This window comes from Delftia deserti, from assembly GCF_042653485.1.
GTDB lineage: Bacteria > Pseudomonadota > Gammaproteobacteria > Burkholderiales > Burkholderiaceae_C > Comamonas > Comamonas acidovorans.
The window spans coordinates 6,695,716-6,750,800 of sequence record NZ_JBHSIH010000001.1 but is presented as its reverse complement, the minus strand read 5'-3'; the positions used below and the strand labels follow the sequence as shown (position 1 = coordinate 6,750,800).

Annotated in this window: 52 protein-coding genes (2 of these 52 only partly in view); 22 read left to right on the top strand and 30 right to left on the bottom strand. The window is 69.5% G+C overall.

Features of this window, described 5'->3' with window-relative positions:
• On the top strand, window positions 1–607 hold the final stretch of the coding sequence (locus ACFPFG_RS31780) for a DUF1800 domain-containing protein (RefSeq protein ID WP_380109891.1). Its footprint begins 764 nt before the window's first position; 607 of the gene's 1,371 nt are visible here — the last part of the coding sequence; the start codon falls outside the window, past its left edge; the stop codon is at window positions 605–607.
• A gap of 68 nt (window positions 608–675) precedes the next feature.
• Window positions 676–1,854: a DUF1501 domain-containing protein gene (locus ACFPFG_RS31775; protein ID WP_380110372.1), complete on the top strand. Its 1,179-nt coding sequence runs from the start codon at window positions 676–678 to the stop codon at window positions 1,852–1,854.
• A 121-nt stretch (window positions 1,855–1,975) separates the two neighbouring features.
• Here ACFPFG_RS31775 and ACFPFG_RS31770 read toward each other — a convergent pair whose 3' ends face one another.
• On the bottom strand, window positions 1,976–2,305 hold the full coding sequence (locus tag ACFPFG_RS31770; RefSeq protein ID WP_183018183.1) for a hypothetical protein: 330 nt from the start codon (window positions 2,303–2,305) through the stop codon (window positions 1,976–1,978).
• Window positions 2,306–2,486: 181 nt separating this feature from the next.
• Between ACFPFG_RS31770 and ACFPFG_RS31765 the strand changes: the two genes are divergently transcribed.
• Both ACFPFG_RS31765 and ACFPFG_RS31760 read left to right on the top strand, forming a co-directional pair.
• Window positions 2,487–2,960, top strand: coding sequence for a hypothetical protein (locus ACFPFG_RS31765; RefSeq protein ID WP_380109889.1), 474 nt, complete (start codon window positions 2,487–2,489; stop codon window positions 2,958–2,960).
• Between the two features lie 23 nt (window positions 2,961–2,983).
• The gene (locus tag ACFPFG_RS31760) at window positions 2,984–3,742 is read left to right on the top strand and encodes a hypothetical protein (RefSeq protein WP_380109887.1); all 759 of its coding nucleotides are present in this window, start codon (window positions 2,984–2,986) and stop codon (window positions 3,740–3,742) included.
• A 188-nt stretch (window positions 3,743–3,930) separates the two neighbouring features.
• On the opposite strand, the gene ACFPFG_RS31755 is transcribed toward ACFPFG_RS31760, so the two are convergent.
• The gene (locus ACFPFG_RS31755) at window positions 3,931–4,257 is read right to left on the bottom strand and encodes a 7(1) septoil knot domain-containing protein (protein ID WP_225971107.1); all 327 of its coding nucleotides are present in this window, start codon (window positions 4,255–4,257) and stop codon (window positions 3,931–3,933) included.
• A gap of 100 nt (window positions 4,258–4,357) precedes the next feature.
• On the opposite strand from ACFPFG_RS31755, the gene ACFPFG_RS31750 reads away from it, so the two are divergent.
• Window positions 4,358–5,527: an alpha/beta hydrolase family protein gene (locus ACFPFG_RS31750; protein ID WP_380109885.1), complete on the top strand. Its 1,170-nt coding sequence runs from the start codon at window positions 4,358–4,360 to the stop codon at window positions 5,525–5,527.
• A 20-nt stretch (window positions 5,528–5,547) separates the two neighbouring features.
• Window positions 5,548–6,375: an isocitrate lyase/PEP mutase family protein gene (locus ACFPFG_RS31745; RefSeq protein WP_071956111.1), complete on the top strand. Its 828-nt coding sequence runs from the start codon at window positions 5,548–5,550 to the stop codon at window positions 6,373–6,375.
• On the opposite strand, the gene ACFPFG_RS31740 is transcribed toward ACFPFG_RS31745, so the two are convergent.
• The 8 genes from ACFPFG_RS31740 to ACFPFG_RS31705 all read right to left on the bottom strand — a co-directional run bounded on the left by ACFPFG_RS31740 (window position 6,360) and on the right by ACFPFG_RS31705 (window position 22,058).
• Window positions 6,360–6,674: a hypothetical protein gene (locus ACFPFG_RS31740; RefSeq protein ID WP_380109883.1), complete on the bottom strand. Its 315-nt coding sequence runs from the start codon at window positions 6,672–6,674 to the stop codon at window positions 6,360–6,362. The two genes, ACFPFG_RS31745 and ACFPFG_RS31740, sit on opposite strands and share 16 nt — an antisense overlap.
• On the bottom strand, window positions 6,671–8,359 hold the full coding sequence (locus ACFPFG_RS31735; RefSeq protein ID WP_380109881.1) for an SWIM zinc finger family protein: 1,689 nt from the start codon (window positions 8,357–8,359) through the stop codon (window positions 6,671–6,673). Before ACFPFG_RS31735 ends, ACFPFG_RS31740 begins: the two co-directional genes overlap by 4 nt.
• Window positions 8,356–9,549, bottom strand: a complete 1,194-nt coding sequence (locus ACFPFG_RS31730) for a VWA domain-containing protein (RefSeq protein ID WP_380109878.1) — start codon at window positions 9,547–9,549, stop codon at window positions 8,356–8,358. Before ACFPFG_RS31730 ends, ACFPFG_RS31735 begins: the two co-directional genes overlap by 4 nt.
• A gap of 32 nt (window positions 9,550–9,581) precedes the next feature.
• Entirely contained in the window at window positions 9,582–11,984 is a 2,403-nt protein-coding gene (locus ACFPFG_RS31725; RefSeq protein WP_380109876.1) for a DUF5682 family protein, read from the bottom strand.
• A complete protein-coding gene (locus ACFPFG_RS31720; RefSeq protein WP_380109874.1) occupies window positions 11,974–13,098 on the bottom strand; it encodes an ATP-binding protein in 1,125 nt (374 codons plus the stop codon). The genes ACFPFG_RS31725 and ACFPFG_RS31720 overlap by 11 nt, the downstream gene beginning before the upstream one ends.
• On the bottom strand, window positions 13,098–16,025 hold the full coding sequence (locus ACFPFG_RS31715; protein WP_380109872.1) for a DUF4132 domain-containing protein: 2,928 nt from the start codon (window positions 16,023–16,025) through the stop codon (window positions 13,098–13,100). Before ACFPFG_RS31715 ends, ACFPFG_RS31720 begins: the two co-directional genes overlap by 1 nt.
• A 23-nt stretch (window positions 16,026–16,048) precedes the next feature.
• Entirely contained in the window at window positions 16,049–19,045 is a 2,997-nt protein-coding gene (locus ACFPFG_RS31710; RefSeq protein WP_380109870.1) for a DUF4132 domain-containing protein, read from the bottom strand.
• A gap of 70 nt (window positions 19,046–19,115) precedes the next feature.
• Window positions 19,116–22,058 (bottom strand): DUF4132 domain-containing protein, encoded by a 2,943-nt coding sequence (locus ACFPFG_RS31705; protein WP_380109868.1) that lies wholly within the window; start codon window positions 22,056–22,058, stop codon window positions 19,116–19,118.
• Between the two features lie 373 nt (window positions 22,059–22,431).
• On the opposite strand from ACFPFG_RS31705, the gene ACFPFG_RS31700 reads away from it, so the two are divergent.
• Together ACFPFG_RS31700 and ACFPFG_RS31695 are read left to right on the top strand one after the other, a co-directional pair.
• Window positions 22,432–22,572, top strand: a complete 141-nt coding sequence (locus ACFPFG_RS31700) for a hypothetical protein (RefSeq protein ID WP_197956052.1) — start codon at window positions 22,432–22,434, stop codon at window positions 22,570–22,572.
• Between the two features lie 38 nt (window positions 22,573–22,610).
• Complete coding sequence (locus ACFPFG_RS31695; RefSeq protein WP_380109865.1) at window positions 22,611–23,321, top strand: alanyl-tRNA editing protein; 711 nt, start codon at window positions 22,611–22,613, stop codon at window positions 23,319–23,321.
• Window positions 23,322–23,349: 28 nt separating this feature from the next.
• Here the strand turns inward: ACFPFG_RS31695 and ACFPFG_RS31690 are convergent, their stop codons facing one another.
• Window positions 23,350–23,616: a hypothetical protein gene (locus ACFPFG_RS31690; protein ID WP_183018196.1), complete on the bottom strand. Its 267-nt coding sequence runs from the start codon at window positions 23,614–23,616 to the stop codon at window positions 23,350–23,352.
• A gap of 312 nt (window positions 23,617–23,928) precedes the next feature.
• On the opposite strand from ACFPFG_RS31690, the gene ACFPFG_RS31685 reads away from it, so the two are divergent.
• Both ACFPFG_RS31685 and azu read left to right on the top strand, forming a co-directional pair.
• Window positions 23,929–24,402: an ATP-binding cassette domain-containing protein gene (locus ACFPFG_RS31685; protein WP_465251925.1), complete on the top strand. Its 474-nt coding sequence runs from the start codon at window positions 23,929–23,931 to the stop codon at window positions 24,400–24,402.
• A gap of 185 nt (window positions 24,403–24,587) precedes the next feature.
• Window positions 24,588–25,046 (top strand): azurin, encoded by a 459-nt coding sequence (gene azu, locus ACFPFG_RS31680; RefSeq protein ID WP_012206029.1) that lies wholly within the window; start codon window positions 24,588–24,590, stop codon window positions 25,044–25,046.
• 142 nt (window positions 25,047–25,188) lie between these two features.
• Here the strand turns inward: azu and ACFPFG_RS31675 are convergent, their stop codons facing one another.
• The 3 genes from ACFPFG_RS31675 to ACFPFG_RS31665 form a co-directional block, all read right to left on the bottom strand.
• Window positions 25,189–25,698, bottom strand: a complete 510-nt coding sequence (locus ACFPFG_RS31675) for a hypothetical protein (RefSeq protein ID WP_380109863.1) — start codon at window positions 25,696–25,698, stop codon at window positions 25,189–25,191.
• Entirely contained in the window at window positions 25,685–27,022 is a 1,338-nt protein-coding gene (locus ACFPFG_RS31670; RefSeq protein WP_183018203.1) for a hemolysin family protein, read from the bottom strand. The genes ACFPFG_RS31675 and ACFPFG_RS31670 overlap by 14 nt, the downstream gene beginning before the upstream one ends.
• 180 nt (window positions 27,023–27,202) lie before the next feature.
• Window positions 27,203–27,565, bottom strand: a complete 363-nt coding sequence (locus tag ACFPFG_RS31665; RefSeq protein ID WP_312372143.1) for a hypothetical protein — start codon at window positions 27,563–27,565, stop codon at window positions 27,203–27,205.
• Between the two features lie 133 nt (window positions 27,566–27,698).
• Here ACFPFG_RS31665 and ACFPFG_RS31660 point away from each other — a divergent pair, with 133 nt between their 5' ends.
• The 3 genes from ACFPFG_RS31660 (at window position 27,699) to ACFPFG_RS31650 (ending at window position 30,067) form a co-directional block, all read left to right on the top strand.
• The gene (locus ACFPFG_RS31660) at window positions 27,699–28,205 is read left to right on the top strand and encodes a hypothetical protein (RefSeq protein ID WP_088164484.1); all 507 of its coding nucleotides are present in this window, start codon (window positions 27,699–27,701) and stop codon (window positions 28,203–28,205) included.
• Between the two features lie 227 nt (window positions 28,206–28,432).
• Complete coding sequence (locus ACFPFG_RS31655; RefSeq protein WP_380109861.1) at window positions 28,433–29,032, top strand: cysteine hydrolase family protein; 600 nt, start codon at window positions 28,433–28,435, stop codon at window positions 29,030–29,032.
• Window positions 29,033–29,179: 147 nt separating this feature from the next.
• Window positions 29,180–30,067, top strand: a complete 888-nt coding sequence (locus ACFPFG_RS31650) for a class I SAM-dependent methyltransferase (protein WP_380109858.1) — start codon at window positions 29,180–29,182, stop codon at window positions 30,065–30,067.
• Between the two features lie 67 nt (window positions 30,068–30,134).
• Here ACFPFG_RS31650 and ACFPFG_RS31645 read toward each other — a convergent pair whose 3' ends face one another.
• From ACFPFG_RS31645 to ACFPFG_RS31610, 8 genes are all read right to left on the bottom strand, one after another.
• A complete protein-coding gene (locus tag ACFPFG_RS31645) occupies window positions 30,135–30,776 on the bottom strand; it encodes a nitroreductase family protein (RefSeq protein WP_183018207.1) in 642 nt (213 codons plus the stop codon).
• Entirely contained in the window at window positions 30,773–31,276 is a 504-nt protein-coding gene (gene fur / locus ACFPFG_RS31640; protein WP_197956043.1) for a ferric iron uptake transcriptional regulator, read from the bottom strand. The genes ACFPFG_RS31645 and fur overlap by 4 nt, the downstream gene beginning before the upstream one ends.
• The gene (locus ACFPFG_RS31635) at window positions 31,273–31,893 is read right to left on the bottom strand and encodes a DUF2325 domain-containing protein (RefSeq protein WP_183018209.1); all 621 of its coding nucleotides are present in this window, start codon (window positions 31,891–31,893) and stop codon (window positions 31,273–31,275) included. The genes fur and ACFPFG_RS31635 overlap by 4 nt, the downstream gene beginning before the upstream one ends.
• A gap of 303 nt (window positions 31,894–32,196) precedes the next feature.
• Entirely contained in the window at window positions 32,197–33,201 is a 1,005-nt protein-coding gene (locus tag ACFPFG_RS31630) for a c-type cytochrome (protein ID WP_312372152.1), read from the bottom strand.
• 17 nt (window positions 33,202–33,218) lie between these two features.
• A complete protein-coding gene (locus ACFPFG_RS31625; protein ID WP_380110370.1) occupies window positions 33,219–33,953 on the bottom strand; it encodes a c-type cytochrome in 735 nt (244 codons plus the stop codon).
• A 157-nt stretch (window positions 33,954–34,110) separates the two neighbouring features.
• The gene (locus ACFPFG_RS31620; RefSeq protein ID WP_312372154.1) at window positions 34,111–35,652 is read right to left on the bottom strand and encodes an ATP-binding protein; all 1,542 of its coding nucleotides are present in this window, start codon (window positions 35,650–35,652) and stop codon (window positions 34,111–34,113) included.
• Window positions 35,649–36,311 (bottom strand): response regulator, encoded by a 663-nt coding sequence (locus ACFPFG_RS31615; protein ID WP_012206042.1) that lies wholly within the window; start codon window positions 36,309–36,311, stop codon window positions 35,649–35,651. The genes ACFPFG_RS31620 and ACFPFG_RS31615 overlap by 4 nt, the downstream gene beginning before the upstream one ends.
• A 151-nt stretch (window positions 36,312–36,462) precedes the next feature.
• Window positions 36,463–37,050, bottom strand: coding sequence for a TetR/AcrR family transcriptional regulator (locus ACFPFG_RS31610; protein WP_088164477.1), 588 nt, complete (start codon window positions 37,048–37,050; stop codon window positions 36,463–36,465).
• 143 nt (window positions 37,051–37,193) lie between these two features.
• Between ACFPFG_RS31610 and ACFPFG_RS31605 the strand changes: the two genes are divergently transcribed.
• The 4 genes from ACFPFG_RS31605 (at window position 37,194) to ACFPFG_RS31590 (ending at window position 40,683) form a co-directional block, all read left to right on the top strand.
• Window positions 37,194–38,384 (top strand): MFS transporter, encoded by a 1,191-nt coding sequence (locus tag ACFPFG_RS31605; protein WP_380109853.1) that lies wholly within the window; start codon window positions 37,194–37,196, stop codon window positions 38,382–38,384.
• Between the two features lie 84 nt (window positions 38,385–38,468).
• Entirely contained in the window at window positions 38,469–39,467 is a 999-nt protein-coding gene (locus ACFPFG_RS31600; RefSeq protein ID WP_380109852.1) for a TlpA family protein disulfide reductase, read from the top strand.
• The gene (dsbG, locus tag ACFPFG_RS31595; protein ID WP_380109849.1) at window positions 39,464–40,270 is read left to right on the top strand and encodes a thiol:disulfide interchange protein DsbG; all 807 of its coding nucleotides are present in this window, start codon (window positions 39,464–39,466) and stop codon (window positions 40,268–40,270) included. The genes ACFPFG_RS31600 and dsbG overlap by 4 nt, the downstream gene beginning before the upstream one ends.
• Window positions 40,271–40,281: 11 nt before the next feature.
• On the top strand, window positions 40,282–40,683 hold the full coding sequence (locus tag ACFPFG_RS31590; protein ID WP_380109847.1) for a DsrE family protein: 402 nt from the start codon (window positions 40,282–40,284) through the stop codon (window positions 40,681–40,683).
• On the opposite strand, the gene ACFPFG_RS31585 is transcribed toward ACFPFG_RS31590, so the two are convergent.
• Window positions 40,668–41,132, bottom strand: coding sequence for a hypothetical protein (locus ACFPFG_RS31585; protein ID WP_183018217.1), 465 nt, complete (start codon window positions 41,130–41,132; stop codon window positions 40,668–40,670). The genes ACFPFG_RS31590 and ACFPFG_RS31585 overlap by 16 nt on opposite strands.
• 366 nt (window positions 41,133–41,498) lie before the next feature.
• Here ACFPFG_RS31585 and dsrO point away from each other — a divergent pair, with 366 nt between their 5' ends.
• The 5 genes from dsrO (at window position 41,499) to ACFPFG_RS31560 (ending at window position 48,415) form a co-directional block, all read left to right on the top strand.
• The gene (gene dsrO, locus ACFPFG_RS31580) at window positions 41,499–42,344 is read left to right on the top strand and encodes a sulfate reduction electron transfer complex DsrMKJOP subunit DsrO (protein WP_197956037.1); all 846 of its coding nucleotides are present in this window, start codon (window positions 41,499–41,501) and stop codon (window positions 42,342–42,344) included.
• A gap of 16 nt (window positions 42,345–42,360) precedes the next feature.
• Window positions 42,361–43,404, top strand: a complete 1,044-nt coding sequence (gene nrfD / locus ACFPFG_RS31575; RefSeq protein WP_374617647.1) for an NrfD/PsrC family molybdoenzyme membrane anchor subunit — start codon at window positions 42,361–42,363, stop codon at window positions 43,402–43,404.
• A 77-nt stretch (window positions 43,405–43,481) separates the two neighbouring features.
• On the top strand, window positions 43,482–46,682 hold the full coding sequence (locus ACFPFG_RS31570; RefSeq protein ID WP_380109844.1) for a tetrathionate reductase subunit A: 3,201 nt from the start codon (window positions 43,482–43,484) through the stop codon (window positions 46,680–46,682).
• 240 nt (window positions 46,683–46,922) lie between these two features.
• On the top strand, window positions 46,923–48,128 hold the full coding sequence (locus tag ACFPFG_RS31565) for a hypothetical protein (protein ID WP_183018221.1): 1,206 nt from the start codon (window positions 46,923–46,925) through the stop codon (window positions 48,126–48,128).
• The gene (locus tag ACFPFG_RS31560; protein ID WP_183018222.1) at window positions 48,125–48,415 is read left to right on the top strand and encodes a hypothetical protein; all 291 of its coding nucleotides are present in this window, start codon (window positions 48,125–48,127) and stop codon (window positions 48,413–48,415) included. The genes ACFPFG_RS31565 and ACFPFG_RS31560 overlap by 4 nt, the downstream gene beginning before the upstream one ends.
• Window positions 48,416–48,481: 66 nt before the next feature.
• On the opposite strand, the gene ACFPFG_RS31555 is transcribed toward ACFPFG_RS31560, so the two are convergent.
• The 7 genes from ACFPFG_RS31555 to ACFPFG_RS31525 all read right to left on the bottom strand — a co-directional run.
• Window positions 48,482–49,888 (bottom strand): efflux transporter outer membrane subunit, encoded by a 1,407-nt coding sequence (locus tag ACFPFG_RS31555; RefSeq protein WP_380109840.1) that lies wholly within the window; start codon window positions 49,886–49,888, stop codon window positions 48,482–48,484.
• The gene (locus tag ACFPFG_RS31550) at window positions 49,885–51,096 is read right to left on the bottom strand and encodes an HlyD family secretion protein (RefSeq protein WP_380109838.1); all 1,212 of its coding nucleotides are present in this window, start codon (window positions 51,094–51,096) and stop codon (window positions 49,885–49,887) included. Before ACFPFG_RS31550 ends, ACFPFG_RS31555 begins: the two co-directional genes overlap by 4 nt.
• Window positions 51,097–51,125: 29 nt before the next feature.
• On the bottom strand, window positions 51,126–52,901 hold the full coding sequence (locus ACFPFG_RS31545) for an MFS transporter (RefSeq protein WP_380109836.1): 1,776 nt from the start codon (window positions 52,899–52,901) through the stop codon (window positions 51,126–51,128).
• Between the two features lies 1 nt (window position 52,902).
• Complete coding sequence (locus ACFPFG_RS31540) at window positions 52,903–53,451, bottom strand: TetR/AcrR family transcriptional regulator (RefSeq protein WP_183018226.1); 549 nt, start codon at window positions 53,449–53,451, stop codon at window positions 52,903–52,905.
• Window positions 53,452–53,556: 105 nt separating this feature from the next.
• Window positions 53,557–54,474, bottom strand: a complete 918-nt coding sequence (locus ACFPFG_RS31535) for a pseudouridine synthase (protein ID WP_380109833.1) — start codon at window positions 54,472–54,474, stop codon at window positions 53,557–53,559.
• A gap of 12 nt (window positions 54,475–54,486) precedes the next feature.
• Window positions 54,487–54,903 carry a putative toxin-antitoxin system toxin component, PIN family gene (locus ACFPFG_RS31530; protein WP_380109831.1) on the bottom strand — a complete coding sequence of 139 codons (417 nt, stop codon included), beginning with the start codon at window positions 54,901–54,903 and terminating at the stop codon, window positions 54,487–54,489.
• A protein-coding gene (locus ACFPFG_RS31525) for an AbrB/MazE/SpoVT family DNA-binding domain-containing protein (RefSeq protein WP_013802025.1) crosses the window boundary here: on the bottom strand, window positions 54,900–55,085 show its 3' portion. It continues 42 nt past the right edge of the window; only the last 186 of its 228 coding nucleotides appear in the window; its start codon lies beyond the right edge, outside the window; it ends in the stop codon at window positions 54,900–54,902. Before ACFPFG_RS31525 ends, ACFPFG_RS31530 begins: the two co-directional genes overlap by 4 nt.

Genomic DNA, 55,085 nt, shown 5'->3' with positions numbered 1-55,085 from the left:
CCGCAGCTATGCCGCAGGCGGGCAGGAGCAGGCGCTGGCCATCCTGCGCGACCTGGCGGCCTCCCCCGCTACCGCGCTCCATGTCGCGACCAAGCTGGCACGGCACTTCGTCGCCGACGATCCGCCGCCCGCGCTGGTGCAGCGCCTTGCGGCCGCCTACCAGCGCAGCGGCGGGGACCTGCCAGCCGTCTACCGCACGCTGATCGATTCGCCAGAACCCTGGGCCGCGCCAGCCACGAAGTTCAAGACCCCCTGGGAATGGGCCGTCTCCTCAATGCGCGCACTGGGCCGGCGCGAGTTGAAGGGTGCCCAGGCCGCCGGCCTGCTCAACCAGCTCGGCCAGCCGGTGTGGCGCCCCGGCTCGCCGGCCGGCTACGACGACATCGCCGCCAGCTGGGCTGCGCCCGATGCGCTGGTGCGCCGTGTCGAGCTGGCGCAGCGGCTCGCAGCCCAGGCCGGCAACAGCGTCGATGCGCGCGCGCTGGCACCCCGATTGCTGCCCGGCGATGCACTGGGCGCGGGCACGGCCGAGGCCATTGCCCGCTCCGAAAGCGGCAGCGGCGCACTCGCGCTGCTGCTGGTCTCGCCCGACTTCCTGCGCAGGTGAACACCATGACCACGATCCATACGACCGCCACGAACATCGCGACCAGCACGGCGATCGCGGCCAGCACGATGACCAGGCGCAATCGCCGACATCTCCTTGGCCTGCTGGCCGCAGGCACCGGGCTGGCACTGGCCGCGCCCCACCTGGCGCTGGCGCGTGCAGCCACCGAGCGCCGCTTCGTGTTCATCATCCAGCGCGGCGCGGCCGACGGGCTGGAGACCCTGATTCCCTATGCCGACCCCGGCTACGCCCGGCTGCGCGGCGCCATCGCCGTGGACACGGCTGCGGCCACGCGGCTGGACGGCATGTTCGCGCTGCATCCCTCATTGGCCGAGACCGGCAGGCTCTACGCCCAGGGCCAGGCGCTGTTCGTGCACGCGGTCGCATCGCCCTACAGTGACCGCTCTCATTTCGACGGCCAGAACGTACTGGAAACCGGAGGCAGCGCGCCCTACCAGGTCAAGGACGGCTGGCTCAACCGCCTGGTCACCCGGTTGCCGCACCGGCAAGAGGCCATTGCCTTCGCGCCCACCGTGCCCATGGCGCTGCGCGGGCCGGCGGAAGTGGCCTCCTACGCGCCTTCCTCCCTGCCCCAGGCCAGTGACGACCTGCTGCTGCGCGTGGCCAGGCTCTACGAGGGCGATGCGCAGCTGCATGCTCTCTGGACTTCCGCCATGGACACGCGCGGCGTGGCCATGGACGGTGGCAACAACCGGCCGCGCCTGGATGGCGCCAGCCTGGGCAAGCTGGCAGCCGGCTTTCTTGCCCGCCAGGACGGGCCGCGCATCGCCATGATCGAAACCGGCGGCTGGGACACGCACAGTGCACAAAACAACCGGCTGGCAGCCCAGCTCAAGAACCTCGATGCACTGATTGCGGCGCTGCATGACGGCCTCGGCGAAGCCTGGTCGCAGACCGTGGTGCTGGTGGCCACCGAGTTCGGCCGCACGGCTGCGGCCAACGGCACCGGTGGCACCGACCACGGAACAGGCGCCGTCGCCATGCTGATGGGCGGCGCGGTTCAGGGCGGCCGCGTGCTGGCCGACTGGCCTGGCCTGCAGACCGGCCAGCTATTGGAGAACCGGGACCTGAAGCCGACCACCAGCGTCGATGCGCTGATTGCCTCGGCAGCCGGCGAGTGCTTCGGCATCGACCCGCAGCGGCTGGCGCGCAGCCTGTTCCCCCAAGGCCACGCCCTGCCAGGCGGTGCCCCGGCGCGGTCGCTGCCGCCATTGCTGAGAGCCTGAACGCGGGCCGCGCGCCAACATGAAAAAGGGCCGGCGCCTCAGGGCGGCCGGCCCTTGTGTCATGTGCGCAAGATCTGGCGAGATCTGACCGGTGGCAGCTCAGTGGCTGCTCAGTGCCTGCTCAGTGGCCGATCTCACGGCTGACCTGGTTCTCCTGCTGGTTCAGCACATGCTGCTCGCTGCGCGTGATATGACCGCCGTTCTGGCTGGCCATGAGGCGTTCTTCCTGGCGGATCTTGTGGTCCTGCTGGTGCAGCGCAGCCGCCTGGCCATGGCTGATCTCGCCCTTGCGCACTTCGTTGTGGATGCGGCGGTCCTGGTTGGCCAGGCGGCCGTTGACCTCGGCGCGGCGCGGATGGGTATGCTCCCAGGTGGCGGCGGACGCGGCGCTGCCGAGGCCGGCCAACGAAGCAGTGGCAATGACGAGCATGAAGGCTTTGCGCAGGGACATGGTGTTTCTCCTTGAAAGGATGTGGACGGACGTTGCTTGCAGAAGGCCGATGTCGGCTTGCCACACCACTTCAACGCACGGCCAAGGCCAATCCGTCACGGATCAAGCAAGTCCATCGTCCATCCGGGGCCGTGCACGCTACATTGGCAAGCACCGTATCCGTCCCACCTCACCAGGCAGCATGCAGCACACCCTCTCTTGCGAGAACACCACCGAAGACATCCAGCTGAGCGCCGTGCGCGTGCGGGGCATGAGCGTCTGCAATGGCATCGCACGCATGCACATGGATCTCGAAGCCAGGGGCTCGCCCGATGCACTGGACGTGATGCACCACTTCTTCAACTACCACTGGCTCAACGACCTGGACCTGCCCTATCTCGTCGCGCTTCTGGACCTGCGCAATCCTCAGGTGCGCGCCGTCAGCCTGCGTGAGGACGGCTGGGCGCAGATGGAGCCGGACCAGCGCCAGGTGCGCATCTGCAGTACCTACGGCGACTCACCCTGTGCGCTGATCGGCTGGGAGGAGTTCAGCGCGGCCATGCAGCTCGAGCACCGCTTTCTTGGTCTGATGCGGCGGTATGAGGGGCACGGCATTCCTCGCTACAGCATCGCGGAAGGCTTCAAAGTTAGGCTGCATGCGCCCATCCGGGCATAGTGCCAGTGACAGGAATGGAGACCATGGACACAGAAATTTTCCGACATGACGCAAGCGTCAAAAGGCTTCGCGAGCTGGTGACGCAAAACACCCTGCGTGACCGAGTGACCGAATTGTTCATTGCCAGCCTCGCAACGGGGGTACGCCGTGCAATGACACCCCTCATGGCGTATTACTCGGCCTCCCAGCTTCCTGCCCATGACTGGGAGCGATTCGACTATGCCGCTCACAACCGCTACTACGCACAGGAGACGGAGGTACCCTGCGCCGTCTGCGGAATCCTGCACACCGACAAGATCAGCCGCAACGATCAGATCAGCGATTTCGCCAACGCCGGCCGTTGCGCCACAGAGCCCAGTCACAGCCATCTGATCGATCTTGAAGATGTGACGAATATCCGCCTCGAATATCAGCCGGCCCAGGTGCAAGTGCTCAGATTGCTGCTCACGACCATTGACTCCATTGATCCCGCGACGTCAACGACCGAGTTGCTCAAGCAAATTTCGCAAGCCAAGATATTGAGAGGAAGCAACAATGCATCCCGGCTGTGGTGTCTGAGAATTCTGGCGGAGCTGGGTGTCGTCACCAACGCGTCCATCCCCGAGTACACGGGCGCATTCCATTTCCACGGCTTCCTGCAACGCATCAAGATGCAAGAGGATGCGTTCTCAGGCATGTCGCATCGAGCCGATCCTGTCTGGCCTTTGTCTGCAGGCCGCGGAACGCCGCCGGTGAACTGGGCGCTCGCCCACCGGCTGTTCCCGCAGTTGAACAGGCACTGACCCTGGCTGCGGCCAAAGATCCTTGCGCGACTGCAGATTCTGAAAGCGACTTTGGCCCGGGTCAGCAGAAGTTCGAATCGCCCGATGCGCTCAGCAAGGCATCGACGGCGGTGCGGTCAACTGGATGGGTTCACGGTGCGGCAATCGCTTGACAGGGGACGCGCCCGGGGGGGAGCGGCAACAGGGTGCTATCGCACGCCGGGCGACGAGCTGCCCATGTCGACTTTCAGGTCCGGGAAGGAGCTGACCATCTGGACCTTGAAGTCGGGGAAGGAGGTGACGATCTTCCACTCCCCGCAACTGTCTGCAAAGGAGTCCACCACCTTGACCTTGAGGTCCGGGAAAGAGCTGGTGGCCTGGACCTTGATGTCGGGAAAGGAGTGCACTATCTGGACCTTGCCGTAGAGGCGGATGCCTTTGTAGGTGCAGTTTTTCTTGTCGAAGTCTGCGGCGTGAACGAAGGCCGGCAGTGCGAGACAGGCAAGGACAAGGCTGAAACGCGGCAGAAGTGGCATATGCGACAAGGGAGTGGATCTTGAGAAACAAGCCAGGCCATGGCTTGCGGCCGCCCGCATACTAGCAGGCCGACCCACCCCTGCGAATGACGTCCCGCACATGCCGTCCATCCGTCCTCTGCGCTCCCTGCTGTTGCTGTTTCTGGCGATATCGGTCGAGGCGCTGGCGCAAGCGCCAGCTCCCGAACCTGTCACCGCCGCTGCGTCCGCCGCTGCATCCGCCGATGCCTCCGTTTGCAGGCACCGGGCCGACACCGCCTGCCTGCAGTCCTTCAACCTGCCGGGCGACGCGGGGCGCATGCGCTACTACGCATCGCAGGCGCCGGGGGCCAGCAACGGCGCCATGCCCCGGTCCGCGCTGGTGGTGATGCACGGGCATCCGCGCGATGCCAACCGCAGCTTCGAGGCCGGCCTGCGGGCCGCCGAAGGCGCGCAGCGGCTGCAGGACACCCTGGTCATCGCCCCGCTGTACCAGGTGCCCGAGGACCAGGCTGCGCATTGCCACAGCCGTGGCGTGCCCGCAGCCGGGAGCGCAGACGCGGCATGGACCTGCGCAGGCTGGCTGGCCGGCGAGCCCTCGCTGGGGCCGCATCCGATAGGTTCTTTCGCCGCGCTGGATGCGCTGGTGGCCGAGCTCGTGCAGCGCTGGCCCGGCCTGCGCAGCGTGACCCTGGCGGGGTTTTCGGCAGGAGCGCAGATGCTGCAGCACAGCGTGGCCTTTGCTGCCGATGCGCCGGGCTCCGTGACCTTGCGCTACGTGATCGCCGACCCGGGCACCTGGCTGTATGTCGATCCCGTGCGGCCACAGCCGCAGATGGCCGGGCAGAGTACCGACTGGGCAGCCTGCGGCACAGGCGCGGCGTTTCCGGGGGCGTGCAGCTTTGTCTTCCATGCGCCGCCCGCAGCCAGCGCCTGCCCGGGCCATGACCGCTGGAAGTACGGCCTGCAGGACCTGCCCGGCCACCTGGGGCGCGATGCGGCTGCCGCGCGGGCCCGCTATGCGGCCGCGCAGATCGACTACCTGGAAGGCGCCCTGGACAGCAGCGCGGACAAGGGCGCGTTCTATCCCATCCTCGACAAGTCCTGTGCCGCCATGCTGCAAGGCCCGTTCCGGCTGCAGCGAGGCCACGCCTTCGCGGCCTACGAGCGCGAGCTGCTGGCGCCGCAGCGGCCACGCCGCTTCGTCGTGGTGCCGGACTGCGCCCATGATGTGGCTTGCGTGCTGCCGTCCCTGGCGGCCCGGCCCCTGCTGTTTCCACCAGCGCCCTGACCCTGCAACGGAGTGCCCCCATGACCCCCACCACCGAACAAAAGCGCGCCACCTTCCACGCCCTGCACCGCCAGGGCTGCTTTGTGCTGCCCAATCCCTGGGATGCGGGCAGCGCCCGCATGCTGCAGGGCCTGGGCTTCAAGGCGCTGGCCAGCACCAGCTCGGGCCATGCCTGGTCGCTGGGCCAGCCCGATGGCGCCATCTCCCGCGAGATGACGCTGGAGCATCTGCGCAGCCTGGTCGCGGCCACCGATCTGCCCGTGAATGCGGACTTTGAAAGCGGCTTCGGCCTGGGTCCGCAGGAGGTTGCCGAAAGCGTGCGCATGGCCGTGGACACCGGCGTGGCGGGCCTGTCCATCGAAGACTCGACGGGCGATGCAGCCAACCCCTTGCGCAGCATCGAGGAAGCCGTGGCCCGGCTGCGCGCCGCCCGTGCCGCCATCGACGAGGCCGGTGGCGGCACCTTGCTGGTCGGGCGTGCAGAGAATTTCTTCGTGGGCCGGCCCGATCTGGACGACACCATTGCCCGGCTCAAGGCCTATGCCGAGGCCGGCGCGGACTGCCTGTACGCACCCGGCATCCGCAGCGCCGAGCAGATCCGCGCCGTGGTGGCGGCCGTGGCACCCAAGCCGGTGAATCTGCTGATCGGAGGGGCCAGCGAATGGAGCCTGCAGGATGCCGAGGCCATGGGCGTGCGCCGCATCAGCGTGGGCGGCGCACTGGCGCGCGCGGCCTGGGGCGGTTTTCTGCATGCGGCGCGCTCCATTGCCGAGACAGGGCGCTTCGACGCGTTCGCCCAGGCCACGCCGGGCGCCGAACTCAATGGCTTTTTTCAGGGCAAGGACTGATCCGCACCGGCCTGCAGCCGCTGCGCGGTCATGACCCAGACCGCGATATCTAGCAGGGCGGACGCGCGCTCCGCCGGCGGCAGCTGCGGGTCCAGCACGCCGTCCATCTGCCTTGCCAGGGCGCCCCAGCCCAGCAGCGCGCCCTCGTCGGCCCAGGCGCGGCCGGCGGCCAGCAGCGGCATGCCCGCCCCTGCCAGGCCTGCGGCCTGCATATCGGCCAGCCAGACCTGGCCTTGTGCCAGCCAATGGCGCAGCGGCGCGGTGGTGCTCTCGTTGCTTGCTTTGCTTGAATTGCTCATGGCGTCTTCTCCACACCGACTTCGGCAAGCGGCGGCGGCCAGGCCGTGCTGGGATGGTGCCAGTGCGCGCTGTCCTGCCAGCGCACGGAAGCCACGGCGATCTGCAACTGCCCTGCCGCGATCGCCACGCGGCCAAAGACTTCCCGCAGCACGCGGCCGCGCGCCAGTTCCCTGCGCAATGCATCACCCGCCCTGCCCTGCATGCCGTGCAGATCGCCCACCAGGGACAGGGAAGGCCCGGGCGCCGGCGACTGCAACGCAATCGTCCAGCGCTGCAGCAGCTCGTCCCGCTGCGCCAGGCCGCTGCCGGCCACCTGCAGCCGTGCCCAAAGGGGCGGCTGCTGACGCCAGGGATCGGCATGCAGATCCTGCAGATGGCGCTGCAGCAGGGCCTGGGGATCGTCGGCCCCCGGCAGCGGGCCGGTCGCCTGGATCGGCAGCGGGCCGGTCGCCTGGGCCGGCGCCAGCCGCGTGGCGTCGCGCGCCGACAGGCGGCCATCGTCGCTGGCCCAGCCGTCCAGCAGCACATGGGGACCTTGCAGCAACTGCCTTGCAGTGAGGCCACCCAGGGTTTCCGAGTCCAGCGCCCTGGCCGGTTCCCACTCCGGGTCGAAGCCTTCGGCGCGCGATGCGGACCATGTCAGATACCGACCGCTGGCCGCATCCTGCAAATGCACGGAAAACCCGCGCTGCCCGCCGCGCGCATGCCATAGCTCGGCTGCCACGGCGTGCAGGCAAAGGCCTTGCACGCGCCGGTAGCTGCGCCTGTGCACGCCCGCCAGTTCGCTCAGGGGCCGTGGCATGGGCTGTTGCGCCAGGCCGCGCAGCAGCATCCACAGCGCGGCCAGCAAGGGCGCCACGCGTTCGGCTGCACCGGCACGCCCTGCGCGCTCGTCACGCAAGGCGCGTACCAGCAGGTTGAGCACGCTGGCAGGGCGCGGCAGGTCGGCCTGGCGCAGTTCGGTGGCCAGTGCCTCGCCCTGGTCGAGGAAGGCCGGGCTCATGCCTGCACGACCCTGCAGCACCCAGCCGGTCAGCCATTGGCGGGCCTGGGCCAGCCGCTGCAGTGCGCCAGCTTCCAGCGCATGCGCCGGCAGCTGCGGCACGGGTGCGCCCGCCAGGCGCCGGGCCTGCAATGCCACCAGGGCACGGTGGGCGCAGGCCGCTGCCTTGCAGCTGCAACTGGCCGCTGCCAGGCCACCGGCGCGCGGCAGGCGCACGGTGACTTCGTCGGGGTTGGACAGTTCGCCGATCAGCGTGGCCGGGGCCTCTTCCAGCACCGCCTCGAAGCCCTGGGCCATCCAGCGCAGGGCCTTGCGCTGGGCGCCCATGCCAAAGGCCTGGGCCACGGCGCCGGCATCGCCGTCGAGCCACGGGGCAGCGGGCGCCTGGGCCATGCCATCGGCCGGGGTCTCGTGGGCCAGCCGCGCCCGCAGGCCCAGCAGCAAGGCGCACAGATGGTGGCAGGGGCCAAAGGCGGGGCAGCTGCATTGCAGCGTGGCAAAGCCCGCGCCGGCCAGGGTCTGGACATGGCCTTCGATGCCGGCGCGGGCCTGGCTGGCCGCCAATTCCCACTGCCCTGCATCCACCGCCGCCAGGGCCTTGGCCCCGCGCTTGAGCAGGCCCTTGCTGGCCCAGTCGGCAATGGCGTCATCGTCCAGGGTGCGCAGCCATTCCTGCATCATGAGGATCGCCCTCCCTGCATGGCCCCGGCCAGCCAATCCACCAGATGGTCGGGCGTCATGGCGGCAACCTGAGCGCCGCGCGCCACCAGCTGCGCGGCCAGGTCGCGGTCATAGTCGGGGTGGGCGCGGCGGTCCAGCGCGGCCAGCACCAGCACGCGGGCGCCACTGGCGATCAGCCGCCCGGCCTCGGCGATGACGCGGGCCTCGTCATGGCCTTCGTACAGGTCGGTGATCAGCACGATCACGCTGCGGCGCGGCGCGGCAAGCTGCCCGGCCACATGCGCCAGTGCCGCGCCGATGTTGGTGCCCCCGCCCAGTTGCGCGCCCAGCAGCAGCTCTTCGGGCGCATGCAGCTGGCCGGTGACATCGGCCACCGCATCGGAGAACAGCAGCACATGGGTGCGCAGGGCGCGCACGCGCGCAAAGATGCTGCCCATGACGGCGCTGTGGATGACGGATTCATGCATGGACCCGCTCTGGTCCACCACCAGCCACAGGTCCCAGGCCAGGCGCTGTGCTTGGTTCTCCCTGAAGAACAGGCGCTCCAGCACCAGCACCTGCTCCTCGCTCTGATAGTGGCGCAGGTTGTGGCGCAGGGTGCGCGGCCAGTCCAGATCGCTCATCTGCCCCTGGCCCCGGCTACTGCGGCGCCTGCGCCGCCGCCCCAGGGCCGAGTGCACGCGCGAGGACAGCCGCGCCTGCAGATCGGCCACCACGCGCGCCACCAGCCGGCGGGCCTCGACCAGCACCTCGGGGGGCAGGCTGGCGCGCACCGCCATCAAGGCGGCCACCAGTCCGATGCTGGGCGCGGCCTCGACCAGGACCTGGGGATCACTGAGCAGGCCATGGAGTCCATAGCGCGACAGCGCGTCGCGCTGCAGCGTTTCCACGGCGCTGCGCGGGAACAGATCGCGCACCTCGCCCAGCCAGTGCACGGCCTGCGGCTCCGGCATGTCCCTGCCGCCGTGGCGCCCGGACTGCCCGCCCCCGCCCTGCCATACATCGGTGCCCGAGGCGTCCGCCTGCTCGCGCAGGCGATGCTCGCGCTGGTAGAGATAGTCCAGTGCCGCGTCGCGGCGCGCATCGCTGGCATCGAGCGGCTGCGCCGCAGCCAGGGGCTGGGCGGCCTCGGGCCCGAGGATGAGGCGCCAGCGCCGCAGGGTGGCGGCATCGATTGCCTGTTCCTGCATTGGCGGCTCGTGCATTGGCGGATCTTCCCGGCTCATGACAGTCCCCAGGGTTGCAGCAGCCGGCCCACCTGGGCCGCCAAGGCGCGGCTGTGCGCCAGGGCCTCGTCCGATGGCAGGTGCACGCAGGCCAGCGTGGTTGCGCCGCGTGGCGTGGCCGCGCCCGACAGATCGGCCAGCCGCCCGGCCAGCTGCCGCAGTTCGGCACGGGTCAGCTGGGCAAAGGCCAGCCGCAAGGCGGGCAGGCCGGCCAGGAAGGCGTCTTCCGGCCAGTGCGCAATGCCGTCGCTGAGCAGGCGCAGCAGCGGCGGATGGCTGAGCAGCCAGCCCTTGGCCACGCGCAAAAAGCCCTGCAGGTATTCGCCCATGGCGGCGCCATCGACCTGCGCCAGGCCCAGCATGGCGCGCAGGGCGGCATCGGTCTGCGCAATCTGCCAGCGGCCGGCCATGCTCAGAATGCCGGCCGTGGCGCCGCGCACGCGCGCGGGCGTGGTATCGATTCCTGCCTCATGCAAGGCGCTACAGGCATCGTGGAACAGGCCGGCGTCGGCCCAGGGCGCGTGGCGGCAGACCATGCCGTGCAGATCGGCCAGGGCATCCAGGGCCTGTGCCTGCTGGGATGCATCGCCCTCGCCCAGCCAGGGCAGGCGCAGGCAGGCCTGGGCAAAGCAGCGCCGCAGCAGCGGCAGCAGGCGCGCCAGACCCACGCCGCCCAGCGCATGGCGGGCCTCGTAGGCCAGGGCCAGGCAGCCCGTGGCGCGGGCCAGGGCCAGCGCGTCGTGGCTGCGCTCCATCCAGGCCTGCACGGTGTCCAGCACCTGCTGGGCGATGCCGTCCAGCCCCATGACCAGCACCTCCAGCACGCGCTGCGCGGGCTCCGCGTGGGCCGTCTGCGCCAGGCGCTCGCGCACGAGGTGCACCGCGGCTTCCTCCAGGCTGGAGCCATGGCACATGGCCTCGGTCAGGGCGACCGTGGTCTCGACCTGCCAGCCCAGCGTCCAGACCTCGCGCACACGCGCCAGGCCCGTGCCCGCCACGAAGTCCGGCCCGGCCAGGCGCTGCGCATAGGGCACGCCCAGGTAGCACAGGCGGTGCAGCCCCTGCGACAGCCGGCGGTGGCGCGCGCTGCGGTAGATGTCCAGCTCCTTGCGCACGGGTGCGGCAGGCCGCACGGGCAGGCGGTGGCGCAGGCAGAAGGCCTGCACATCGACCAGCAGCGGGGCGGCCGGCGCGTTGGGCGGCAACTGGCCGTAGTCGTCGGAGTCCAGCAGCCATTGACCAGTCTGCTGCCCGGTCTGCTGCACCGTAGGCTGCGGTCGCAGGGCCTGGGCATGCTCCTTGAACACGGCGCTGTCCAGCGCCTCCAGCAGCTCGGCCCGGCCGCCGCGGCAGGCGCGCAAGGCGGCCAGGCCATGGGCCAGGCGCACGGCCTCTGCCGCGTCAGGCAGGCTGGCGGGCATGCCCCGGGCGCGCAGGCCGTTCACGGTGCGCGCCGCCATCTCGGGCCAGGCCTGGGCATCGGGTTGCGAAGCGCCCTGCTCAAGCGCCTGCCAAACGCCCTGGTAGTAGCCGGGCATGGGCATGCCGGCCGCGTAGCCGCTGGCGCGCTCCAGCCGCTGCAGCGTGTAGGCGATGAGGTGCACGCCCACATCGATGGTGGGCCTGGCGTCCGCAGGCCGGGCGGGGGCCGAGAGGCCGGCAACGATGCCGGGCACATGGAAGCCGCCGCAGACCACCAGGCAGCGCCCGCCTTCGGCCAGGGCCGCGCTGACCTGGACGGCCATGTGGGCCTCACGGGCCACGTCCTCGGCATCCATGCCGCTGCCGCCCGCGCCCTGCTCGCGCTCGCGCAACAGCTGGCTGAAGGCCAGCACGCCGGCAAAGTACGCCTGGGGCGAGGCGTCCTCGTTGCCTGATTCGTAATGCCGGTCCCACCATTCGTCGAAGTCGCGGCAGCCGCTGGCCTGGATGAGGCCGGCCAGCACGTCGGGCGCGCGCCGCGCGGGCCCGTCGGCCAGCAGGGGTTCGGGCGCGCAGGCGAAGTAGTCCAGCTGCGCGGCCTGCGCCAGCCTGTCGGCATAGGGCAGGTCGATGAAGCGCACGGCGCTGCGCAGCCGCGCCGCCTCGCGCAGGGCCACCCATTCGGGCGAGAAGGCGGCAAAGGGCACGTAGCAACGGCAGCGCCAGTCTTGCTCGGCCGCGCCGGGCCTGGCCATGGCCGCATGCAGGTAGGCGGCCAGCGGGGGACGTGCCTGGGCGTGCTGCAGCGCGGGCAGCAGGGCATCGAGCTCGCCCGGGCCTTCGATCAGCACGTGGGTGGGCTTGAACTCGCGCATCAGCGCGCGCAGGTGGTGGGCGCAGCGCGGGCTGTGGTGGCGCACGGGCACCAGGCGCAGCTGCGGCAGCGGCGCCAGCCAGGCGGCAGCGTCAGTGCTCACGGCCGCCTGCGACAAAGTCCTGCCACTGCGGCTGCCCTGCGCGCTGGCGTGCCACCACGCGCAGGTATTCGGCGAAACGGCGCCGGTCCTCGTCGTCGTCCTTGATCACCGTGCCCAGCAGGTGGCGCGCCAGGTGGGCCGGTCCCACCTGCTCCTGCCCGAAGTACCAGCACTGGCAGGCGGCGTTGAAGGCCACGTCGATGGCCTCGGCCGTGGACAGCACGGTGCCCGGCCGCTCCACGGCCGTGCCCTCCACGCTGCCGCTGCGCAGCTCCTGGAAGGCCGTGGCCAGCAGGGCCAGCACATCGGGCGCCACGGTGGTGCCGATGCGCTGCTGCGCCAGTGCGCGGCCCACCTCCTGCCCTATCAGCGTGGCCTGCGCGGCCACGCCTTCGAGCGGGCGCATGGCCTCGAAGTTGAAGCGGCGCTTGAGTGCGGCCGACATCTCGTTGACGCCGCGATCGCGCAGGTTGGCCGTGGCAATCACATTGAAGCCCGGCCGTGCCAGCAGCCAGGGCTGCTCGTGCTTGAGTTCGGGAATCTGCAGCAGCCGCTCGGAGAGCACGGGCACCATGCAGTCCTGCACTTCGGTGGAGCAGCGCGTGATTTCCTCGAAACGCAGCAGCCGCCCTTCCCCCATGGCGCGGTGCAGCGGGCCGGGCACCAGGGCTTCGGGGCCGGGGCCGTCGCGCAGCAGCAGGGCGTAGTTCCAGCCATAGCGGATCTGCTCCTCCACCACGCCGGCACCGCCCTGCACGGTGAGCTTGCTGTCGCCGCTGATGGCGGCGGCCAGCAGCTCGGACAGCAGGGACTTGGCCGTGCCCGGCTCGCCCACCAGCATCAGGCCGCGCTGGCCGGCCAGGGTGACGATGGCGCGCTCGACCAGGGCATCGTTGCCGTGGATCTTGCGGGCGATGTCCGGGCTACCGCCATCCGGGGCCGGGCCGCCCAGGATGAAGCTCCGCACGGAGTGCGGGCTCAGGCGCCAGCCGTCGGGGCGCGGGCCCTGGTCGGCGGCCTGCAGGGCCGCGAGTTCCCGGGCGTGGGCCATCTCGGCCGGCAGCCGCTGGGCGGCAGGCTCCGGGGTGGCCGCTGCAATGCGTTTGGTGGCCATCAGTCGCTCTCTTTGGTGCTGGCCGATTTGGCGGCGATGGCCGCGAACTGCGCCATCAGCGTGGCCTGCAGTGCGCGCGGCCACTGCTGCGGCTGCAGCCGGGGCCAGCGGCCATCCTCGCCGCGATGGCTGCTGTCATAGACCACGGCATGGGTGATGTCCACGCGGTTGTCCAGGTCCATGAACGGCAGGTAGCGCCCGTGGTGGAGTTCGATGTACAGCTGCGGGCCTGCCAGGTCCAGCTTGTGCTCGTAGATGCCGGGGCCGTCCCCCACGGGGCCGGGGCGGTAGTTCCACTTGGCCAGCAGGCCGGACAGAGCGCCCTGGCGTATCTGCAGCGGGCCGGCGGGGTGCAGGGCATGGTTCTTCCACTGCCCGGCGTCGGGCAGTTGTGCGCCTGCGTTCAGCTGGTCGATCAGCGGCTGCAGCTCGTAGTCGGCCAGGCAGGTGCGCCAGGCCTCAAGCTCGCCCGCTGCGGCATCGACCGGATGCCAGAGCAGCACCTGCGCATCGTCGGGCAGCTCCACGGCATCGTCGGCGGCGTCGAGCAGGGAAAAGTCCTCGGCAATGCGAAAGCTGGCGCCCTGCTCCAGCCGCCAGATCAGGCTGCGGCCCACGATGCGCAGCAGGGGATGCTGCAGGAACAATCTGCGCCAGCGCGGGACGGACCAGCGCTGGCCCGTCATGAAGGCGGTACCCAGGCGCGGCACCTGCTGCCTGGCGATGGCCTTGACGCCAGCGGCAACGGTCTTGAATTCGGCCTGGGCCGCATTCCACTGCAGGCGCAGCGATTCGTCCTTGAGCGCAGGCAGGGTCTTGGAGGCCTTGCCCTTGTCGCCCACCACGCGCAGGCTCAGGTCGCCCTGCAGCTGCAGGCGGTAGCGCTGCGGGCCCACCTCCAGCACCAGGCCGTCGCCGCCCAGGCCGAAATCGGGCGTCAGCTCGTCATACAGCTCGATCAGGCTCAGGCCGCGCCGCTGGGCGGCCGCCTTGAGCGCGTCATGCGTGGCTTCAATCACCAGGTCCTTGAGCTTGCGCGAGGTGGACAGGGTCTGGACCTGGGACAGCGCGTACAGCGTGTCCAGCGCACCGAGCTGCTCCACGGCGATGATGGCGCGCAGCTTCTTGCTCCAGCCCCAGGCCTTCACGGCGGCCACCAGGGTCTGCACCAGGCGGTCATCGACATGGCCGGTGGCCAGTCGCAGCGCCCAGCGCGCCTTGGGCTCGCCCTCCAGGGCCACCCAGGCATTGACCAGGTGCAGGGACAGCTGGGCGCGGCTTTCGGCCGGCACATGGGCCAGCAACTGCTCCACCAGCGGCGGCAGCTCTTCCTCGGCTGTGGCCACCAGATGCAGCACGGTGCGGGCCGCATGCTCGGACAGCGGCGCGAACAGGGCCAGGGTCTCGGGCTGGTCGTAGGCCTTGATGCTGCTGGAAAAGCGCTTGAAGCGCGCCACGCGGGCCTCCAGCGCATCGAGTAGGACCCGGCCCCCCTCACCCTGCGCCACGATCAGAGCGCCCGGCACTGGGACACCCAGGGCCAGCAGCCGGCCCTCGACCATGCTTTCGGAGCCCAGGTCCAGGCCCGTGCGCAGCAGCGCCTGCAGCAGCGGTGCGACCCCGGGATCGGGGTGGGCCAGCAGGATGTCACGGCAGGCCAGCTGCATCGCCTTCTCGCGCCGCTGCAGCCAGGCGTTGGACTCGAAGGCAGCGCCTACGGCCTGCGCATCCAGCCCTTGCATGAAGCGCGCCACCGCTTCGCGCAGCGCCCGCGAGCTGCTGGCCGCCAGCAGTTCGCCCAGCAGGGGCAGCCGGGCATGCAGCATGGACGGGTCCAGCTGCGCCAGCAGCGGGGCCAGGCGCACGGTGGGAATCTCGCGCAGATAGTCGGGCTGCTCGGTCAGCATCTGGTTGAGCAGGCCGATGAAGGGCTCGATCCGCGATACCTGCAATATGCAGCGCAGCAGATGGGGCAAAAGCTCCGGGTAGCGTGCCGTCCAGATCTGGCGGGCGACCACCGCATCGAAGTGGTACTTGGGCTGCCATCCTTCGATCCAGGCGACGAAGGGCGCGGCATCCTCCCGCACCAGGCGGTCGAATATGGGGATGAAGTAATCAGCCGGCTCGCGGTCCGCCCTGCCCAGCAGCAGGTTGACCAGTTCCAGCCGCCGCTGGGCGTCGGCGCCCAGGTCCCAGCGCAGCGCGATCAGGCCCGGGTCTTCGTTGATGGGCTTGTCGTCGAACCAGTCGGGATGGCGGCGGTAGAAGTCGTACCAGGGCGCGCAGCGCTGCGGGTGCGGAACGTCGCTGTGCCGCGTCATGTAGACATCGCGGATGTCGGCATAGAGCGCGCCGCCGCGCTCGGCCAGCTCCATCAGGTCCTGGTCTTCCAGGCTGCCCAGCAGCAGCTTCCAGTCGGCTCTGTCATACCTGGCGCCGGACTGGACGTTCAGCTCCGCGGCCCAGTCCAGCAGCTGCATCACCCGTTCGCGGCTGATGCCCGGGTACCAGAGCCAGCCGAACATGTCCAGGATGCGGATTTCACGGTAGTCGTTGTCGCCGTCCGGCGCAGGTGGACGGGCCAGGCTGGCGCGCGCCATCTGCTCGAACTCGGCCGCAAGCTCGGGACTGTGGCGCGGAATGTCGCCGTCCAGGCTGCCGTCGATCCTGCGCCCGAAGGGGATGGTCTGCCGCGCGAAGGCCAGCCACAGGTCATGGTCATGGGTCCAGGGCAGATCGAAGTTGCCCAGGGCGCGGATGGGGTTGGAATAGTCGTCGAAGGCATTGCGCGTGAAGGCGCCCACTTCGTCATGCCGGCCCGCGCGCATGCGGCTGGCCAGCACCTGGACCAGCTCGGCGGGCGGCAGCGAGGCGCTCAGTTCCTCCAGCGTGGCCTGGTCGGTGTGTTCTAGGGTCGAAGAGTTCATGGATTCAGGGGTTCTGGAGGGAGTCAAACCTGGGCTGCAGCCGCTGTGGCTGCCGCGCCCGCAGCGCGCGCGGCCAGGGCCTGGAGCATGCTGCACAGCGATGCCTGCAGCGGCAGCGGCCATTCGGCCGGTGGCAGCAGGCAGTCGGCGGCCATGTCGCGCAGGGCAAAGCCTTCGATGTCGATCTCATGGCCGGGCTCGTAGTACGGCATGGCCGCGCTGTGCAGCAGTTCCACGCGCCAGCGCTGCACGGCAAAGTCCCGCAGGTGCAGGTAGATGCCGGGGCCATCGCACACGGGGCCGGCATGAAAGCGCCATGGGCCTGCCAGGCCGTCCAGCGCCTGCTGCGTGAGTCGTATCGGTGCCAGGGGCTGCAGCAGTTCCTGCTGCCACTGGCTGGCCAGCGGCAGGTCGGCGGGCGCATCGACCTGCTCGACCAGGGCCTTGAGGCCGTAGTCGGCCAGGCATTCGCGCCACTGCGCACGCTCCTGTTCGGTGGCCTGCGCGGGGTGCCACAGGGCGATGCGGCCCTCGGCCGGCAGTTGCACCGCATCGCTCTGGGCATCGACCAGGGACAGGTCCTCGGCAATGCGCAGGCTGAACGGCTGGCCGGCCGCGGGCTCCACCCGCCAGACCAGGCCCTGTGCCACCACGCGCAGCAGCGGGTGCTCCAGGAAGAGGCGGCGCCAGGTGTCCAGCGGCCAGTGCCGGCCCAGCATCAGGCAGGACTGCAGGCGCGGCGCCTGCTGCTGCAGCACGGCCTTGATGCCCTTGGACAGCGTCTTGAGCCGCGCGGCGGCCGCATCCCACTCCGTGCGCAGGCCCTCGTCGGCCAGGGCCGGCAGGCTGCGCACCAGCTTGCCGGCCGGCGTGCGCAGGCGCAGCGACAGGTCGCCCTGCAGCAGCACGTCATAGGTCTGCGCGCCCACCTGCAATTGCACGCCCCGGCCCATGTCGAAGTCCGGCGTCAGCTCGTCGCCGAGGTCGGCCAGCGCCATGCCGCGCCGCACGGCGGCCCCGGCCAGCACGGCCTGCGCGGCGGCCAGCACGCTGGGCTTGAGCGTCTTGCCGGTGGCCAGGGCCTGCACGCAGGACAGGGCATAGACGGTGTCGAGCCGGCCCAGCTGCTGCAGCGCGACCACGGCGCGCTCCTTGCGCGTCTTGTGCCAGGCCAGGGCGGCCGAGGACAGCACATCGACGATGCGGTCGTCCGCCGCGCCGGGCAGCAGCTTGAGCACCCAGCGCGATTCGGGCGCGCCATCGGCAGCCACCCAGTGCTGGACCAGGGCCAGGGCCAGCCGCGCGCGATTCTCGGCGCTGGCCTGGGCCAGAAGTTGATGGGCCAGCGCAGGCAGCTCCTGCGGGCTGGTGGCCGCCAGGTGCAGGAGCGCGCGCGCGGCCTGGGCGGACAGGGGCGCGAGCAGGTCCAGCAGCGCCGGCTGGTCCAGCGCGGCAATGGCGGGCGACAGACGCTGCAGGCTGGCGGCCTGGGCTTCAAGCTCTGCCAGAGAGTCGGCACCATCGCTGCCAGCTGGCGCGGCCTCGCCGGCAGGTGGCATGGCTGCGTCCGCAGCCGGGGCTGCGGCACCCAAATCCTTCAGGCGCGCCTGCACCGGGCCTTGCTCGGCCGCATCCAGCAATCCACCGGCCAGCAATGCCGACAGCAGGCTGCCGGACGCCGGATCAGGATGGGCCACCAGCACATCGCGGTAGGCCAGCACCAGGTTCTTGTTGGGCTTGGCCAGCCAGCCGGCGGCCTGGGGCGCATCCACGGGCAAGGCAGACAGCGCCTGTGCCAGCGCCGCACGCAAGCCCTTGGAGGCACTGCCGGAGGCGGCCTTGCCCAGTTGTGGCAGCAGCCGCTGCAGCGTGTCCACGCGCAGCGCGGGCAGCAGGTGCGTGAGCGGGCCGGCTGCCAGCCTGGCCAGGTCGCCAGGGCGATCGGCCAGCAAGGTCTCGGCCACGGGAGCGTAGCCGGCGCGGTCGGATTCGTGCTTGCAGCCGTCTGCGCAGGCCGGCAACAGCAGCGGCAGCAGGGCCGGCCACCGGGCTTCCCACAGCCGCTGCGCCACGACGGGATTGATCGCCAGGTGGCCCAGTTGCCTGAACCAGGCGGCCAGGGGTGCGGCATCGGTCTGCAGCATGCGCTCCACCAGGGCACGGTCATGCGGCCAGTCTTCTTCGGAGGCAAAGCACAAGGCCTTGAACAGGTCCTGGGCCAGCAGGTCGCGGCGCGCGGCATCGGCCGTCTCCCAGCGCGATGCGATCAGCACGGGCTCGGGCAGGCGCAGCTGGTCAAGCACGGCGGGCAACTGCGCAAAAAAATCCCGCCACAGCGCCCAGCGCTGCGCTGCAGGCCGCGTGCGCTGCAGCGGCAGCTGGTGTTGGACGATGTCGCGGCTGAGCTGGCCGCCGCCGTCCTCGATGGCCATGGCCAGCAGTTCGGGCTCGGGCAGCTGGTGCAGCAGGTGCTGCCACTGGCAGTAGTACTGCGCGCCGGGCGCAATGCCGGCCTTTGCGCTCAGTTCCCGCGCCCAGCGCAGCAGGCCGGTGATCTCGGCACTGGACATGCCTTCATGGCCCAGCACGCCAAACACCTGCCTGAGCACGAGGTCGTAGCCATCGCGCAGCCTCCAGGGCTGGTGGCTGCGGCTGCCCCAGTCATCCAGCCAGGCGCGGGCCAGTGCCGTCAGTTCGGCCGTCAGCTCGGCGCTGCGCCGGGGCACGCCCGAGTTGCCCCCATAGAACTGTCCCAGCGGAAGGCTGATGCGCGCCAGCGCCAGCCACAGCGCGTGGTCGCGCTGCCAGGGCGCATGCTCGCCGGGCAACTGGTGCAGCCGCTCCTGGCACAGGCTGCTGCTGTCGCGCAGGAAGTCCGCCACCTCGGCATCGCGCCCCTGGGCCAGGCGCTTTGCCAGTTCGGCGGCAAAGGCCGGCATGCCCTCGCGCCCGGCCGGCGCGGCCGTGTGCAGTTCGTACAAAGCCTGCAGGGGAAGCGCTGCTGTCTCGTTGTTGCTCATGGTCTGTGGAGTCTTGGGTGATGGGCGGTCGGGCGGCCAACGTTTCAAGGGAGCAAAGGTTCACAAAGGCTCAGGCTGCCGCCTTGGCCGCCAGGGCCAGCCACTGGCCTTGCAGCGTGGCCAGCAGCGGCTTGGGCAGCCGCGCCGGGTCGGCGCTGGCCCCGTATTCCTTGCTCAGGTCGTGCACGCGCAGGCCTTCCACGGCCACGGGCAGGCCCAGATCCAGGTAGGGCGGGAAATAGCCATGCGACAGCTCCAGGCTCAGCTCCAGCGCGGGCAGGCGCCACACATGCTCATTGATGCTGGGGCCATCGCCCACGGGGCCGGGCCGGTAGCCGAACTTCTTGAGCAGGCCGCCAAGCTGCTCCTGCGCCAGCGTGATCGGCGCAGGCGGCAGCAGCATGCCGTTCTTGAACTGGCCTGGCGCGGGCTGCTCGGCGCAGGCGCCCAGCTGGTCAACCAGGGGCTCCAGCTCATAGTCGGCCATGTAGGTCTGCCAGGCTTCGCGCTCGCCGGGCTGGGCCGTGGCCGGGTGCCAGAGGCTGATGCTGGAGCCAGCCGGCAGGGCCACGGTTTCATCCTCCACATCGACCAGCGAGAAGTCCTCGGCCAGGCGGAAGCTGGTGCGCGCCAGGCCCGGCGCATCCTCTGCGCGCCAGATCAGGCTGCGCCCCACGATGCGCAGCAGCGGGTGAGCCACGAACAGCCGCTGCCAGCGATCCAGCGGCCAGCGCTTGCCGCTGACCAGGGCGGCCAGCATGCGCGGCGCCTGCTGCTTGACCACGGTCTTGAGGCTGGTGGCCAGGGTCTTGAGCTGCGCGGTGGCCGCCTCCCATTCGGGCTTGAGCGCCTCGTCCTTGACCGCAGGAATGGTCTTGCTGGCCTTGTTTTTGTCGTTGATGACGCGCAGGCTCAGATCGCCCTGCAGCTCCACGCGGTAGCTCTGCGGCCCCACCGTGACCGTCAGGCCCTGGCCCAGGCCGAAGTCCGGCGTCAGCTCGTCGAAAAGTTCGGGCACGCGCATCGCCCTGCGCGCGGCGGCAGCGCGCAGGGCGATGCGCGCCGTGCGCTGCACCTGGTCCTTGAGCGAGCGCGACTCGGAGATCTCCTGCACGCGCAGCAGAGCGTAGAGGCTGTCCACCTCGCCCAGATGCTCGATGGCGGCGGCCGCGCGCTGCAGGCGCGGGCGGTTCCAGGCCTGGACGGCGGCCACCAGCGCATCGACCACGCGGTCATCGGCATGGCCGGGCAGCAGCCTGAGCGCCCAGCGCTGCTTGGGTTCGCCCTCGGAAGCAATCCATTGCTGCACCAGGGCCAGCGCCAGGCGGGCACGGTTGTCGGCCGGAATGCGCGCCAGCAGCTCGCCGGCCAGCGGCGGCAGGCCGCCTTCGGCAATGGCGGACACATGCAGCAGCACGCGGGCCGCGTGTTCGGACAGCGGCGCACAAAGCGCCAGCAGCTCGGGCGTGTCAAAAGGCTTGATGGCCGCGCTCAGGCGCTTGATGGAAGCGAGCTGGGCTTCAAGGTCCACGCCGCCAGCGGCAGACACTGGCGATGCGGCATCTGCCTGGCTTTCATCCGATGCCGAGGCGCCCTGCCCTGTCAGGCCCAACTGCTGCAGCCGCTGCTGCACGCTGCTGGCCGAGGCCGCATCCAGCTTGCCGCCGGCCAGCAACTGCGCCAGCAAGGGACCGACAGCGGTGTCGGGGTGGGCCAGCAGCACGTCGCGGCAGGTCAGCAGCAGGTTCTTGGGCGGCTTGTTCAGCCAGCCGGCATCCACCAAGCTGGCCAGCGGAATATGGGCGGCCAGGCCGGCCATGGCGGCGCGCAGGCCCTTGGCGCTGCTGCCGGTGATGATGGCGGTCAGCGCAGGCATCGCGGCCTTCAGGCTGGCGGTGTCGAGCACGGGCAGCACATTGACCAGGTCCTTGACAGGCACCTCGGCCAGATCGGCCGGGCGGCGGGTCACCAGCTCACGGATCACGCTGCGGTAGCGGCGCAGCTCGTCCTCGCGGTCGCAGCGCTGGGCCATGGCGGGCAGCAGCAGGGGCAGCAAGGCGGCATCGTCCTGCTTCATGACATGCATGGCCAGCGCCAGGCTGATCTGGTAGCGGCCATTCTCACGCAGCTGCTTGGCAAAGGGCGCGGGATCCTCGGCCACCAGGCGGTCCAGCAATTGCAATGCGCTCGTACGCTCGGCGCGCTGGGAGTAGGTCAATTGGCTGAGCAGCAGCGCGGCCAGTTCCTCTCGCCGGGGCGCGCCGGCACTGGCCCAGCGCTGCCCGATCAGGTCGGGATCATCTATGTAGGATTTGTCGAAGAGCTGGGGATGCTCGGCAAAGAAAGGCAGCCAGTCCTTCCAGCCCTGGCCCTTGGGCTGCATGGGCTGGCGCTCGTTGCGGTAGTGGTCCAGCACATCGTCGAACAGCTTGCCGCCCACGGCGGCGTAGCGCAGCAGGTCGGCATCGTTCAGCTGGGCGACCAGGGGCTTCCAGGCCGCGTGGTACTCATGGTTGCAGCGGAACCCGGCCTCCTCGCGCAGCACCAGCGCCCAGTCCAGCGTGGACGTCACCTCGTCATAGGGCATGCCGGGATAGCTGAACCAGGGCAGCAGGCTGCCGAGCACCAAGCCTATGCCCTTGTACACAGGCAGGTCGGCACTGCGGGCGTGGGCCAGCCATTGCTCGGCCAGCACGCGCACTTCGGCAGCCACATGGGCATTGGTCAGCTCCTCGCTGCGGCCCGACAGCACATGGCCGCGCGGCACGGTGAGCCGCGCAAAAGCCAGCCAGCGATCGCCGTCACGCGACCAGGGTGCGTCGCTGCCGCTCAGATGCCCCAGGATGTTGAGACAACGCTCCTCGCAGTCGCGCAGGAAGGTGCGTACCTCGTCGGCCCGCCCGTCATGCAGGCGGGCGTCGAGTTCGGCGGCAAAGGCCTCGTCGCTGAGGCTTTCATGCAGCCGGTCATAGAGATCGCTCAGGGAAGCCGCGTGAAGATCGGTAGTGCTCATGGGGATGAGGAGATGAACAATGTGGGCAGCCGCAAACCAGGGCCTGCCGGGATGGAGACGGGGGTGGAGCCTGCACCGGACGGAAGCAAAAGTTCTTGATCCATCCGGACAGTCCCTCGGAAAACTCACAGATTCATGCCCTGCGTATGTCGTCAGCTTCGGAAAAATCTGTAGCGCCATCGGCAAGGGCTGCGCCATTGTTCCCCGGCACGCAGGCGGCGCGGGCGCCGGACTTGTCAGGTCGCGGGCACCGCCACTTGACAGGCTGTCAAGCAGGCGACTGCCGCCGCTGCGGGCAATGGACTGTACTGGGGGCTTTTCGCCCAGGCGTACTGCCCGGCCCCGCCATGCCGCCGATACCATGGACCGCGCCATGACACTGGAGCCTGACCATCTCATCGCCGCCGCAGCCGGTCTGGACCGCAGCGGCCGACCTGCGGGGCATTGCACCCCGGGCCGGCGGCTCCCATGCCACCAGATGGAGATCGCCCAGGGCCTGTGCGCCCTGCGCTGAAGCCCCCAACCCAACAACCAGGACCCCGGAGACACCCCATGCCCCAGACGCACAAGCTCTTTGACGACGACGCCTACCTGGACCGCTGCGAAGCCACCGTGACGGCCGTCAGCGCCGAGGGCATCGAGCTCGATGCCACGGTCTGCTATGCCCGCAGCGGCGGCCAGGCCGGCGACACCGGCACGCTGACCCTGGCCGATGGCCGCAGCCTGGCCCTGATCGACACCGTCTATGCCGATGACCGTCAGCGCATCCTGCATGTGCTGCAGACCGATGCCCCGCCCCAGGTGGGCGAGCGCGTTCAGGTAGCCATCGATTGGGACAGGCGCCACCGGCTGATGCGCCTGCACACCTGCCTGCACCTGCTGGGCGTGCTGGTGCCTGTGCCCGTGACGGGCTGCAGCATCTCGCCCGACTCGGCGCGCCTCGATTTCGACCTGCCCGAGTCCACGCTGGACAAGGCCGACCTGACCGAGCGCCTGAACGCCCTGATCACTGCCGGCCATGCGGTGAGCGTGGACCGCATTACCCCAGCGCAGCTGGCCGCCCAGCCCGACCTGGTGCGCACCGCAGGCGCGGCGCCTCCGGGCGGCACGGCGACGATACGCATCATCGACATCCCCGGCCTGGACCGCCAGCCATGCGGTGGCACGCATGTGCGCAGCACGGCCGAGATCGGCACGGTGGCCGTCACCAGGATCGAGAAGAAAAGCCGCACCAACCGGCGTGTGGTGGTGCAGTTCACCTGAGACCGGCGCTCAGGACCTGTTGCCCATCTCAGGACATCCAGGTCCTGGGCGTGGCAAGGCCGCCCGTGCCTTGGTCTTGCGGCGCGTCATGGCCGGGCACTGCGCCATGCATCGGGCCATGGCCCTGCTTGAGCAGGTCGATGATCTCCTGGCGCTGCCGCTGCTCCACCGCGACCGACTGCAGCCTGAACAGCACATAGGGAATGATGGCGCTGGCGCAGGCCATGCCCGCCAGCGCCGCTTCCTGCGGCGCTCCGCTGACAAAGAACGCGGCCAGCAGAAAAATGACACCCATGGCTGCGCCTATGAAAACAGTAACTCTCATAAATTTCTCCTATAGACTGCCGCTATCGTAACAAAATGCACGAAGCGTCTGCGGGAGAAATGGAAAAAAATGCAGGCATCGCACATCAGCCGATCCCTGCACCCGGACTTCAGCCATCGGCCAGCCCCATGTCCGCAACGCGCGACCGCCGGCGTACTTCCCCGGGCAGCATGCCATGCGCACGCCGGAAGGCGGCGCCGAAATGGCTCATGTTGCAGTAGCCGACCTGGCTGCCGGCCTCTGCTGCCTATCGGCGATTTCGCTGAGCAGGTGGTCACGCGCGTGCTGCAGCCGCTCGCGCGCCTGGTGCCGCGCCTGGCCGAGGCCACGCCAGGCCGCGTGGGCGTGGGCGTGGGCGTGGGCGTGGGCGTGGGCGTGGGCGTGGGCGAGAACGGCGCCCGCCTGTCGGGCGGCGAGCGCCAGCGCATCAGCATTGCGCGCGCCCTGCTCAAGGATGCCCCCATCCTGCTGCTGGACGAGGCCACGGCCAGCCTGGACGCCTCCTGTGCAGCCGGCATACAGCAGGCCCTGAGCCAGCTGGCGCGTGGCCGCACCGTGGTGGTCATTGCCCACCGGCTGCGTTCCATACGCTCGGCCGACCGCATCCTGGTGATGGACGAAGGGCGGCTGGTCGAACAGGGACGACACGACGAGTTGATGGAGCGCCAGGGTCTCTATGCGCGGCTGTGGCGATGCCAGGAGCAGGCGGCGCGCTGGCGCGTAGCAGGGCCTGAGCACGGCATGAGCACGGCATGAGCAACGCACTATTGCTCCGTCAAGCACAAGTCTCTGAACCGGACTGAATTGATTCAAATCAACCCGCCTGCCAAGATCCTGTCTATGCTAGAGGCAGCCATACAAAGCATCCATGGCGACAGACCGCCTGCCGGTCCATGGCCCTCGGATGCCAGCCACCTCACCCGCTTTTCAAGGAGAAAACAATGGCAAAGCAATGGAAGCCCGTCCTCTTGGCCCTCGCAATGACCGCCGTCGCCGCCCCTGTGCTGGCTGCCGACTGCGCCGTCGAGATCGAAGGCAACGACGCCATGCAGTTCAACAAGCCCACCATCAGCGTGCCCGCCAGCTGCAAGCAGTTCACGGTCAAGCTCAAGCATGTGGGCAAGCTGCCCAAGACTGCCATGGGCCACAACTGGGTGCTGAGCAAGACGGCCGACCTGCAGCCCGTGGCCAATGACGGCATCGCCGCCGGCGCCGCCAAGGACTTCGTGAAGGAAAAGGATGCCCGCGTGATCGCCCACACCAAGGTGATCGGCGGCGGCGAGAGCGATTCCGTGACCTTCTCCACCGCTGCCCTGAAGGCCGGCGAGGCCTACAGCTACTTTTGCTCCTTCCCCGGCCACTCCGCGCTGATGAAGGGCACGCTGACGCTGGCCAAGTAAGCCGGCGATCTGCCTTGGCGCGGGGCTCTCGTCCCGCGTTCAAACCGGCGGCACTTCGGTGCCGCCTTTTGTTTTCAAGGGCGCGCAAAGCGGCTTGCCTGCCGCGCTCCGTGCCATGGCGATGCCGCCTTGAACGCCAGTGTCAGTGCCGGCTTGCGGCCCTTCCATGCGGGCGGCCCTGCATTTCCACGCAGCCCTTTTGCATCAGGCGCAGCAGCAGCTGGGTCCAGCTGGCGTCGGCCCATTTGGCGCTTTCCAGCACCAGGGAGCGCGCGGCCTGCAGGCCGTCGCCGGGCCGCAGCTCCACGCGGAAACTGCCGCGTTCGCGCTGTGCCGTGACGGCCACCACGCTGCCCAGCAGCGCAATGTCATGCGAAGGCCTGGGGCCCTGCGGGCCGTCCAGGTCCACGCGCAGCACGCAGCCGGGACGCAGTTCGTAAGTCCAGCGATGGTCGGCATGGCCGGCCGCGCCCATGAGGTTCATTTCGGCCAGCCGCTGCTCCTGGGTCATGTCGTAGGGGCTGATGATGGGCGCCTGCTGCTGCGGGTAGCCCTGTACGCCGTCCAGGCAGGCGGCCATGAAGACCACGGCCGCCGCGCATGCCAGCAGTTTCCATGCGCCGCGCGGGCCCCGGCGTTCAGCGCACGGCATGGGCCGCACCGCCGTCTTCATCACCCGGCACCTGCAGCGACACGTCCACGCGCATGGCCAGCACCTTGTCGATGGCCTTGCCGTCCATGTCCACCACCTCGAAGCGCCAGCCCTCCCATTGCACGGTGTCGGTGACACGCGGCAGCCGGCCCGTGAGCAGCATGACCATGCCGGCCAGCGTGTGGTAGCGCCCGCGCTCTTCCTCGGGCACGGTGGCCAGCTCCAGCCGGTCCTTGAGTTCGGGCACGGGAATGTGGCCGTCCAGCAGCCAGCTGCCGTCCTCGCGCTGCAGCGCCCAGGAGTTGCGCGGATCGCGGGGCTGGAATTCGCCCGTGATGGCCTCCACCAGGTCCTGCAGGGTGACGATGCCCTGGACCTCGCCGTACTCGTCGATCACAAAGGCCATGTGCACGTCGGACAGGCGAAAGCTCTCCAGCAACTCCATGCCGGTGATGGTCTCGGGCACATAGAGCGCGGTCTGCATGGGCTGGTCCGTGAGGCCCTGCTCCTTGCCCTGCAGCGCGCGCGACAGCCACTGGCGCGCGTTGAGCACGCCGATGATGGAGTCCATGCCGCCGCGCACCACCGGAAAGCGCGCATGGTCGGACTGCTCGATCACGCGCAGGTTGTCCTCGAACGACGCATCGGCATCCAGGCAGACCACGTCGCTGCGCGGCACCATGAGCGAGCCGATCTGGCGGTCGTCAAGGCGGAACACATTGCGCACCATGGTGTGCTCGTGCGATTCGATGACGCCGGCCGTCGTGCCTTCGGCCAGCATGGCGTGGATTTCTTCCTCGGTGACGGCGCTGCCGCTGTTTTCCTTGACGCCCAGCAGGCGCAGCAGCGCATGGGTGGACACGGACAGCAGCACCACGAAGGGCTTGGTCAAATGGGCCAGCCAGTTGACGGGGCGTGCGATCAGGCGCGCAAAGGTCTCGGGATAGGTCTGGCCGATGCGCTTGGGCACCAGCTCGCCGACGACGATGGAGAAGTAGGTGATCAACACCACCACCAGCGCCGTGGCCGTGTAGCCGCCATAGGGTGCGGGCACGCCCATGCGCTGCAGCCACTCGGCCAGCGGGGCGGCCAGCGCGGCCTCGCCGACGATGCCGTTGAGCACGCCGATGGAGGTGATGCCGATCTGGATGGTGGACAGAAAGCGCGTGGGGTCGGCCCCCAGCTGCGCGGCGGCGGCGGCGCCGGCATCGCCTTCGTCAATGAGTTTTTGCAGGCGCGCCTTGCGCGCCGTCACCAGCGCGATCTCGGACATGGCGAAGACGCCATTGAGCAGGATCAGCGCAAAAAGTATGGCAATTTCCATGATGCGTGTTGTGGGAACCGGGAGCCGCAGCTGCGGCAGAAAGGGCCCATGCGGCGATGGGTCCGGGAAGAAGGAAGGCCAGGGGCCGGCCAGGCAGCCGGGCATTCAGGACAGGGGCCGGAAGCGGCAGAGGTACCGCAGGCGCAGGGCACTGCAGGTCAGAAAAACGGCAATGTGGGATCAGCCTGCCCGGGGAGGCCGGTCGGGCGGGGCCAGGCTGCGCCACGGGCCTTCGCGCAGGCTGGCGGTGATGTGGCGCCCCGCCTGCAGGCGGGGTGCCGGCATGCCGTCCACGGCATGCACGACATCGGGGAGGTCCTGCTGGTCGTCCATCAGCGCGTGGTCGAAGTCGTCGAGCAGGGAGGCCGTGTCCACCCGGGGCGCTGCCGCGCGCTCCGGGCCGGCGCAGGCGGCGCGCGGGTGGACACCGGGGGGCTCGCATGGCTCGTCCGGCAGGGCGCGCCATGGCGCAAGCCCCAGCGTGGACAAGGCCACGCTGACGACGAAGTGCAGGGAGAAAACCGCGATGAACCATCTGGGCATGGTCCCCGGATTCTATCCATGCCCGTGACCCGCAGACAGGCAGGCCGCCTGTCCAACGCTGTTCGCCGCTTCCTACAAGCGGCGCACCTGCGCCGTGGAAACATGCGCCACGGCCCACTCTCCGCCTTCTGCCATGAAAGCCATCCATACCCTTTTCACCGTGTTGCACGCACTCATCGCGCTGCTGTTTTCGCTGGCCGCCATGGCCCTGCTCTGGATCGCGGGCCTGAAGGGCTGGAACGCCATGGCGCATGGCGTGGATGGCGAATCGGGCCTGCGCATCGTCGAGGCGCTGGGCATCCTGGCCTCCGGCGTGGTTGCACTGCAGATCGCCCAGACCATCACCGAAGAGGAGGTCATACGCGAAGCCCACATCAGCGGCCCCACGCGCGTGCGCCGCTTTCTCTCGCGCTTTCTGGTGGTGCTGGTCGTCGCCCTGGCCGTGGAGGCCCTGGTCGCTGCCTTCAAGACGCAGGAAGAGCCGGCCCACCTTCTCTATCCCGCCGCCCTGGTCAGCGCCGTGGGCGTCCTGCTGCTGGGCTGGGGTGCCTTCATCCACCTCAACCGCTCCGCCGAGGAACTGGAGCCCGAGGCCATGGAAGAAGCCAAGGGCGAGGATCACAAGGTCAACAAGTCGTGAGGGCCAGGCCCGCGCACGCAAGGGTTGACAGGCCGCAGCGCCGGCCTCAGGATGCGCGGATGGTTTTTGCCACACACCGCCTCACGACCACCACCACGACCGCCAACGGCGGACCGTGGACGGATACCTGAGCGCCGCAAGGCAGCCACCATCCCCCAAGGCCCCGCCCACGATGGACGGGGCCTTTGCGTTTCTCCGTGCATCCAGGGCATCACCGGAGAGACTTCATGCAGATTCCCGCTTCCGCCCCTTCCGTCGCGTCCGCCGCTTCCTCCCCCTCCTCGACGGCCGCACCGGACGGCCCACGGCGTGCCCTGCTCGTCATCGACATGCAGCTAGGTCTTTTCAACGGCAGCGATGCGCCGTTCGACAAGGACCGCGTGCTGGCGAACACCCGACAACTGATCGCCCGCGCCCGTGAAGCCGGCGCGCCCATCTTCGCCGCGCGCCACACCGGCCCTGCAGGCTCGCCGATCGCCCCCGGCAGCCCGCTCACGCAACTGCTGCCGCAGCTGGGCATCGATGCGCAGCGGGACCGCGTCTTCGACAAGACACGGCCCAGCTGCTTCCAGGGCACCGGCCTGGCCGCCTGGCTTGCCGAAGCCGGCATTGCCGAACTGGTCATCGCCGGCATGAAGACCGAGTTCTGCGTGGACACCACCTGCCGTGCCGCAGCCGGCCTGGGTTTCCGCCCGGTGCTGGTGGCGGATGCCCATACCACCACCGATTCGCCGCTGCTGCAGGCCGAGCTCATCATCGGCCACCACAACCGCACGCTGGGCGGTGCCTTTGCGCAACTGATACAGACTGCGGACTGCCGGTTCTGAACGGACTTCGCGCATGATGGCCCTGGCAGCGTCGCGGGTCGTGCCGTGGCAGCCTTGCATCCAACCAATATGAATGATTCCCGCTAACTTGTTCATGACGTGCGCAGGCCTGGCATGCTGGCCTGCAGCGCACCACAGGAGCGAGCAATGTCCGAACCTCTTGCACCGTCGGCCGGCCCGGCTTTCACCGATGCGCCGCCCTCCACGCCCCGGCAGGAAAAACTGTCCGACGTCAGCGAGACGCTGCGCATTCCGCTGACCGCCCGCGCCCTGGGCGACCGGCTGTTTCCGGGCATGGCCGTCAGTGACGCCCATGCCTTGGACACCCTGACCCAGCTGGGCGACGACGGCAGCCGCTGGCTTCAGGACAGGCAGAGCATCTATGGCGTGCTGGCGCGCACGCACTGCTTTCGCGCGCTGGCGCAGGACTTTCTCCAGCGCCAGCCGCAGGGCCATGTGGTGAACCTGGGCTGCGGCCTCAGCGACTATTTCCAATGGCTGGACAACGGACAGATGCGCATGACGGATGCGGACCTGGGGCCGGTGGTCGCACTGCGCAGGCAGTTGCTGCCCCGGCAATCGGAGCGCCAGCAGATCCGCGAGTTCGACCTGGCCGACGCCGACTGGTGGCAACGGCTGGGACTGCCGGCCGACAGGTCAGGGCCTGCGGTGTTCATGATGGCCGAAGGCGTTTCCATGTACCTGCAAAAAGCGCAGATACAGGCGCTGTGGACCGCGTTTGCGCAGCACAGCCCGCCGGGCTCGGAACTGGTGTTCGACGCCATGTGCTGGCTGGCCACCGGGCACGCCAGCCAGCACCCTTCGGTCCGGCTCACCCAGGCCCAGTTCCATTGGGGCCTGCGCCGCGAGGCCGATCTGGCGCAAGCCCATCCCCGCCTGCAGCTGGTGGCCGTGCACCCGGTGATGGAAAGCTACGACCTGCCCTTCTCGCTGCTGGGCCCGGCCTTCCGCTGGACCTTTGGCGTGCACTTCTATGCCATCTACCAGTTGAAGTCGGTCGAGACGGCGCCATAGGCCGATTGCGCAGCCGCAACGAAAGATGCCCGGTCAAGCCGGGCATCTTTGTTTCAGGGAAGCGGGATCAGCCTTCGTCGGCCGCGCTGGAGGACAGGGCCAGGCCTTGCACCAGGTCTTGCCCGGGCTGCCATTCGCGCACAAAGCGGTTGCGCGGCGGCCGCAGGGCTTCGCGGCCTGCCGAGACGGGCGTGCCCACATACAGCAGGCCGACCAGCCGGTCATGGGGCTCGAATCCCAGGGCCTCGCGCACACGGGCATCGTGGCTGTTGGCACCGCTGGCCCAGAAGCCGCCAAAGCCCAGGATGTGCAAGGCATTGAGCATGTTCATGGCGGCAGCGCCACCGGCCAGCAGCTGCTCGCTTTCAGGCACCTTGTGCTCGGGCTGCAGGTGCACGCCCAGCGCAATGATCAGCGGGGCAGACAGGGCCTTGGCGCGGAATCGCTCGGCGTCGGCCTGGGGATCGCGCGCCTTGGCGGCCTGCACGAATACCTCGCCCAGCGCATGGCGCGCATCGCCCTGCACCAGCACGAAGCGCCAGGGCCGCAGTTGCCCGTGGTCGGGCGCGCGCAAGGCGGCGTCGATGACGGTGTCGATCACACCGGGGCCGGGCGCCGGCTCCTGCAGCGGCCAGCGCGACTGGCGCGACATCAGCAGGTCCAGCGCGGCGCGCTGCTCGGGGGTCAGGGATCTGTCGTTGGTGCTCATTCGTTGTCCTGCAGCGCAGGCTGTCTTGCCTGCATGGGCTGTGCCGGTGATTCGGGTTGCAGCTGCAAGCACGCGCCGCAATGGCCGTACAGGGCCAGGCGGTGGTCGGCCAGGCGGTAGCCGTGGGCCTGGGCCACCTGGTGCTGCAACGCCTCGATGTGGTCGTTGCTGAATTCATCCACGCGTCCGCACTGCAGGCAGATCAGGTGGTCATGGTGCGGCCCCTCATTGAGCTCGAACACCGCCTTGCCGCTTTCAAAGGTCTGGCGCAGCAGCAGGCCCGCCGCCTCCAGCTGCGACAGCACGCGGTAGACGGTGGCCAGGCCCACCTCGGCACGCCGCTCGGCCAGCAGGCGGAACACGTCTTCGGCGTGCAGGTGGCGCGACTCGCTCTGGCGAAAGATCTCCAGCACCTGCATGCGCGGCAGCGTGGCCTTCAGGCCCACGCTGCGCAGTTCGGGTTCTCCGCCCGGGCTCAGGGGCATCTTGCGGCGTGTCATGCGGTGGTGTCTCCGTGTGTGAGTGTCATGGCGGGGTTGTCGCCGCCTTCGGCACCCCGGTGTATGCGGACGATGCGCAGCGCATCGGGCTGCTCCACCAGCACGCAGGTCTTGCCCGTGCGCTGGCAATGGTCCTGCACGCGCCAGTACTCGCCGTGACTCAGGCAGCCGGTCTGGCAGATCACCAGATCGGCCTCGCTGAGACTGGCCTCGAAGGCTTCGGCGTCCTGCTCGGGCTCCAGCGCGTCTGCGGCTGCAGCAGGCATGGCGGGCTGTGCCACGGGCGCGGCCGTCTGGCGCTGCCAGCGTGCGCGCTCGCGCAGCAGGTCCTGCACGCGCGCCAGCAGCGACTCCACGCGCCGTGCCAATGTGACGCGGCGCGAGAGACCGGGAATGGCCTTTTCCAGCGCCTCGCGCTCCTCGCGCGCCCACAGCAGCTGGGTTTCCTTGGCCATCAAGGCCGCACGCTGGCGGATCACCAGCCTTTGCAGCCTCTCTATTTCCTGGGCTTGAAGGCACAGCAGCTCGCTGCTGCGCAACTGGGCGTGGCCGTAGCCACGCAGCAGCACCTGATGCTCGTGCGCCAGTTGCTGAATGTCGTCCAAGGTCTGGGTCATGGTTTCCTCGGCAAACCTGAACATCGCGCGGTGATCGCGCGAAGGCCATTGCGCATGGCCCCGTGCGGCACGGGCCTGGCTTGCCGACAAGGCGGTGTGCTGCGGTGCAAGCCGGATGCGCCGGCAAATCAGTGAGAATGATTCTTATTAAATCATGAAATGCCGGCCGTCAAACCGATGACCGTACGCCGTCTGGTGCAAAGGCCGCACCGACGCAAATGCGCTTGCAGGGCGCCCGTCAGCACCCTGCCCTGTACAGCAACGCAGGCCTGCGCCCGGCCTGCCGTTGCCCTCCCGATCCGCTCAAAGACCCTTGAGGAGCCGGCCGTTGACCTCGGTGCCGTACAGCGAGAACGGCGTGTCGTGGAACTGCTTGCGCGTCTCGGCCACGTTGCCGGTGAAGCGCGGGTCCTGGGGGCGCTCCATGCTGTTGATGTAGGTGGCCACGTCCCAGGCCTCCTGGTCATCCAGCGTGGGGTTGCCGTAGGGCATGTTGCCCTTGATGAAGCTGGCGGCCTTGTCCACCTCATGCGTGCCCGCGCCCCAGTTGTAGGACTGCTTGCCCCACAGCGGCGGGAACACGGTCACGCCGCCCGCTTCCTGGCCCTGGCCCTGCGCGCCGTGGCACAGCGCGCACTTGGCCTCGTAGACCTTGGCGCCGCGCTCGAAGCTGGGCTCCTGCGCGGCCTTGCCCACCTTGGTGAAGCCCGCGCCGGGCAGCTTCTCGCCCGTGGGCGCCTTCTGGGCCATCCAGTAGGCGTAGGCCTCCAGCGCCACGAGGATGTCGTGGCCGTCGTCGGGGGCCTTGCCGTTCATGCTGTACATGAAGCAGCCGCGCACGCGCTCGGCGAAGGTGTCCACGTGGTTGGTCTTCTTGCGGTAGGCCGGGTACAGCGGATAGGCGCCCCACATGGGCGCCGCGCCCTTGAGGCGGCCCGCGTCCAGGTGGCAGTTCACGCAGTTGAGGGTATTGCCCGAAAAGCCCACGGCGTTGGCCGGCGTGCGCAGGAAGATGGCCTCGCCGCGGCGGATCCACTCGCCCATGGGGGTGTCCGGAATGTCGCGGGCACCGGGTGGCGCGAAGGCCGCGCCGTCGGCAACTGCCTTCACCGGCTGGGCGTCGGACTTTGCCGTGGCAGCAGCAGCGGGCGCAGCGGCCACGGTGACCGGCACATCGGGCCTGGCCGGGCGGCTGATGTACATGCCGTAGCCCAGCGCACTCACCAGTGCGGCGAACAGGCAGGCGACGACGATGTACTCGGCGGTGTTGGAGCTGGAGGGGGCGGATTGGTGTGGTGTGTCGGACATGTTCGGCTCCAGGTCCATCAGGGTTTGGCTGGCGCGGAGGCCGTGGTGGCGGAGGCGCCGTGCAGGCGGGCGTAGTAGGCCGCCACGGCCTGTATGTCCTCGGAGGTGAGCTTTTGGGCGATCTTGCCCATCAGGCCCAGGGGGCCGGCCTCGCGCTGGCCCTTGTTCCAGGCGGTGACCTGGCTTTGCATGTAGTCGGCCGTCAGATGGCCGATGGCGGGAAAGTCCGCTCCCACGCCCACGCCGCCAGGGCCGTGGCACTGGGCACAGGCAGGAATGCCGTCGGCCCAGCGGCCGCGCTCGACCAGCCAGGCGCCGTCATCGTCCTTGCCCTTGGGCAACGGTCCGCGCACGGGTTGGATGGGCAGCGGCAGGCTGGCGTAGTAGGCGACCACATCGGCGCGGTCCTGCGCCGACAGGGCCTTGGCCATGGGCGCCATCACGGGCGCCTGCCGGCTGCCGTCGGCCAGGTGCTGGAGCTGGCGGGCCAGGTAGCCGGCATGCTGGCCGGCCAGTGCCGGAAAACCGGCCATGCCCTCACCCTTGGCTCCGTGGCAGGTGGCGCATGCGGCCGCGCCCTGGGGCGTGCCCGACCGGGCGATCTTCTCGCCGGCTGCTGCACTGCCTTGTACCGTGGCCGTGGGCGCTGCTGCCTTGGGCGCGGCGTCTTGCGCCCAGGCGCCGCCCATCAGCACGCAGATGCCGATGGCGAGGCACGACCGGGACAGGGTCTGTTGGTTCTTGCGGTTCATCGTGGGAAGAGGCATTTGCCCTGCCATGCGTCCGCGCCACGCACCCAGGAGCGCACGGCTGCGGCGGACAGGATCGAATAGGGGTACCGGCCGCCGCCCCGCAAGGCGCAATGCCCCCAGGGCTGGCCAGCCAGGGCCGCACGATACGAAACCGAGATTAAGCCGGCGTTAATGGGCGGGCGGCCGCTGCCTGCAGGCCCGGGCCTTGCGCCAGCGGCAAGTACAGGCGCGCGACCAGGCCGCTGGCCTGGCCTTCCTCGGGCCGCCACAGGCTGCGCGGCTGCAGCAGCAGGCAGCCGCCTGCACATTCGGCGATGCGCTGCACGATGGGCAGTCCCAGGCCGCTGCCATGCTCCTGGGGACGCTTGCGCCAGAAGCGGCGCGTGGCCTCCTCGCATTCCTCGGCGCTGAGCCCCGGGCCGTGGTCGGCCACGGTGAACTCCACATAGCCTGTGCCCGGCTGCTGCGTCTTGCCCGGCGTGGCGCCAATGGGGCGCACGGCCAGCTCCACGGGATGCTGCGGCGCATGGCGCAGGGCGTTTTCCAGCAGATTGCGCAGGGCCGAGACCAGCAGGGGCTCGGAGATGGCCAGCGGCCAGTCCTGCACAGGCTGGCCGTTGTCCAGCCATGTGCGCAGCGCGGACGCTGGGGCCTGGGCGCTCACGGCATTCACAGCCAGTTGCCAGGCCTTGTCCAGCGCCTGCAGCGCATCGGCAGGCGCATCGCCGCACGCCAGCACGGAGGCGGCGCCAGGCTCATGCTGCTCCAGCCGCGCCAGCAGCAGCAACTGCTCCAGCGTGTGCTGCAGGTGCTCCACGCCCTCGCCCGCCTGGGCCAGCGAATCGCGGGCCATGGAGCCGGGCGGCGCCGCCAGAAGGCCGGCAGGCATGCCGGGCGCCGCCAGCGCCATCTGCGCCACCTGCACATGGGTCTTGATGGCGGTGAGCGGCGTGCGCAACTCATGGGCGGCGTCGTCGCTCCAGCGGCGCTCGCGGTCGATGGCGGCGCGCACGCGGTGCAGCAGCTGGTTGAGCGTGCCCACCAGCGGCGCCAGCTCGCGCGTCTGCAATCCCTGGGCCACGGGCGAGTCGTCGCCGGGCGGGCGGCGCGCCAGCTCGCGCCGCAGGGCCTCCAGCGGCCTGAGGCCCTGGGTCACGGCCCACCACATCAGCCCCATGCTGGCCAGCAGCGCCAGCACGAAGGGCAGGACGATGGTGTAGGCAAAGCCGTGGATCAGGCCCTCGCGCACATCGATGCGGTCGGCCGTGGCGATGCGCACGCCGTGGTCCTCCAGCACATAGGTGCGCCAGGGCTTGCCCCCCTTGATGATGGTCGAGAAGCCCAGCGGCATGCTCTGCGGGAACACGGGACTGCCCTCGGTCTTGGCCAGCACCTGCGGCAGGGCCGATTCGGGCCGCACGGGCTGGACCTCGCCGCGCACCAGGCTGACCTCGCAGGCCACGCCGTCGCGCGCGATCACGTTGAGCATGGGGCTCCAGTCCTGCGGCAGCTCCCGGGCAGGCCGGAACTGGTGGACGATGCCTGCCACCATGCGCGCCGAGGCGATCAGCCGGTCATCCAGCACGGTGCGCAGCTCGTTGCGCATGTCCGAGAACATCCAGGCCGCCACCCCGCCCCACAGCGTGCACAGCGCCAGGCACAGACATGCCAGCAGGCGCACGCGCAGGCTGCGCATCATGGGTGCAGGCCCAGGCGATAGCCCTCGCCGCGCACCGTCTCCACCAGTTCATGGCCCAGCTTGCGACGCAGGTGGTGCACATGCACGTTGACGGCATTGCTCTCCACGTCCTGGCTGTAGCCGTAGAGGCTGTCGCGCAGTTGCTCGGTGCTCAGGATGCGGCCCGGCGACTGCAGCAGCGCGCGCAGCAGCGACCACTCGCGGCGCGACAGCTCCACGGTGCGGCCCTGGCGCTGGATGTGGCCTGCGGCGGGGTTGATGCGCACCTCGCCCAGCTCGATCCAGTCCACGCTGCGGCCGGCCGCGCGGCGCAGCAGCGCATGCAGGCGCGCCGCCAGTTCGTGCAGGTCAAAGGGCTTGACCAGGTAATCGTCGGCGCCGGTCTGCAGGCCTTCTATGCGCTGTGACACGGCATCGCGCGCCGTCAGCACCAGCACGGGCACCTGCAGGCCCTGGCCGCGCCAGCGCGCCAGCAGCGAGAGGCCGTCCTCGTCGGGCAGGCCCAGGTCCAGCACGCAGGCATCGAAATGCGAGGAACGGATGGCCGCATCCGCCTGCCCGGCCGAGGCCACGGTATCCACGCCAAAGCCCTGCAGCTGCAGGCCGGCTCGCACGCCGCTGGCCACCAGCGCGTTGTCTTCCACCAAGAGAACATGCATGTTGTTGTCCGCAGGGCCTGGCGCCAGGCCCCGCCGTCTGTATCCAAGTCGGGAACGAAAAGCGACTGAGCATCGCAGATTTGTAGCGAGGTGTGCGACAGCATGCCGAATCTCGCAGGCACGCGCACAAGAATGCGGCCAGGCGGCCCGCTCAGGGCCGGGCCAGCAGCCCGCCCAGCAGCAGGTCCAGCGCCGCCGCGCCGCGCTCCAGCCGCAGGTCGGCGTCCTCGCCCTCGGCAATCCAGAAAGCCGCCTCGGCCAGGCTGCCGTAGATCAGCGATGCCAGCGCCTGCGGATCGGCCCGGGCCACGATGCCCTGCGCCATGAGGTCCGCAATCAGTGCCTGCATGGACGCAATGCAGTGGCGCTGCGATTGCGGCAGCGCTCCGCCCAAAGCCGCGCGCGCATCGCGCAGCACGATGCGCTGGATTTCAGGCTCCAGCGCCATTTCCAGGTAGGCCCGGCAGCGGCTGCGAAAGCCCTGCCAGGGATCCTGGGCATGGGCGGTGATGGCCTTCAGGCGTTCATCCACCTCGGCATCGATCTGCTCGACCACGGCCGCCAGCAGGCCCTGCTTGTCGCCGAAATGGTGGTACAGCGCGCCCCGCGTCAGGCCCACCTGCGCGGTGAGATCGTCCATGGAGGCATCGGCGTAGCCCTGCTCTCCAAAGGCCTTGCGGGCCGTGGCCAGCAGCGTGGCGCGGGTTTCTTCCATCTCGGCGCGGGTGCGGCGAACCATGGCCAATCTCCTTACATACGGCGTGCATGATTATTTACATACGCAGCGTATGTATATAGGATTCTATTCATACGCAGCGTATGTATTTTCCCTGTCCCGCGACGGCGGTGCAACCTCCCCACCTGTTTGAAGGGATCTGGACCATGAATTCGTCTTCCTCCACGCGGCCCGAACCCGCCGCGCGCCGCCCGTGGCTGGCCGTATCCGCCGTGGGCCTGGCCACCTTTTCCGTGGTGACCACGGAAATGCTGCCAGTCGGCCTGCTCACATCCATTGCCGGCAGCCTGGGCACCTCCATGGGCAGGGCCGGCCTGATGATCTCGCTGCCGGCGCTGCTGGCCGCGCTGTTCGCGCCGCTGGTGGTGATGGCGGCGGGTGGCATGGACCGGCGCCGCATCCTGTGCGGATTGCTGGCCCTGCTCGTGCTGGCCAACCTGGCCTCGGCGCTGGCGCCGTCGCTGATCTGGCTGCTGGCCACGCGCGTCCTGGTGGGCTTTTGCATGGGCGGCATCTGGGCAATCGCGGGCGGGCTGGCGGCACGGCTGGTACCCCAGGCGTCGATGGGCCTGGCAACTTCCATCATCTTTGGCGGCGTGGCGGCGGCCTCGGTGCTGGGCGTGCCGCTGGGCGCGCTGATCGGCGATTTCGCGGGATGGCGCTGGGCCTTTGGTGGCATGGCAGGCTTCAGCGCACTGGTGCTGGCGCTGCACGTGGCCGTTCTCCCCGCCCTGCCTGCCACAGGCTCGGCCAGCCTGCGCCAGTTCAGCCATCAGCTGGCCAACCGCAGGCTGCAGGCCGGGCTGGCACTGACGCTGCTGCTGGTGGCCGGGCATTTCATGTCCTTCACCTTCGTGCGCCCGCTGCTGCTGACGGTGTCGGGGTTCGATGCGCAATGGATGAGCGCGCTGCTGCTGGCTTACGGCATCGCGGGCAACTTCCTGGCGGGCATCATCGCGGCGCGCCGCACGGCGCCGAGTCTGGCGGCGATCGCCCTGGGCCTGCTGCTGGCGCCTGTGCTGTTCCTGTCCGTGGGCGAATCGCCAACCGGTGGTGGCGCCGTGCTGCTGGTCTGGGGCCTGGCCTACGGCGGCGTATCGGTGGGACTGATGACCTGGATGATGCAGGCTGCGCCACGCGCCGTGGAAATTGCCACGGCGCTGTACGTGGGCGTCTTCAACATCGGTATTGCGCTGGGCTCATGGGCGGGCGGCCAACTGGTCGATGGCTGGGGGCTGCACGCCACGCTCTGGCTGTCTGGCGGCTTGGCCGCTGCGGCCTTGCTGCTGTCTGCGGCCATGGGATTGGTTGGGCGAAATGGACCGGTCGCAGCCTGATGGCCATGAGGCCGTTAACCCCCCGTTAATTCCCCGCTGCCAGCATCCACGACCTGTCAGCCTGCATGGCTGAAACTCCCTTCCATGCATCTCCGGTCATCCCCTCTTCTTTCGTCCTTCCTGCCCTTGCTTGCTGGCCTGCTGCTGGCGCCTTCGCCTGTTCTTGCCGGAGCGGCCGAGCCTGGCGGGCCGTCAGCGCTATCGGCGCTGGGCACCTGGCTGCACCTGCCTGCCAGCCTGGCGCTGGGGCCGCTGGTCCTGCCGACGGGCGTGGTGGTGGCCATGCTGGCCTGGCTGCTGGCGCAGTGGCTGGCGCGCAGGAATGAAAGGCGCACGGGCCTGCCCGTGGACACACTGCTGTGGCAAAGCACCCTGGCCGGCCTGCTGGCGGCGCGCCTGGCCTTTGTCGCGCAATGGTGGACAGAGTACGCGCCTGCCCCCTGGGATTGGAGCGGAATGCCGGCCTTCGCAGGCCGTGTCGTCGACATCCGTGACGGCGGCTGGAACCTGTGGGCCGGCCTGCTGGCCGCGCTGCTGTACATGCTGTGGCGCAGCCGCCGCTCCCCGGTGTTGCGCCGCGCCACAGGGCTGGCGCTGGGCGCGGGGGCGGCCCTGCTGGTGCTGGGCAGCTTGCTGCAGGCGCTGCCCTCCGCAGATGCACCGGCCTTGCCGGCCTTCACCCTGGTCAACGGGCAGGCGCAGCCGGTCTCGCTGCAGCAGTTGCAACAGGCCGATGGCAAGCCCATGGTGATCAACCTCTGGGCCACCTGGTGCCCGCCCTGCCGGCGCGAGATGCCGGTGCTGGCCCAGGCCCAGCAGCAGCGGCCCGATGTGCGCTTCATCTGGATCAACCAGGGCGAGACGGCCGAGGCCGTGATGGGCTACCTGCGGCGCGAGCAGGCTGCAGCCCCGCTGCCACTGGCCCAGGTGCTGTTCGACCCGCAGCAGCAGGCCGGCCGGCACTGGCGCCAGCGGGGCCTGCCTTCCACCTATTTCTATGGCGCCGACGGCCGGCTGTGCGGCACGCGCATGGGCGAGCTGTCGCGCGCCAGCCTGGCCCAGCATCTGAAGGACTGTTCATGAGCGCTTCCCCCCTGTTCCCCCTGCCTGCACTGGCAGGAGCCCTGGCCCTGTCGGCAGCCTTGGCCCTGCCGGCTGCGGCATCCGAGCTGCCATCGGAGGATTTCCTGGCCCAGCAGGGCCTGACCCTGGTGGGACCGCTGCCGGCCGTGGGCGGACTCAAGGCCTGGGCCGCCTACCGCGACCGCCAGCCCGTGCCCATCTACCGCATGCCGGACGGCAAGCACTGGGTGCTGGGCACGGTGATCGACGCCCAGGGCCGCGACGTGAACGCCCAGGCCCTGCAGGCCGCCGTGCAAAAGCCCATGGGCGAGCATCTGTGGAGCGATGTGCAGCGCGCCCAGTCCATACCGGATGGCCGCGCCGACGCGCCGCGCACGGTCTATGTGTTCACCGACCCCAACTGCCCCTATTGCAACCAGCTGTGGAACGATGCCCGGCCCTGGGTGGAGAGCGGCCAGGTGCAGTTGCGCCACATTCTGGTCGGCATCCTCAAGCCCAGCAGCGAGGGCAAGGCCGCCGCCATCCTGACCGCGCGCCAGCCAGAACTGGCCCTGGCCGAGCACGCACGCGCCTATGCCAAGGCCGGCCGCGCCAGCGCAGAAGGCGCGGGCGCCACGCCACTGGCTCCAGTGCCGCAGGCCACGCGGCAGGTGCTGGCCAACCATGCCTCGCTGATGTCCACCTGGGGACTGCGTGCCACGCCGGCCCTGGTCTGGAAGGATGACAAGGGAGTGGTACAGGGACGCACCGGCCTGCCGCCGGGCCTGCTCGAAGAGGTCATGGGGCCGCGTGGCAGGAAATGACGAGGGCGACCATGAGCACAAGCCGTTCTCCCGCCGCTTCCACCACCTCCAACGACTGGAGCGACCTGTTCCCAACCCGGCCGGATGCGCCGCCGCTGCGCATCGTGCTGCATGCGCCCACACCCGGCGCCCTGGCCCGTGCACGCAGCAATCTGGCCAACCTGCGCCAGGACCGGCCCGGTGCCGAGGTCCGCATCGTCATCAACGGCCCGGCCGTCGAGGCGCTGCTGGACGCCGCGCCGGGCACGCCGCAGCATCTGGATGCAGAGGCCCTGGCCCATGCGCTGGTCTGCCCGAACACGCTCAAGAAGCTGGGCCGCGAGGCGCCTGCCGGCATGCGCGTGCTGCCGCAGGGCGGGATCGAGTCACTGGCCCTGCTGCAGCAGTCGGGCTGGTGCTACGTGCGCTGCTGAGCGGCCTGCGCCAGCGAGGCCAGGCAGCGCGCCTGCCATTGGTATTCAGGCTCGAAGGACTCGCGGTCCGTGACGGCGCCGTGGCCGCCCGCGCCATAGACCATGGCATAGGCCGCATAGTCGGCCGCCTGCAGCGCCCGGCCCGCCAGGCCATGGGCCGTGGCATAGGTGGCGGACACGGCGGCATGGCCGCAGCCGTCGAGGGAGCGCGACCCCTGGTGGTGGTTGGCCAGGCTGGCCGCCTCGCGGGCCAGGCGGTCCAGCTCCTGCCTGTCGATCTGGCCGTCCAGGTAGCGGCGCAGGCCTTGTGCGCAGCGGATGACTTCGGGGTCTTCCAGCAGGTGCGAGATACGGTCCACGCAGGCCTGTGTGAATTGCAGCCTCAGGTGCTCGCCGGCTTCGGCGGCAAGGTCCAGTTCCGAAGCAAGGCTGTTCAGGGCATGGTTCATGGAGAACTCCTTGGCAGTGGCGACACAAGCAGCGTAGACCGGGGCCGCGCACGGAAACAAGAGGGTGATTTCCGATACGCGCCCCGCATTCCCGAGGAATGCAGTCACCCTGTTAACCCCGTCTTAATCCCTGCGCCACACGCTATGGACTGCCTTGGGCGCCTGTCCATGGCAGGCAGTCGGTGGCACTTTGCAAGCACTCGGCAAGCACTCGGCAGCCACTTGGAAAGCCCATTGCTTGACTCACATCAAGCCGCCAAGGCCCTGAATTTCATATATTAAATTCAATATAAAAAGCATATTTTTAATGCTTTATTGAGTTTGAGCGACCACGATCCGTGGCCGCAGGACGATGAAAGACAGGCCATGCCAAAAACATCCCGCGCCGGCAGCGGCTGCAACGACTGCAGCTGCAAGCCCTCCACCCAGGACATCCCCGCCCCTACCCTCTCCCATGCGCAGCCCGCCGCAGGCAAGCGCGGCTTCCTGCAGGACCTGCTGGCCGCCGCCATGGCGGCCGTGGCCCTGCCCGTGGCGGCGGCCGCGCCCGGCAACCCGGGTTTCCAGCCGCCGCGCCGCCCCGGCGAGGCCGGCAGGCGCTACGGAATGCTGGTGGACCTGCGCCGCTGCATAGGCTGCCAGGCCTGCACCGTGAGCTGCTCCATGGAGAACCTGCCGCCGCTGGGCCAGTTCCGCACCACGGTGCTGCAGTACGAGGTGCAGCATGCGGGCAATGAGGACCTGCCGCCGGCCATGCTCAACCTGCCGCGCCTGTGCAACCACTGCGACAACCCGCCCTGCGTGCCGGTCTGCCCCGTGCAGGCCACCTTCCAGCGCAGCGACGGCATCGTGCTGGTGGACAACGAGCGCTGCGTGGGCTGCGGCTACTGCGTGCAGGCCTGCCCCTATGACGCACGCTTCATCAACCACGAGACGCAGACCGCCGACAAGTGCACCTTCTGCGAGCACCGCCTGGAAGCCGGACTGCTGCCGGCCTGCGTGGAAAGCTGCGTGGGCGGCGCCCGCGTGATCGGCGACCTCAACGACGAGGGCAGCGAGATCCGCCAGCGCATGCGCGAGCACGCCAGCGACCTCAAGGTGCTCAAGCCCGCCATGGGCACGGACCCGCATGTGTACTACCTGGGATTGCCCGACGCCTTCGTCGACGGCGTGGACGGGCAGGCCAGCGTGCGGCTGGTCACTTCCCACTGAACGCAAGGAGCACCCCATGCACATCGTCGAACTCCTGACCCCCGCCTACGAATCGGCCTGGCTGCCCTGGGCCGTGCAGTACTTCTTCCTGGCCGGCATTGCCACGGGCGCCGCCCTGCTGGCCGCCGCCTGCGCCTGGGCGCCGCGCGCCAGCGCCATGGCGCGCCTGCTGCCGGCCGCCGTGCTGGTGCTGGCCGTGAGCGCCATCGCCGCGCCCGTGTCGCTGCTGGCCGACCTGCACCAGCCTGCGCGCTTCTGGCATTTCTATGCGCACTTCACGCCGTGGTCGTGGATGTCGGTGGGCGCGCTGCTGCTGCCGGTCTTCGTGGGGCTGTCGCTGGCCTTCGTGCTGGCCTGGTGGCTGGGCCGGCCACAGTGGCTGCGCTGGCTGGCGCCGCTGCTGGCCGTGTCGGCGCTGACCATCACCGCCTATACCGGCGCCGAGCTGATGGCCGTGCGCTCGCGCCCGCTGTGGAACACGCTGTGGGTGCCGCTGAACCTGGCGCTCACGGGCTGGCTGGCCACGGTGGGCTGCATGCTGGTGACGGCGCGCTTTCTGCCCGCCCGCCACCGCCCCGATGCCGGCGCCCTGCAGGCGCTGCGCATGCTGGGCCTGGCGCTGGCGCTGTGCCTGCTGGCCATGGTGGCGGTCTGGGCCGTTGCCGGCTGGCTGGGCCAGGGCCGCTCCTTCCAGGCGGCGCTGCAGCTGTGGCAGCAGTTTCCGGTCTGGCGCCTGAGCATGCTGGGCTCGGCCGTGGCCGGTGCCGCCTTGCTGTGGGCCCTGGTGCGGGGTGGGCAGCGCATGGCCTGCCCGCGCTACACGCTGGCGCTGGGGCTGGGCCTGGCCGCCGCGGCCTGGGCCTTCCGCTGGGCGCTGTTCATGGGCGTGCAAGGCGTGCCCAAGTACGGCGCGGGCCTGTACATCTACCACATGCCGCTGGGCGGCGACGGCCTGCTGGGCATGCTGGGCGTGGCCGGCCTGTGCATTGCACTGGTGACGCTGGCCACCTGGGCGCTGGAGCTGTTTCCCGCGCGTTCGGCCGCAGCCCGCGCCCTCTGACACCGCCGCCCTGACGACCCCTCACCCATCACGGAGCGCGGCCCGCCACCGGCCGGCCGCGCCACAGAAAGCCATTCATGACCGACAAGAAGAAACTCTCCCAAGCTCCCGAAGATTCCCTGGATGCCGAGGCCACACGCCGCCGCCTGCTGCTGCGCGGCGGCCTCACCGCCGGTGGGCTGGCCGCCTTTGCGGCCGGCTACGGTGAAACACTGGCGCGCGGTGCCAAGGGCCTGGTCGCAGGCACCTCGGGCACGCCCACGGCCAGCGCCACGCGCGGCAATTCGCTGACGCCGGAGTTCCGCATCGACCCGGCCACGGGCGCGCTCGCCACCCAGCCCGGCCAGGTGGTCAGCCCGTCAAGCTGCCTGGGCTGCTGGACGCAGTGCGGCGTGCGCGTGCGTGTCGATACCGCCAGCAACCGCATCCTGCGCGTGGCAGGCAACCCCTACCACCCGCTGGCCACCACGCGCCCGGCCGCCATGGAAGAACCCGTGCGCGAGGTCTACGCCAAACTGGGCAAGGAGCTGGGCCTGGAGGGCCGCGCCACGTCCTGCGCGCGCGGCTCGTCCATGCTGGAGCACCAGAGTGCGCCGCACCGCGTGCTCACCCCGCTCAAGCGCGTGGGCCCGCGCGGCAGCGGCCGCTGGCAGAGCATTTCCTTCGAGCAGCTGGTGCAGGAAGTCTGCGAGGGCGGCGATCTGTTCGGCGAAGGCCAGGTCGATGGCCTGCGCGCCATCTGGGACCCCAGGACGCCGCTGGACGCCGACAACCCCGAGTTCGGTCCGCGCTCCAACCAGTTGCTGGTGACCGACGCCTCCAACGAAGGCCGCGCCCAGCTGCTGCGCCGCTTTGCGGGGCCGTCCTTCGGCACCGTGAACGTCAGCAACCACGGCGCCTACTGCGGCCAGAGTTTTCGCGTGGGTGCGGCAGCGGCCCTGGGCGACCTGCCCGGCATGCCGCACGGCAAGCCCGACTGGAGCCATGCCAGCTTCGGCCTGTTCATCGGCGCGGCGCCCGCGCAGTCCGGCAACCCCTTCCAGCGCCAGGGCCGCGAGCTGGCCGAGGCCCGCTCGCGCGAGGACAACCGTTTCCGCTACGTGGTGGTCTCGCCCGTGCTGCCGACCTCGTCCAGCCTGGCTGCGGGCAGCGGCAACCGCTGGCTGGCCGTCAAGCCGGCCAGCGACCTGGCCCTGGCCATGGCGCTGATCCGCGTCATCCTGGACGAGGCGCGCCATGACACGGGCTTTCTCGCCCAGCCCGGCCCGGCCGCCATGCAGGCGGCGGGCGAGGCGTCCTGGAGCAATGCCACGCACCTGCTGGTCAACGAGCCCGGCCACCCGCGCCATGGCAGCTTTCTGCGCGGCGCCGACCTGGGCTGGGCCCTGCCCGCGCCAGCCGAAGACGGCAAGCCGGCCCAGGATGTGTTCGTGGTGCAGCGTGCCGATGGCAGCCTGGCGCCGCACACCCAGGCCGAGCCTGCACAGCTGATGGTGCGCACCCGCGTGGCCGTGCCCGGCATGAAGGCCGAAGGCGCGGACCAGGTCCCCGAGCTGTCGGTCTGCTCCTCGCTGGCCAAGCTGCATGAGCAGGCCAGCCTGAAGACGCTGGACGAGTACGCGGCGCTGTGCGGCGTGGCGCGCGGCGAGATCGAGGCGCTGGCGCGCGAGTTCACCAGCCATGGCAAGCGCGCCGTGGCCGATGCGCATGGCGGCACCATGAGCGGCGCGGGCTTCTACACCGCCTACGCCATCAGCATGCTCAACACCCTGGTGGGCAACCTCAACGTGCAGGGCGGCCTGGTGCTGGATGCCGGCCCGTTCGGCCCCTTCGGCCCCGGCCCGCGCTACGACTTCGCCAACTTCGACGGCAAGGTCAAGCCGCGCGGCCTGGCGCTGTCACGCCACCGCCAGCCCTACGAGAAAAGCGCGGAATTCCAGCGCAAGCGCGAGGGCCAGCCCGAGGGCGCGAAGGACTACCCCGCCGCCCAGGCCCCGTGGTACCCGGCCGTGGGCGGCCTGTCCAGCGAGATGCTGGCCAGCGCGCTGGCCGGCTACCCCTACCGCGCCAAGGCCTGGATCAACCACATGAGCAACCCCGTCTACGGCATTGCGGGCTTTCGCAACGCGCTGGTGGACGATCTCAAGAACCCGAAGAAGCTGCCGCTGATCGTCTCCATCGACCCCTTCATCAACGAGACCAGCGCGCTGGCCGATTTCATCGTGCCCGACACCGTGACCTACGAGAGCTGGGGCATCTCGGCGCCCTGGGCCGACGTGGTGGCCAAAAGCTCCACCGTGCGCTGGCCCGTGGTGCAGCCCGCCGTGGCGCGCACGGCCGGCGGCCAGCCCGTGAATGTGGAGAGCTTTCTCTTCGCCGTGGCAGAACGGCTGGGCCTGCCGGGCTTTGGCGAGGCCGCCATCAAGGACGCCCAGGGCCAGCCCCATGCGCTGCGCTCGGCCGAGGACTTCTTCATCCATGCCCTGGCCAACGTGGCCTGGGCAGGCGGCAAGCCCGTGCCGGCGGCCAGCGATGACGACATCGCCATCACCGGCGTGGACAGGCTGGTGCCCGCGCTGCGCCAGCGCCTGAAGGACGATGAATGGCGCCAGGTGGCCATGCTGCTGACGCGCGGCGGGCGCTTCGACCGCATCGAGGACGCCTGGAAGGACGGCCACACCCGCAAGGCCCACGCGCCTGCCCTGCAAGTGTGGAGCGAGGAGCTGGCCCGCATGCGCCACGCCATGACGGGCGAGCGCTACAGCGGCTGCCCCACCTGGTACCCGGCACGACTGGCCGACGGCAGCGCCATGCGCACGCATTTCGGCGAGCAGCAATGGCCGCTGCTGCTGACCTCGTACAAGTCCAACCTGATGAGTTCCATGTCGATTGCCGTCTCGCGGCTGCGCCAGGTGCATCCGCACAACCCGGTATCGCTGCACCGGGAGGACGCCGAACGGCTGGGCATCGCCAACGGCGACACGGTGCGCATCCGCACGCCGGGCGGCGCGGTGACGGCCGTGGCCATGGTGCGCGACGGCGTGATGCCGGGCACCGTGGCCATCGAGCACGGCTACGGCCACCGCGAGCTGGGCGCGGGCCGCCACAGCATCGACGGCAAGCCCATGCCGGTGAACGCCGAGCACGCCAATGGCGTGAACCTCAACGACCTGGGCTTTGCCGATCCCACGCGGCCCGGTTGCAGGAACGTGTGGGTGGACTGGGTGTCCGGCGCCACGGTGCGCCAGGGCCTGCCTGCGCGCATCGAGAAAACCTAGTGTCTTCATCCCATCAGGATCAATGCATCACACGACCCACTCCCTGCCCAGTGGCTGCGTTGTCGCAGGGTTGAAGGGTCTGGCCAGGGCCACCATTTACAAAAGGAGACACCATTCGCGGGATTGCCGGTCCTCGTGGCGGATGCTGAAATCCCGGCAGAGCCTGCACACCCAAGGGGTGCGAGGCAGGCTACTGCAGGCCGCTACGTTTCGAGAGCACACCCAAGAGAGGGACGCTACATGCAGGTTGACTCCTTCTTCCAATCTGGTGGCACCTGGCGAGCTGCCACCCCGATACGCGAGCCGGTTCCCGGCGGCCGGTGGCAGCACGGCGCAACCGTGGCTTTGGCCGCCGCCGCAATCGCTTTCGCGCACGCCTGTCACGCGCAAACCACTTGGGTGGGCAGGGTCACGATCGGGGACGTGATCCGCGAGGATCTGACCAATGCACTGGCGGCCCAGCAACAGGCTACGAAGAACAAGTCCGAGTTCAACCGCAGGATCGCCCAGGCACGTCAGGGCTTTCTTGAAACAGCCCGGACGCCAGGCACCAGAGCCAAGGCGGAAGCGGAGTTCGCCAAGCTGCTGCTGGAAAAGGATCTCTACTTCCTCACGCTCTACCTCAACGAAGGCTTTTCGGAACGAAATATATCCATCGTCAAGGGACTGGAGCGCGTGACAGGGGGCGATTTGGACAACGGCATCCCATCGGATGGCCGTGCGGCCTTTGAAAGCTGGGTCAGAGGCATCAGGGCTTCGCTGGGAGCGGCGCGAGACGGCCAGATGGCGATGGCGGCACTTCAGCCCGACCGCCTGCAACAGGCACTGCAGGCCAACGATTCGACCTACCAGGCGTACAAGCGGCTCAGAGACCGACAGGAAATCCAGCTCGGCATGGGCCAGGAACAGCAGGCGCAGGCAGCCGCCATCAGGGATGTGCAGGCCGCCACTGCACCCGATGGTGGCGCACGGCTGTTCGAGCAACAGCGGCAACGCCTCTCCGCCGTCGATCTCCACGGTCTGGCCGAAGGCGATGTGTATCGCTGGATGGTTGAAACCGGGAACAAAGGCCATCAAACCCTGCAATGCACCTACGGGCCTAAACTGAACTCCAGCGGTGTCAAAAGCTATGCCACCTATGGCTTCTGGTATGCGAAGGCGCCCGAAGACATCCCGGCCATGCTCGCGCGGGACCCTAAGGGAGTGCTGCGCTTCATCGGTGACCAGGCCATCAAGGAATGCCCGCCCAGCGACAAGGCCGCGCTTGCGCTGCGCCGCAGCCTGATGGCCCGGCACCCCGTCACCGGCACAGCGCAACCCTTGCCATCAAGTCCTGGAATGGCCCCCCCTCCTGCAGCACCCATGCCCCCAGGCCTCTCGCCTCAGGAGGCAAGGAACTGGGTGCGCAGCAACGCAAGGCAATCGGCCGGGAGAAACCCGCAATGACGCAATGGACCTGTAACAAATGCGGCCGAACGATAAGCTCCACCGGCACGCTGCCACCCGATCACGACTGCAAGCAAAGTCCCTCAAGCCCGGGGGCAGACCGTGGGTTGATCGCATTTTTCGCGGGTGCTGCTACCGGCCTCTACTGCTGGCACAAGACACAGCACGCCGGACTCGCAATGGGCGCGGCGCTACTGGCCGCAGCCATCGCATCCACCAAGCTGTTCGGCACACTTTTGTTTTGGGCTTTCGCCGTCATGGTGATATATGCGCTCGTGTCCGGCTGACTGCGCACCGGGCCGGTGCGCCATAGCCCGCCATGGCCAGCACAGCCCGGAGCAGCTCCTGAAAGGTCAGTCCCCGGCCTGCCAGCCGCCGCCCAGCGCCTGGTACAGCGCAATGGCGTTTTCCAGCTGGCCCTGGCGCAGGCGTATGACTTCCTGCTGGGCCTGGAACAGATTGCGCTGGGCGTCCAGCTCTTCCAGGTAGCTGGCGTAGCCGGCCTCGTAGCGGTCCTTGGCAAAGCCCAGGGAGCGCTGCAGCACCGCCTCGCGCTCGCTGGCATGCTGCCACTGCGACTGCAGGCGCTGGGTGCCGACCAGGGCGTTTTCCACATCGGCCAGCGCCTTGGTCACCACGCCGCGGTAGGCATAGGCGGCCTGGTCGCGCTGGGCGGCGGCGGCGTCGAACTGGCCCTGCAGCCGCCCGCCCGTGAACAGCGGCGCCAGCACGCTGCCGCCCAGGGCCCAGACCGTGGCCGGGTGGTATTGCAGGGCGTTGACCAGCAGGCTGCCGGCGCTGGCCGTCAGCGAGACCTGGGGCAGGAAGGCGGTGCGCTGCACGGCCAGGCTTTCGTCGGCGGCCGCCAGTTGCAGCTGGGCGCGTGCAATGTCGGGGCGGCGCTGCAGCAAGGCCGAAGGCAGGCCTGCGGCCGGCGCGGGCGGCGGCGCGCCCGGCGTGGCGGACTGGCCGTCGGTCGTTGCCATGAGCGCGGCAGCCTGCTCGTCACCCTCGCCACCGGCCAGCAGCAGGAGCGCCGTGCGCTGGCGTGCCAGCGACAGCTCCAATTGCTCCACGGCCTGCTGCACGGATTGCAGCTCGGCCTGGGCCTGGGTGAGCTGCAGCTGCGAGGTGTAGCCCACGCGCGCCTGATCGTCGGCCAGGCGCAGGGCCTGTTCGCGCGAGCGGGCCGTGGCCTGGGCCACTTGCAGCTGCGATTGCAGCGAGCGCAGGCCCACATAGGCCTGGGCCGTGGTGGCGGCCACGGCCAGGGCCACGGCGTCGCGGTCGGCCTCGCTGGCCTGCAGGCGCAGGGCGGCGGCCTTTTCCAGGTGGGCGATGCGGCCCCACAGATCAGGCTCCCAGCTGGCCTGCAGGCCGGGCTGGACCGAGCGTGTGTGCGCCAGGCCCCGCGCGCCCAGGCTGCGGCCCGTGGAGGCGCCGGCCGTGGCCGAGAGCTGGGGCAGGCCCGCAGCGCCTGCCACGTCCAGGTTGGCCCGCGCCTCATCCACGCGCGACAGGGCCAGCAGCACATCGTTGTTGCGGGACTGGGCCAGTTCCACCCAGCGCGTGAGCAGCGGATCGCCAAAGGCCTGCCACCACGATGCCTGGATGGCGGCGGCCGGCTCCTGCCCTGCCCCGCTCCACTGGGCGGGCATGGCGGGCCGGGCCGCTTCGGGCGCGGTGCTCAGCGGCGGCACGCTGCAGCCGGCCAGCGCGGTGGCGCAGGCGATGGCCACGGCCAGTGCGCGGGCGGTCATGGGCGGGCCTCCGGTTGGGGGGCGGGCTGCTGTGCGGGTTGCGGTGCAGGTTGCGGCTCAGGCTGCGCCGTATCCAGCCGCACCACCACCGACATGCCCGCGCGCAGCCGCGCGGCCAGTTCCTGGTCGGGATCGATTGCAATCTTGACCGGCAGGCGCTGCACGACCTTGGTGAAGTTGCCCGTGGCATTGTCGGCCTTGAGCACGCTGAATTCAGAGCCCGTGGCCGGCGCGATCTCCAGCACGCGGCCCGTGAGATGGGCGCCGCCCAGCGCATCGACGCTGAAGCGCACGGACTGGCCTATGCGCACCTGGGCGGTCTGGGTTTCCTTGAAGTTGGCCACCACCCACAGCGTGTGCGGCACCTCGTACATGAGCTGGGAGCCGGCCGTGACGTACTGGCCCCGGCGCACGCCCACCTCGCTGACCTGGCCATCGCCTGGCGCGTGCACCACGGTGTTGTCCAGGTTGATCTGGGCCTGGCGCAGCTGGGCCTCGGCCATCTGGACCTGGGCTTCGAGCGAGGCGCGGTTCACCGTCGTCGCCTTGATCTTCTGGGCGTTGATCTCGATGTCGGCCTGGGCCTTGGCCACGTTGGTGGACGCCAGGCGCGCGGTGGCACGCACCTTGTCGCGCTCGTTGAGCGAGACGGAGCCGCGCTCGGACAGCGCCTGCACGCGCTGCAGCTCGGCCGCGGCGCGGTCGGATTCGGCCTGCGCCGCCGCCAGGCCGGCGCGGCTGGCGCCCAGCGTGGCGCGGTTCTGGGCCTGGGTCTGGTCGGCATTGGCCAGCTGTGCGCGGGCATTGGCCAGCTGGGCCTGCGCCTGGGCCTGGGCGGCTTCGTAGGTGCGTGCGTCGATGCGCACCAGGGGCTGGCCGGCCTTGACGTTCTCGTAGTCCTGCACCAGCACCTCGGTCACATAGCCGCTGACCTGGGGCGCGAGCACGGTGACGGCGCCGCGCACATAGGCGTTGTCGGTACTGACCACGGTGCCGGCGAAGGGGAACAGGTTCCAGGCGCGCAGCACCAGCAGCACGCCGGCCAGTGCGACCACCAGCATCACCAGCACGCTGCGCAGCGAGGGCTTGATGAGCTTGGGCGATGGCGATGGCGAAGGTGAAGGCGAGGGCGAAGGCGCCGCAGCGGGAGCCGGCGCAGGCGAGGCAGAGGCGGCCGCGCCGCCATTGGAATTTTCGGAGTCACTCATGTTGTTGTCTTTTCTCTGGGCGAACGGTTTCAGGCGCGGGCGACGGGCTGGGTGGGCGGCTGGCCCGGCGCGTCCTGCGGCGTGGCGGCATCGGTGCCGCGCATGGCCGAGGCATCGGCGGCGGCGGCGCGCATGCGCTCCACGAAGGCGCGCTGGCGTGCGCGGCCGGCCAGGGCCAGCATCCACAGCAGGTAGAGCACGGCCACGCCGGCCGTGAGCGCGAACACGTCGTTGTAGGCGCGCACATTGGCCTCGCGGCGTGCGGCCTGCGCCAGCTGGGCCGTGCCCTGGGCCGCACGCAGGGCGGGGTCGGCGATGACACGGGCCAGGCTTTGCTGCTGCAGGCGCAGGCGGTCGGCCACGATGGGGTCGGTGGGATCGACATCGGCCACGATGGCGGCCGAATACACCTGCTCGCGGTGCATCTGGTAGGTGCTCAGCAGGGCCGAGCCCATGAGCGCGCCCATGGCCTGGGTCATCGATATGGTGACGATGGCCGTGAGCATGTAGTGCGCGCCGAACTTCAGGCCCTGCACCACGCCGATCAGCATCAGCGGCCCCATGAACAGGCCCGCGCCCACGGCCATGAGGAACTGGCTGCCGAAGAAGTCCTCGGGCCGGGCCAGGCTGGTGCGGCTGTGGTCCAGCCAGGCCGCCAGCGCGAACAGCACGATGGAGCCCACGATCTGCTTGCCCATGTTCTCCAGCCCGAAGGTCAGCGCCGACACGGCAATGCCCGCGATGGTGCCCAGCAGGATGACGATGAACAGCGGCTGCATCTGGTCCACGGTCATGCCCAGCATGCGCTGCATGCCGATCACGCCATAGGTCTGCTCGGTGGTCAGAAAGCGCAGCAGCAGCGCACCGATCACGAAGCGAACCGTGGGCGCCAGCACGAACCAGCGCGTCTGCAGCATGGGATTGCGGCGGTGGTGCTCGATGTACAGCGCCACGCTCAGCAGGACGATGGAGCCGATCAGCATCCAGGCCAGCCAGGGCGTGTCCAGCCACCAGTGGTTGTAGCCCTGCACCAGCACGGCGATCAGCAGGCCCACGCCGGGCACCATGAGGAAGAAGGTCAGGAAGTCCAGCCGCTCGAAGCTGCGGATGTGCACGCCAGGCGGAAGCTTGAGCACCACCACGCCCGCGAACGAAATCAGGGCCAGGCCGGCCTCGAACAGGTAGAGGTTGTGCCACTCGCTGTTGAACAGCAGGCCCGGCGACAGGATCCAGGCCAGCGGCGTGGCGATCTGCCCCAGCCCCACGCCGATCACCAGCATCTTCAGCACATGCTTGCGCGGCGCCGCCTGCAGCATGTAGAGCGTGCCCAGCGTGCTGCAGGTGGCACCCGCCAGGCCGCTGGCCGCGCGCAGCATGAGCAGGCTGGTGTAGCTGCCCAGCACCAGGTGCAGCAGCGTCAGCAGCGCATACAGGCCCAGGCCGATCTCGGCGAACAGCCGCATGCCGAACTGCTGGCGGAACTTGTAGACCAGCAGGTTGGCCGTCATGTTGAGCATGACGTAGGCGCCGGTCAGCCAGGCGGCCTCGGAAGACGTCAGGCCCATCTGCCCCTGGATGGTGGGCAGGTTGGCCGTGAACAGTGCATTGCCCAGGCCGCCCGTCAGCGCCACCAGCACGGCGATCAGGCCATAGGCGGCGCGCACGGCCGGCTGGTGCAGCGGCATGGACGGCGAGCCCGGCAGGCTGGGCTTTTCATGCTCTTCCCAGTCCGGCGGGGGCTTGAGGTAGATGACGGGAGGCGACGGGGGCAGCACGGGCCCCGGTGAAGTCGGTGTGGTGGCCATGTCAGGCCTTCAGGCCTTGCCAGACGATCTGCAGCGCCTTGCGCGCCAGGGTGCGCCGCTGCTGCGGCGTCTCGCCGCGCAGCGAGGCGCCCAGCATGCCGAACACCAGGGACAGCTCGGACTGCGTCAGCGGCTGGCGGCAATGGCCGCAGGCCACGGCCCGGTCCATGGCCGGCCGAAAGATCTGCCACATGGCAACGCGCGCCTGGGCGATGACCTCGTCGCCGCGCTCCACGGTGCGCCAGTAGTCGGTGATGGGAGCGGAGACCGCGATGCGCTCGGCCAGGCGCGACAGCAGCTTGTAGAAGGCATCGTCATCCTCGGCCATGGCCTCGGCCGCGAGGCGCATGTTGTCCAGCGAACGCTCCAGCAGCGCCAGCATCAGCGCGCGCCGGTCAGGAAACTGCCGGTACAGCGTGGCGCGGCCGACTTCGGCGCGCTCGACCACCAGGTCCAGCGGCGCGGTCACGCCGTGCTCGGAAAACACGGCATCGGCCGCGTCCAGCAACTGGGCGCGGCGGATATCGGCACTGGGTCTTTTGGAAGTCATGCGGACAATTATCGGACAAAATTGTCCGTTAAATGTCTGCAACCGGCCTATCCCATGGCGGGGCCATGGGCAAAAAACCAACGGTTTCCGGCAGTGGAAAAGCCTCTACAGGTCGGTCAGCGGCAGCAGCTGGCGGCGGCTGTCAAAGCGCCGCGACTGGCCGTCCAGAGGATCGGTGAAGGCCAGGCTGCGCGCCAGCAGCTGCAGCGGGCGCGAGTAGTCGCCCTCGGGCATGTCATGCACTTCGGGATAGAAGCCGTCGCCCCACAGCGGCAGGCCCAGGGCGGCCATGTGCACGCGCAGTTGGTGGCGCTTGCCGCTTTCGGGCTCCAGCCGGTAGCGCGCCCAGCGGCCGTGCTGCTCCAGCACCTGCATGTGGGTGCGGGTGTTGGGCATGCCGTCCACCTCGTGCATGCGAAAGAAGTGCCCGCTTTCCTCCATGCGGCTTTCATGCGTGCGCGGAAAAGCCACGTCCTCGCGCCAGGGCGCCACGGCCTCGTAGGTCTTGTGGATGGCGCGGTCGCGGAACAGCGCCTGGTAGATGCCGCGCGTGGCGCGCTGCACCGAAAACACCACCAGCCCCGCCGTGTCGCGGTCGATGCGGTGGATGGGCGACAGCTCGGGCAGGTCGAACTCGCGCTTGAGCCGCACCAGCAGCGTCTGCTGCAGGTACCTGCCGGCCGGCACCACGGGCAGGAAATGCGGCTTGTCGGCCACCAGCAGATGCGCGTCGCGGTGGATGACCTCGGCCTCGAAGGGAATGGGCGGCTCGGCCTGCAGTTCGCGGTAGTAGTAGTAACGCAGGCCCGGCGCAAAGGCCGTGCCTGCATCGGCGGCGCGGCCATGCTCGTCCACCACCTCGCGCAGCGCCAGGCGCCGCAGCCAGTCTTCGCGCGCCACGGCCGGCAGGCGCTCGGCCAGAAAATCGATCAGCAACCCGCCGCCCTGGCTGGGCAGCACCACGCAGCTGGGGCTGACGCCGTCGCGTATGGGAAGAACCTTGGGGTCGTGGGCGTTGTGCATGGATTCCCGCCCTCAGCGCTTGTGCAGCGCTGCCCACTCATCGGGCGTCACCATCAGGCCGGGAAAGCTGTCACGCAGCGCAAGAAGGTCGCCGTCGCCGGTGATGAGCGCCTGGGCCCGGCCTACATGCGCCAGCACCAGGAACACCTGGTCCTTGTCGTCCCGGCACAGCGGCAATGCAGGCCAGGGCTGCGGCAGCGTGACGACATCGGCCCAGGGCAGGAAATCCTCCAGCAAGGCCTGTTGCTCGGCCGTTGACAGCTTGAACTTCGGATAGGCGAGCACACGCAGCAATTCGCTGGCCGTTTCCCTGCAGACCAGGGGCTGCAACTGCTGGTGCTGCCAGGCCCGGCGTATCCACGCAAGACGGCCGGACGTGAACAGCAATGCCGAGAGCACGACGTTGGTGTCCAGGACGACACGCATCATTTGCGCGCCCAGGAGGTCGCCTCCTGCACATCCTCGTCGGTGATGCCCATCTGCTGCAGCTTGTCGCGGACGGCCTGTGCGCGCTGGACACGCTGCACGTGCACGGGCGTGAGCACGATGCGGCCGTTTTCCACGGCCACCTCGAAATACTCTGCGGCCTCCACCTCGGACACCACGGCCTT

Coding starts and splice junctions, on each gene's coding strand:
- dsbG (WP_380109849.1), top strand. CDS start 39,464: ATGAGCGCTTCCCCCCTGTTCCCCCTGCCTGCACTGGCAGGAGCCCTG.
- dsrO (WP_197956037.1), top strand. CDS start 41,499: ATGCCAAAAACATCCCGCGCCGGCAGCGGCTGCAACGACTGCAGCTGC.
- ACFPFG_RS31665 (WP_312372143.1), bottom strand. CDS start 27,565: ATGCCCAGATGGTTCATCGCGGTTTTCTCCCTGCACTTCGTCGTCAGC.
- ACFPFG_RS31760 (WP_380109887.1), top strand. CDS start 2,984: ATGGACACAGAAATTTTCCGACATGACGCAAGCGTCAAAAGGCTTCGC.
- ACFPFG_RS31675 (WP_380109863.1), bottom strand. CDS start 25,698: ATGCCGTGCGCTGAACGCCGGGGCCCGCGCGGCGCATGGAAACTGCTG.
- ACFPFG_RS31730 (WP_380109878.1), bottom strand. CDS start 9,549: ATGCAGGAACAGGCAATCGATGCCGCCACCCTGCGGCGCTGGCGCCTC.
- ACFPFG_RS31660 (WP_088164484.1), top strand. CDS start 27,699: ATGAAAGCCATCCATACCCTTTTCACCGTGTTGCACGCACTCATCGCG.
- ACFPFG_RS31560 (WP_183018222.1), top strand. CDS start 48,125: ATGACGCAATGGACCTGTAACAAATGCGGCCGAACGATAAGCTCCACC.
- ACFPFG_RS31715 (WP_380109872.1), bottom strand. CDS start 16,025: ATGAACTCTTCGACCCTAGAACACACCGACCAGGCCACGCTGGAGGAA.
- ACFPFG_RS31590 (WP_380109847.1), top strand. CDS start 40,282: ATGAGCACAAGCCGTTCTCCCGCCGCTTCCACCACCTCCAACGACTGG.
- ACFPFG_RS31555 (WP_380109840.1), bottom strand. CDS start 49,888: ATGACCGCCCGCGCACTGGCCGTGGCCATCGCCTGCGCCACCGCGCTG.
- ACFPFG_RS31625 (WP_380110370.1), bottom strand. CDS start 33,953: ATGAACCGCAAGAACCAACAGACCCTGTCCCGGTCGTGCCTCGCCATC.
- ACFPFG_RS31755 (WP_225971107.1), bottom strand. CDS start 4,257: ATGCCACTTCTGCCGCGTTTCAGCCTTGTCCTTGCCTGTCTCGCACTG.
- ACFPFG_RS31655 (WP_380109861.1), top strand. CDS start 28,433: ATGCAGATTCCCGCTTCCGCCCCTTCCGTCGCGTCCGCCGCTTCCTCC.
- ACFPFG_RS31635 (WP_183018209.1), bottom strand. CDS start 31,893: ATGACCCAGACCTTGGACGACATTCAGCAACTGGCGCACGAGCATCAG.
- ACFPFG_RS31695 (WP_380109865.1), top strand. CDS start 22,611: ATGCCCCAGACGCACAAGCTCTTTGACGACGACGCCTACCTGGACCGC.
- ACFPFG_RS31735 (WP_380109881.1), bottom strand. CDS start 8,359: ATGATGCAGGAATGGCTGCGCACCCTGGACGATGACGCCATTGCCGAC.
- ACFPFG_RS31565 (WP_183018221.1), top strand. CDS start 46,923: ATGCAGGTTGACTCCTTCTTCCAATCTGGTGGCACCTGGCGAGCTGCC.
- ACFPFG_RS31705 (WP_380109868.1), bottom strand. CDS start 22,058: ATGAGCACTACCGATCTTCACGCGGCTTCCCTGAGCGATCTCTATGAC.
- ACFPFG_RS31775 (WP_380110372.1), top strand. CDS start 676: ATGACCAGGCGCAATCGCCGACATCTCCTTGGCCTGCTGGCCGCAGGC.
- ACFPFG_RS31600 (WP_380109852.1), top strand. CDS start 38,469: ATGCATCTCCGGTCATCCCCTCTTCTTTCGTCCTTCCTGCCCTTGCTT.
- ACFPFG_RS31530 (WP_380109831.1), bottom strand. CDS start 54,903: ATGATGCGTGTCGTCCTGGACACCAACGTCGTGCTCTCGGCATTGCTG.
- ACFPFG_RS31770 (WP_183018183.1), bottom strand. CDS start 2,305: ATGTCCCTGCGCAAAGCCTTCATGCTCGTCATTGCCACTGCTTCGTTG.
- ACFPFG_RS31550 (WP_380109838.1), bottom strand. CDS start 51,096: ATGAGTGACTCCGAAAATTCCAATGGCGGCGCGGCCGCCTCTGCCTCG.
- ACFPFG_RS31750 (WP_380109885.1), top strand. CDS start 4,358: ATGCCGTCCATCCGTCCTCTGCGCTCCCTGCTGTTGCTGTTTCTGGCG.
- ACFPFG_RS31570 (WP_380109844.1), top strand. CDS start 43,482: ATGACCGACAAGAAGAAACTCTCCCAAGCTCCCGAAGATTCCCTGGAT.
- ACFPFG_RS31745 (WP_071956111.1), top strand. CDS start 5,548: ATGACCCCCACCACCGAACAAAAGCGCGCCACCTTCCACGCCCTGCAC.
- ACFPFG_RS31710 (WP_380109870.1), bottom strand. CDS start 19,045: ATGAGCAACAACGAGACAGCAGCGCTTCCCCTGCAGGCTTTGTACGAA.
- ACFPFG_RS31610 (WP_088164477.1), bottom strand. CDS start 37,050: ATGGTTCGCCGCACCCGCGCCGAGATGGAAGAAACCCGCGCCACGCTG.
- ACFPFG_RS31585 (WP_183018217.1), bottom strand. CDS start 41,132: ATGAACCATGCCCTGAACAGCCTTGCTTCGGAACTGGACCTTGCCGCC.
- ACFPFG_RS31670 (WP_183018203.1), bottom strand. CDS start 27,022: ATGGAAATTGCCATACTTTTTGCGCTGATCCTGCTCAATGGCGTCTTC.
- ACFPFG_RS31540 (WP_183018226.1), bottom strand. CDS start 53,451: ATGACTTCCAAAAGACCCAGTGCCGATATCCGCCGCGCCCAGTTGCTG.
- ACFPFG_RS31700 (WP_197956052.1), top strand. CDS start 22,432: ATGACACTGGAGCCTGACCATCTCATCGCCGCCGCAGCCGGTCTGGAC.
- fur (WP_197956043.1), bottom strand. CDS start 31,276: ATGACACGCCGCAAGATGCCCCTGAGCCCGGGCGGAGAACCCGAACTG.
- ACFPFG_RS31630 (WP_312372152.1), bottom strand. CDS start 33,201: ATGTCCGACACACCACACCAATCCGCCCCCTCCAGCTCCAACACCGCC.
- ACFPFG_RS31720 (WP_380109874.1), bottom strand. CDS start 13,098: ATGGCCACCAAACGCATTGCAGCGGCCACCCCGGAGCCTGCCGCCCAG.
- ACFPFG_RS31740 (WP_380109883.1), bottom strand. CDS start 6,674: ATGAGCAATTCAAGCAAAGCAAGCAACGAGAGCACCACCGCGCCGCTG.
- azu (WP_012206029.1), top strand. CDS start 24,588: ATGGCAAAGCAATGGAAGCCCGTCCTCTTGGCCCTCGCAATGACCGCC.
- ACFPFG_RS31545 (WP_380109836.1), bottom strand. CDS start 52,901: ATGGCCACCACACCGACTTCACCGGGGCCCGTGCTGCCCCCGTCGCCT.
- ACFPFG_RS31535 (WP_380109833.1), bottom strand. CDS start 54,474: ATGCACAACGCCCACGACCCCAAGGTTCTTCCCATACGCGACGGCGTC.
- ACFPFG_RS31650 (WP_380109858.1), top strand. CDS start 29,180: ATGTCCGAACCTCTTGCACCGTCGGCCGGCCCGGCTTTCACCGATGCG.
- nrfD (WP_374617647.1), top strand. CDS start 42,361: ATGCACATCGTCGAACTCCTGACCCCCGCCTACGAATCGGCCTGGCTG.
- ACFPFG_RS31620 (WP_312372154.1), bottom strand. CDS start 35,652: ATGATGCGCAGCCTGCGCGTGCGCCTGCTGGCATGTCTGTGCCTGGCG.
- ACFPFG_RS31765 (WP_380109889.1), top strand. CDS start 2,487: ATGCAGCACACCCTCTCTTGCGAGAACACCACCGAAGACATCCAGCTG.
- ACFPFG_RS31605 (WP_380109853.1), top strand. CDS start 37,194: ATGAATTCGTCTTCCTCCACGCGGCCCGAACCCGCCGCGCGCCGCCCG.
- ACFPFG_RS31645 (WP_183018207.1), bottom strand. CDS start 30,776: ATGAGCACCAACGACAGATCCCTGACCCCCGAGCAGCGCGCCGCGCTG.
- ACFPFG_RS31615 (WP_012206042.1), bottom strand. CDS start 36,311: ATGCATGTTCTCTTGGTGGAAGACAACGCGCTGGTGGCCAGCGGCGTG.
- ACFPFG_RS31690 (WP_183018196.1), bottom strand. CDS start 23,616: ATGGGTGTCATTTTTCTGCTGGCCGCGTTCTTTGTCAGCGGAGCGCCG.